The following is a 57,671-nucleotide window of genomic DNA, read 5'->3' on the forward strand; positions in this document are numbered from 1 at the left end:
GCAAGCGCTTCGACTTCAAATGCCCCATCGAGGTGATGGGAGAGGTCATGCAAAACTCCATGGCAATGCGGCATGATGCTCCGGCTTCAATTCAATAACCGTGTTGCACTCAGCTCCTGCAACCGCCAGGTTTAAACTCACCATGTAGTCGCCCGGAGTTGTCCCCGCAGAGCCCGCGAATAACACGTCATATGAAAACGTGTTGCCGACATACAAAGGCACGCAACTGGTCGGCACACAGGTTGTGCCGGTTGTTCCCATTCCGCCACTTTTAAGGAATTGGTTGCTGTTTGTATGAAACGCAACGAAGTCGGCACTTTTGCCTTGATTGTATTGCTGCGTAAACGAAAGGTTAGAACCTTTGGGATACCAGCGCGTCACTCGGCAGTTTGCCGTCATGTGTACTTGAATGTTCTCGGAAGGAGCCAGAGTTCCCAAATCAACGATGCCATGGTCACCTGTCGCGGTGCAGGTCATGTTGTTCTGGATAATCGCGAACGCTTGCTGACTTGCAAAACTGAACAACAAGCCGACTGACAACAGGATCGCGGTTGCCCATTTCGGGCGCTGGGGTTTGAACGTTGAGTCATGCATCGGGAGTACCTTGAGTGTCTGCCGGCATTGCCAGCTGTGCATCGCAACGGATCTGCAGTTGCCCGATGCCCGTTTCCGCCAGGTTGTAAGTGTTCAGATCCAACGCTTTGGAGCACCACGGCTTGCCATTGACGTTGATCAGCAGCTGCGCTTTGTCCGGCACGCCTGTCATGAACACCCGGCCTTTGTCTGCCACCATGGCGCTGTTCATCAAGACGCCATTGAGGTCAAACAGCTGAGCCTCGGCCGCAAAGGGCGCAGGCTTGCCATCGTTGGCGTTCACGCTAATCAACAGACGGCGGCCGTTGCGGGTTTCAAAGTTGGCCATGACAAACGCGCCGCGGTTAGGGGTGACGACCTGAACCAGGTTCGCGATATCGGTGTTGTCCGATAACGAGTCAGTGTTCAGCGCTATTTTGTTTTTACGGTAAGGCTGGGCGGAAGGAATAACCGTGTAGCCACTGCCGTTGGTTTTGATCCCGCTTTTGGTCAGTACGCCTACATCGCCGGCCCCCGGTGTGGCCACGATGATGTTGGTTTCGCCCAGAGGCTGGGTAAACATCAAGGTGTCACGCGTGGCAACAACCCCGCCTTCTACGCCGTAGTCCATCTGCCGGGTGCTTTGATCCCTGTTGTAAGAGCCGTGCCAAATGGCATTCGCTGCGTTGTAACGCGCGGCAATCGAACTGCCGAGCATGCGATCTTCATCACTGATCTGTTGATTGATGCCCACGCTGTAAGACAGTGCATCGTCCTTGAATTGAGAGCCGCTGAACGTGGCGTTACGACTGGCATTGCCCGCCGAGTCCTGATTGGTACTCAGGCCAATCCGGCTGCTATTGCCCGGATTGCCCAACGGAATACTCACGCTCAACGACAGGCTGCGAACGTCATCGCCGGTGCCACTGTTCTGTGCCAAACCCACGTTGTAGGAAGCTTGGCCGACACTGAAGCTGTAGCCCAACTGAATCGAGGTATTGCTTTGGGCCCGGTTCCAATAGTCGGTTTTGGTCAGGTTGGCGTACATGCCGCCATAGCTGCCCAGTTGCTGCGAGACGTTGGCGGTAAAGCTGCTTTTCATGTGGCCACCCAGGTAAGGCGAAAAAGCACCGCTGTTGATCATGGTTTCATCGACATAGGGCGTCAGCGTGTTGTTGGCGCGCGCATCAATGGCCTCGTTAAAGCTGTAGTAACCGCTGGTGGAGTAGCGATAGCCCACCAGGCTGAAGCTGGTGTCCGTCAGATCGATGGACTTGGAGTAGCGAAAACGGTACGACTGACCCGACAGGGTTTTGGCATCAGTGCCGATGTCATCGCTGATGGCATGGGTGACGTCCAGCGAGATGGCACCGAAACCGGCGAAGTCATGCGCAAAGCCCAAAAGTGCGGACTTGTATTGTTCGCTGACAATGCTGCCACCGAATACGGTGGTGCCTTCGGTCAGGCCGCGGCGGTAAGTACCTTGTACAAATCCCGGTTTCTGCCTGTTGAGGGTGCCGTCGGCCGGGCGATATTGGCCTGCGGTCACGCTGTAGCTCTGCTGTCCTTCGCGCAGCATGTAAGGCACAGACGAGAACGACTGGATATACACCTGACGCTCACCATTGGGACCTTCAACGGTGACTTCGATGTCACCGTTGTTTGAAGTCGAATACAGCCCCTTGAGTGCAAAGGGACCCGAGGGCACCCACTGTTCACTGATGACATAGCCGCGCTGGCGCAGCGTTACCCGTGAGCGGCCGTTGGCGACGCCACGGATAACCGGCGCAAAATTGCGCGCATCATCGGGCAACATATCCAGATCGGAAGCGATGCCCACGCCGCGATAGGAGATCGTGTCAAACAGGTCACTGTCGGTTGAGCTTTCACCGATGGTGCCAATGGCCATCATGTTGCCCAGGTCGCGCTGGACATAGGTGTCCACCGATTTCCAGTTGCCTTCGACGTTGGTACTTTTTTGCCAGGTCGAAAAGTTGCGAAAGCGCCAGGCCCCACTGTTAAATCCGCTGTGCACACTGCCGAACTGGGACTGCCGGTTGCCGTTGCGGGTTTCGGACTGACTGCCGGAAAAACTGTAATTGGCAAACGCGACCTGCTCGCCATCACTCCAGTTTTTACGACGAGACTCAAAGGGCACATCGCCAATAAATGCCTGAGGCACTTGCAGGTTCAGCTGCTGCTTGTTGAAGTCATAGTCGTAGGTGATACCGGTCAGCTCGCGATTGAAGTACACGCATTTGTCGCTGCTGATTTCGGCATCTTTCAAGCGTGCGGGATCAATACCCAACTCGGTCAGCGCCTGAAGACTGAAGCAGGGGAACAGGCCATTAGGGGTTGATACCTGACTGGCGGTTTCGCGAATAAAATTCATGTCCTGCTGCTCGATCGGTCGGTCATTCACTGACAGGTCGACTCGGTAAATCCCCGGCAGTTGGCCTTGGCTCATGGCTTTTACTTGTTCAGCCACTTCGGCTGAAGCATTGCCACCACCAATTTCCAGAAAGGATGAGTCGAAGCTGTAATCTGCATGCGCGACGGTCGCTGTAAGACCGATAGCACCAAGGCCTGCAGTGCTCCAGGTTTTTACTCGGCGCGCGAAGGCGCACATGCGCAGTCGCAGCATGAGGAGGTCCTTCTATTCGACTATTCAATCAGGCATCAATGAACGGTGATGGGTGCTGCCTTGACGGTGCTGCCGTATTCATTGATGTAGGTGAGTTCCAGCTTGTCGCTGTTTTTCAGCGGTATCGCCGTAGTGACGGTACTGCCGGGTTTGATCACCTCAGGCATGCCTTGGCTCGCCTTGTTGTTAATCAGCAAATCACTGACGACCACGTTAAAACCTGACGGGTTGTGCACAGTCAGGTGTCCGCCTTCAGCACGCCATTGCAGTTTTTCCACAGTCTCTTGCAGAGAACCTTGCAAACCCGCGGGGCGGTAGAACAGTTTGATGGTGGTCTTGAGCGCAATCTGTAATACGTTCTGACTGCTCTGCTCGGTACTCTTGGCCGGGATCGCTTTGACATTCAGCAGAAACAGGCTTTCTTTATCTGTTTGCAGGTTTTGCGCATTGGTCGCGATGATTCGCAGGATGTTCTGGCTTTTGGCGTCCAGACGAAACAAGGGTGGAGTGATAATGAACTCATCGGCACTCTCATCCCGATTTTCATAAGGGCTGACCCAGGACTGCACCAGATACGGAACACCGTCTTCACCGGAGTTTGAAAGTGAAAGGTTGGCTTCTTTTTCCTTGCTTTGATAAATGACCCGCGTGGAGCCGACATTGACGCCCGCTTGAACTTGCGGCAGCCAGAAACCTGCTGCCAAAGCCAAAAAGGCTGCAACTTTTAAACGCATTAATATGTCCTCTGTTCAACGCCAGAGCCCGGGCCGAGCCACGGACTCCTGCGTTAAAAAAACGCGTTACTTGTAGGTAACGTCGAAGGTAGCCAGCGCATTGACCGTACCCGTTCCGATGCCGCGGGTATCAGGAGCGCCATCTGCACCCGGGGTATCAGCAACAAGACGTACGTAGGACGCCTTGAAGTCGAACGTGTTGGACTGGGGGCGCAACACGTAATCGGTGCTCGCGGTGTTCAACGGCAGTTTGTCGCCAGTACGGGCGTCGGCGATCTGGATACCGATACCTTTGACCTGGTTAGCGCCGACCATGCCCAGAACGGTGGCGTCCGTTGCAGCCTGTTGGCCGCTGAACTTGATAGAAGCGTTTTTCAGGGTCGAACCGCTGCAGTTCTCCAGAGAAATCGAGAACGGCGTTTCTCCGGCAGTGGCACCTACGGTGTTGGCGAAGTCAGCGATACGAACCTGGCCCATATCAACCGACTTTTTCACGCTTTCGCTGTTAATGGTGCAGGCGTTATCGTTAACAGTACCGGTGAATTCAACTTGGCCATCGGCCGCTTGAGTAGTAGCCGCTGCCATGGCGATCAGCAGCGTTGAACCACACAGAGCGGTGTATTTGCCGATTGTTTGAAACATGAGAGATATCCTCTACAAAGTTATGTGTCATATCCGTTTTTAACAGCCCCTCCCTGCCATGGGCTCGCCGCAGCAGGTGTTGCAAAGGATGCAACGTGTGGGTGGCGAACCCCATCAGACGATTCCTGTTTTAGAACGCTCTGTATCCTTGGTCTGTAAAGCTCTCGATAGGCACCTTCCATGAAGCAAGCAAAAGTACGCCTCGGTGCATTGGCACTGAGTTCACTCAGACTCAATAAACTGTTGTTCCTGCTGACCGGGCTGGCCCTGTTGCTGGTAAGCATGAGTTTTTGGGCGGTTAACCGGGTGTTGAAAGAAGAGAGTGAGAAAACCGATTTTCACTTTGCGCGGTTGATGGAAAGCATTCAGGAGCATGAAGCTTTTTTGCGCACTGCCGCAGAGAGCTATGGCAAAGGCGGTAAGAACCTGCTGCCGGATAGCAAACCGAGTTCACATATCGAGTTGATGAGCCAAGCCGATGAACGCCTGTTTCAGAACAGCGACACGGCCAAATCAATGCCTTTTACGGTCAGTCAGAGAGATAAGTTCACCTCTGATCAAATGACGGGGGTCTACTCGTTTGGCGTTCAATTGACCGATCTTTTTGCCGCGTACTGGTCCGAATCCTATTACGCGGCGCCGCAAGTGTTTGTGTTTTCACCAACGGCCCAGTTCACTATTGCAGTGCCTGGAATTCAGGGGGCGAGGCAGCTGTCACTGCTGCAGAAAGATAATTTCTTCGATATCACCAAGCGCCTGTATGACCAACTGATACCCCAAAGCCGGATGCTTGAGAACCAGCAATTACTATGGATGCGAGCCCCGGCGGGACTCATCCAAAAACGTAAATATATTGTGGGGGCTATCGGTGTTGACCTCTCACATCGCTTCCTGCCTGCGCCTGAGGATGATGACTCAGTCATAGTGACCGCCCTATTGGATATCAGCGATATCAATGATCTTGAGCGGTTACTGATGCGCTCCAGCAACAGTCGCCTGACGTTGATATCGCCTGCTGGCGACGTATTGCTTGGCAACGAGCAGGATGTACAGGAGCTGCCTTTTGGGTTGAGCTTTGAGCCCGACGGTTTGCACTTCAAGTTGAGTTCGGGCGGGGCGGCCCCCTGGATCGGCTTATATACCATCAGCTACCAGAAGTTTTTTGGTTACGCCAAGTGGCCGTTGTCAGGCGCTGCAATTCTGGTCTTGCTGTTCGGGATCCTTGGTTGGTATCTGAACCGCTGGTATCGCTTGCGGATTATTGAGCCTGCTCAACGCTCCAGTCAGTCACTGGCTGAAAGTGAAGAGTTCAATCGAGTCATGCTCGACAATGCACCCGTCGGGCTGTGTGTGGTACTGCGCGATACGAGGGCCGTGTTGCTGGAAAATCAGCGTGCACAGCAATGGCAGGGCACACCTGAACTGATTGCCCTCTTGAGGCGCAATTATGCGAACCTCGAACCGGGTGAGGTTCAACTTGAGGTTGCCGGTCGTTATCTCCAGGTCTGTTTTGCCTTCACCCGTTATCAGGGCAGAGACGTCGTTCTGTGCGGTTTTAACGACATCACTCGGCATGTAGACGATGCCAATATGATGGAACAGGCACGGCGTTCTGCCGATGAGGCCAGCAAAGCCAAAACCCTGTTTCTGGCCACCATGAGCCATGAAATTCGCACACCTTTGTACGGCGTGCTCGGCAACCTTGAGTTGCTTGAAAGAACCCCTCTTAGTGACCGTCAGCATGAATACCTGAACACGATCCAGCGTTCATCGGCCGTGTTGTTTCAACTCATTAGCGATGTATTGGATGTATCCAAGATCGAGTCCGGGCAAATGGCGGTCGAACCCAAAACGTTCAGTCCTCTGGATTTGTTTGAAGACGTCGTACGCAGCTATGCCGCAGCGGCAGGCAATAAAGGTCTGAAGATATTTGCCTGTGCGGACGCATCCTTACCGCCTCTGTTGTGCGGCGATGCTGTGCGAATCCGGCAAATCATTAACAACCTGCTGAGTAACGCGATCAAGTTTACTGACTTCGGTCGTGTGGTCCTCAGGCTGAAAGTGACGGACATCGAAGACGACCATGTGTCGCTGCAGTGGCAGGTGTCCGACACCGGAGTCGGGATCAGCGATCAGCAGTTGCCCCTCCTGTTCAAGCCTTTTTCTCAAGTGGGAGGAAGCGAGCGCTCTGGCGGCGCTGGGTTGGGTTTGTCTATCTGCGCTCGACTGAGTGAAATGATGGGCGCTAACTTGCGCGTGGTCAGCGAGCCCGGGTTGGGCAGCAGCTTCTCACTCCATATACGTTTGCCCGTGGTTAAAGGCACATTGTCCAACTGTGCGGACATTGATCTTCATGGGGTGAGTCTCTATGTGCGAGCGCCGCTCAAGGATCTAGGGCAGAGCCTGATCGAATGGCTCAGCCTTTGGGGCGCAAGGGCTCAGACTTTGCCGGCGGCAGGCTATGAAGACAGCAATGCCGTATTACTGGACGTCGAGCCGGATCCACTGACGGCAGCGCCATGGTCAGGTGTGAGCGTCGTTGCAAAGGGAACTGCGACGAGTCAGCCGAAAAAAACGGCGTACGGCTGGGAGGTCAACGCTTATGACATCCGCGCTATTGCCAGAACCCTGATGCAACTGGCGCAAGGCGCCGCCCCTGAACTGTGTTTCAAGGTCTCTCAGCCTGCTGAAGAACTGGATTTGAATGTGTTGGTTGCAGAAGACAACCCTGTTAACCGCGAGATTCTCAAGGAACAACTTGAAGCTCTTGGTGCTCGGGTTACCTTGGCTGAGGATGGCGAACAAGCCTTGCAGCGCTGGCAGGAGTCTGCATTCGATCTTGTTATCACCGACGTCAACATGCCCAAGCTCAATGGTTATCAGCTCACTCAACGCTTGCGCCATCTGGACCCGGACGTGCCGATTATTGGTGTAACCGCCAATGCCCTGCGTGAAGAGGGAGAACATTGTCTCGCGGTCGGGATGAATGCATGGTTGGTCAAACCCTTGAACCTCAAGACACTGCTTCAGACCTTGTCAGATTTTACCCGGCAACCTGCGCCCGTTGCTCCGCAGGCAGTCGAGGAAGATGCACCCGATCTACAAACTGATGATCTTGAGGGCTGGATGACGCTATCGCCAGCCATGCACCGTTTGTTTGTCGCAACCATGCAAGAAGACCTGATGCAGGCCGAACTGGCCATGCAAGCGTCTGACAACTCAAAACTGGTGAGCCATTTGCATCGGATAAACGGATCGTTGGCCACGGTAGGTGCGCAGGATTTAGCGGCGGCGTGCAGTATTTGTGAAGTCACTTTGCTGCATGAGCGCTTGAATCCAGAGTCTGCCCGCGCGTTAGAAGGGCTGTTCAAGCGCTTACACAGTGCCGTGCTCAGAATGGTCGAGGGTGAGTTGTATCCAAAAAGCTAATCGCAGTGGGGACTGACCGAGGCGTCTGGATGAACTACGCCGACAGGACATACTCAGCCGCACTCCGATTTTGAAAAGCCCACAAATCGGCCCCCTCTCCCTCGGAAGAGGGCTGGCGTGAGGGGCAGCCCCAACACAGAACAAAAGCCGATCGCATGCTCTTCCACCACTCAACAGGATGAGCGCAAGCTCGGCTGCCGCTCTGATCTTGATCCACCGGCCCCGTCGGCAGGCTTCGTTCCGGGATTGATCCGGGGGTGGGAGCGCAGCGACCGTTTGGCGAAGCCAAACACATCGAGAGGAGGTGCAGCGCAGCAAACCGGAGACGATGCGCCCGGATCAATCCCGGACGGAACCGCCAGCCGCAGCACCCGAAGAAACGGATATTCACACAACCAGCCAAAGCATGGTCGCCTATAAGGGCGCCATCGCTGGCAAGCTCCCACAGCGAAATGAAGTCGCCCTTCAAATCGCAGGCAACAAAAAACCCGCAGACAATCACTCATCTGCGGGTTTCCTGTTCAAGCGGCTATCAGAAATCTTCCAGCCGCCACACCTCATAAGCCGGTGTCTCGTACGGATGACTGAGCTTCAACGCCGCCACAACAGCAACAATCAACTCATCCGCAACAACAAGCTCAACCTTCCATTCCTCAACCTGCTCGACCTGCCCCGCCTCACCAATGAACGGCTGACTGCCGTCCAAAGGCCGAAACTGACCAGACCCGAGCACCTGCCAGGCACAGTGGTCATAGTCACCGATCCGCCCACCACCGGCAGCGAACACAGCCCCTTTGACCACCTCGACATGACTGTCAGGAACGAAAAACGCCAGCTTGTACACAGGCCTCAGTTCACCCACACGCGAGCATTACGGAACATACGCATCCAAGGTGCGTCTTCGTTCCAGTCTTCCGAACGCCACGAGTTCTGCACTGCGCGGAACACACGCTCCGGGTGCGGCATCATGATCGTCACACGGCCATCACGGCTGGTGAGACCGGTAATCCCGCGCGGCGAACCGTTCGGGTTGGCCGGATACGATTCAGTGACCTTGCCGTGGTTGTCGACGAAACGCATCGCCACGCAACCGGACAGATCGGCTTCCAGCAGTGCTTCTTCGCTGGAGAACTCGGCGTGACCTTCACCGTGAGCGATGGCGATCGGCATACGCGAACCGGCCATGCCTTGCAGGAAGATCGAGTTCGACTCCTGAACCTGCACCATCGCCACACGCGCTTCGAACTGCTCGGAGCGGTTGCGCACGAAGTGCGGCCAGAACTCGCTGCCCGGAATCAGCTCGTGGAGGTTGGACATCATCTGGCAACCGTTGCACACGCCGAGGGTGAAGCTGTCGTTGCGCTCGAAGAAACCCTGGAACGCATCGCGGGCGCGGCTGTTGAACAGTGCCGACTTGGCCCAGCCCTCACCGGCGCCGAGTACGTCGCCGTAGGAGAAACCGCCGCAAGCCACCAGGCCTTTGAACTCGTTCAGGTCGACACGGCCGGCCAGAATGTCGCTCATGTGCACGTCGATCGCGTTGAAACCGGCGCGGTCGAACGCGGCGGCCATTTCCACCTGACCGTTGACGCCCTGCTCACGCAGCACGGCAACCTGTGGGCGGATGCCTTTCTTGATGTAAGGCGCGGCGATGTCCTGATTGACGTCGTAGCTCAGCTTGACGCTCAGGCCCGGGTTGTCTTCTTCCAGCAGCACGTCGAACTCTTGTTCGGCGCAGTCGGCGTTGTCGCGCAGACGCTGGATCTGGTAGCTGGTCTCAGCCCAGGTACGTTGCAGCAAACGACGCTGGCCTTCGAACACGGTGTCACCGTTGAAGGTGATGTTGATCTGGCCGTTGTTCATTGGCTGACCGATCACCGACACGCAGTCGCCCAGACCGGCAGCGCTGAACTGCGCGAGGATGTCTGGCGTGGCGTCCTGACGAACCTGGATCACGGCACCCAGTTCTTCGTTGAACAGGATCGCGGCGATGTCAGCCGAGGTTTCAGCCAGACCATCAAGGTTCAGGCTCAGACCGCAGTGACCGGCGAAGGCCATTTCCACGACGCTGGTCAGCAGACCACCGTCGGAACGGTCGTGGTAAGCCAGCAGGTGACCGTCGGCGTTGAGGCCCTGGATCACCGCGAAGAAAGCTTTGAGATCTTCAGCATCATCGACGTCCGGCGCTTGCGAGCCGAGCTTGCCGTGCACCTGAGCAAGGATCGAGGCGCCCATGCGGTTCTGACCGCGACCGAGGTCGATCAGGATCAGGTCGGTGGTGCCCTTGTCCATGCGCAGTTCCGGGGTCAGGGTCTGACGAATGTCAGCCACTGGCGCGAAACCGGTCACGATCAACGACATCGGCGAGGTCACGGTTTTTTCTTCACCGTTGTCATTCCAGCGCGTGGCCATGGACATCGAGTCCTTGCCCACCGGAATGGTGATGCCCAGCTCAGGGCACAGTTCCATGCCGACCGCTTTCACGGTGTCGTACAGACGTGCATCTTCGCCCGGATGGCCGGCAGCGGACATCCAGTTCGCCGACAGTTTGATGTCGGAGATCTTGTTGATGCGCGAGGCGGCAATGTTGGTCAGGGTTTCACCGATGGCCATGCGGCCCGACGCCGGAGCGTCCAGCAGAGCCAGCGGAGTGCGCTCGCCCATCGCCATCGCTTCACCGGTGTACACGTCGAAACTGGTGGCGGTAACGGCAACGTCGGCCACCGGAACCTGCCATGGGCCGACCATTTGGTCACGGGCAACGAGGCCGGTGATGGTGCGGTCGCCGATGGTGATCAGGAAGCTCTTGCTCGCAACAGCCGGGTGATGCAGAACGCGCTCGATGCTTTCGGTGATATCGAGATTCGACGGATCGAAGTCATCACCCAGCTCGGCTTCACGAACCACCGAACGGTGCATGCGCGGGGCTTTGCCCAGCAACACTTCCAGTGGCATGTCCACCGGGTTGTTGCCGAAGTGGCTGTCGGTGACGGTCAGTTGCGGTTCGGCAGTGGCTTCACCAACGACGGCAAACGGGCAACGCTCGCGTTCGCAAATCGCCTGGAAGCGCGCGAAGTCTTCAGGGCCGACGGCCAGCACGTAGCGTTCCTGGGATTCGTTACTCCAGATTTCGTGCGGGGCCATGCCCGGCTCGTCGTTTGGAATGTTGCGCAGTTCGAAACGACCACCGCGCTCGCCATCGTTGACCAGTTCCGGGAAGGCGTTGGACAGACCGCCCGCGCCGACGTCGTGGATGAAGCTGATCGGGTTCTTGTCACCCAATTGCCAGCAACGGTCGATCACTTCCTGGCAGCGACGCTCCATCTCAGGGTTTTCACGCTGTACGGAAGCGAAGTCCAGATCCGCCGAGCTGGTGCCGGTGGCCATGGAGGAAGCCGCGCCGCCGCCCAGACCGATCAACATCGCCGGGCCGCCGAGCACGATCAGCTTGGAGCCAACGACGATTTCGCCTTTCTTGACGTGTTCTTCGCGAATGTTACCCATACCGCCGGCCAGCATGATCGGCTTGTGGTAACCGCGAACTTCGTCACCGTGCGGCGTGGTAATCGATTGTTCGAAGGTACGGAAGTAACCCGTCAGGGCCGGACGACCGAATTCGTTGTTGAACGCGGCGCCACCGAGCGGGCCTTCGATCATGATGTCGAGGGCAGTAACGATGCGCTCAGGCTTGCCGTACGGCACTTCCCACGGCTGTTCGAAGCCCGGGATCTGCAGGTTGGATACGGTGAAACCGGTGAGGCCAGCCTTTGGCTTGGCGCCACGACCGGTTGCGCCTTCGTCACGGATCTCACCGCCAGAACCGGTGGATGCGCCCGGGAACGGGGCAATCGCGGTCGGGTGGTTGTGGGTTTCAACCTTCATCAGGATGTGCACCGGCTCCTGCACCGCGCCGTACTGGCGGGTTTCAGGGTTCGGGAAGAAACGGCCGGCAACGTTGCCGACGATCACCGAGGCGTTGTCCTTATAAGCCGACAGAACGCCTTCGCTGTGCATCACGTAGGTGTTCTTGATCATGCCGAACAGGCTTTTTTCCTGGTTTTCACCATCAATATCCCAACTGGCGTTGAAGATCTTGTGGCGGCAATGCTCGGAGTTGGCTTGGGCGAACATCATCAGTTCGATGTCGTGCGGGTTGCGCTTCAAACCGTTGAAGGCGTTGACCAGATAGTCGATTTCGTCTTCAGCCAGGGCCAGGCCCAGTTCGGTGTTGGCCTTTTCCAGCGCGGCGCGACCGCCGCCGAGGATGTCGATCGCCGTCAGCGGCTTCGGCTCGGCGTGGCTGAACAGACCGGCTGCCTGCTCAAGGTTGCCGAGGACGATTTGCGTCATGCGGTCATGCAATACATCAGCAATCTGCTGCGCTTGGGCGTCGCTGAACTGACCGGCAACGTAGAACGCGATACCGCGCTCCAGACGCTGGATCTTGCTCAGGCCGCAGTTGCGGGCAATGTCGCTGGCCTTGCTCGACCATGGCGAGATGGTACCGAACCGCGGCAACACCAGGAACAGACGGCCGGTCGGCTCTTGAACCGGAACACTTGGACCGTACTTCAGAAGGCGCGCAAGCACCTGCTGTTCGTCGCCGGTCAGGACGCCGGTAACTTCGGCGAAGTGAGCGAATTCAGCATATAAGCCACTGACAGCCGAAACTTTCTGGCTCAGTTGCTCAAGGAGTTTGCTGTGGCGAAAGGCAGAAAGGGCAGGAGCGCCGCGCAGGATCAACATCTTCGGGACAGCCTCGGGAAGGGGTGTGCTTTGAGGCCGTGCATTCTAGCCTAAACCGCCCTCAACATCACCCGAAACGCTACGCACGGTTGCACTCGGGTGTCGATCTGTGTTTCTGCCTCGAGAGTCAAATTTACGGGGCAAGTGAACAACGTTAATTTTTACTGTAACAAAATGCCCTTCACTCCCGTTTCTGCGGGGTTTCGGCTGGTTTTGTGATCTCTAGCAGAGTCGCCCTGCACTGTCGAGATATGGCGCCCGCAGTCCTTTGCGTATACTGCGCAAATGTTTTTCCCAACGGCTTTGCGTCCGCGGTACGCCAAATGGCTGATCGCAACCGGACTCTTCCTGATGCTCGGCGGCTGTGTTGATAAACCCAACACACTCGAGCGCGTAAAGGAGGATGGCGTGCTGCGGGTGGTTACCCGAAACAGCCCCGCCACCTACTTCCAGGATCGCAGTGGTGAAACCGGCTTCGAATACGAGCTGGTGAAGCGCTTTGCCGACGATTTGGGTGTCGAACTGAAAATCGAGACTGCCGACAATCTTGACGACCTCTTCAACCAGATCGGCAAACCCAACGGGCCGGTACTGGCGGCTGCCGGTCTGGTCAGCAGCGACCAGCGCAAGCAGCAGGTGCGGTTCTCCCACTCCTACCTCGAAGTCACTCCGCAGATCATCTATCGCAACGGCCAATCGCGGCCGACCGACGCCGCAGATCTGGTCGGCAAGAAGATCATGGTGCTCAAGGGCAGCACCCACGCCGAGCAACTGGCCGAGCTGAAACAGAAATTTCCCGGCATCGAATACGAAGAGTCCGACGCTGTCGAGGTGGTCGACCTGTTGCGCATGGTCGATGAAGGCCAGATCGACCTGACGTTGGTCGACTCCAACGAAGTGGCGATGAATCAGGTGTATTTCACCAACATCCGCGTGGCCTTCGACCTTGGCGACGCGCGCAGCCAGAGTTGGGCGGTGGGCCCGGGCGAAGACAACAGCCTGCTCAACGAGATCAACAACTATCTGGACAAGGTGCAAAAGAACGGCACCTTGCAGCGCTTGAAAGACCGCTACTACGGCCACGTTGACGTACTCGGTTACATGGGCGCCACCACGTTTGCCCAGCACTTGCAGCAGCGTCTGCCGAAATACGAACAACACTTCAAGAACTACGCGAAGAAAGAGAAAGTCGACTGGCGCCTGCTCGCGGCCGTCGGTTATCAGGAATCGCTATGGCAACCGACGGTCACCTCGAAAACCGGCGTGCGCGGCTTGATGATGCTGACCCAGAACACCGCTCAGGCGATGGGTGTATCCAACCGCCTCGATCCGAAGCAGAGCATCATGGGCGGCGCCAAGTACCTGGCTTATATGAAGGATCAGCTTGATGACTCGATCAAGGAGCCGGATCGCACCTGGTTTGCACTGGCGGCGTACAACGTCGGCAGCGGTCATCTGGATGACGCGCGCAAACTGACGGCCAAGGAAGGTCTGAATCCGGACAAGTGGCTGGACGTAAAGAAAATCCTGCCACGTCTGTCGCAGAAGCAGTGGTACAGCAAAACCCGCTACGGCTATGCCCGAGGCGGAGAGCCCGTGCATTTCGTGGCGAACATCCGTCGTTACTACGACATCCTGACCTGGGTAACCCAACCGCAGCTTGAGGGTGATCAAGTGGCCGAGGGCAACCTGCATGTGCCGGCGATCGACAAGTCCAAGCCTGCGCAAGAACCTGCCCCGCTTTAAAAAACACCCCAAAAACAAATGTGGGAGCGAGCCTGCTCGCGAAGGCGTCGTGTCAGTCGATATCATCTTTGACTGATACACCGCTTTCCCGAGCAGGCTCGCTCCCACAGGTGGGGTTGCGTTGCCGCTTAGTGTTTGGCAGCCGCCAGAATCAGCGCCTTCATCTCAGCCACTGCAGACTTGAAACCCACGAACAACGCATGCGCCACCAGCGCATGGCCGATGTTCAATTCGTTGATGCCCTTGATCGCCGCGACCGCTTCAACGTTGTGGTAGTGCAGACCGTGACCGGCATTGACGATCAGCCCCTGCGCCAGACCAAACGCCACACCGTCCGCCACACGCTTCAACTCTTCAGCGATTTGCGTCGGGGTTTCAGCGTCGGCATAGCGTCCGGTGTGCAGTTCAATCGCCGGTGCGCCAACACGTTTGGACGCAGCAATCTGACGCTCGTCGGCGTCGATGAACAGCGACACTTCGCTGCCGATTTTCGACAGACGCTCAACCGCTGCCTTGATCCGCGCTTCCTGCCCCGCCACGTCAAGACCGCCTTCAGTGGTCAGTTCCTGACGGGTTTCCGGTACCAGGCAGATGTGCGCCGGACGGATAAGCTCGGCGAACACCATCATTTCTTCGGTGACGCCCATTTCGAAGTTCATGCGGGTTTGCAGCACATCCTTGAGCAGCAGCACATCGCGTTCTTGAATGTGGCGGCGATCTTCACGCAGGTGCACAGTGATGCCGTCGGCGCCCGCCTCTTCAGCGTCCAGCGCAGCCTTGACCGGATCCGGATAGCGCGTGCCACGGGCCTGACGCAGGGTGGCGACGTGGTCGATGTTCACGCCAAGAAGAATGCGATTGCTGGTGGTCACGGATGCGCTCCTGAATTGAGAGATTCGGCGCACAGCATACGGTGAGATCAGGGCTTGCGAAACAGTTCGCGACTGACGAGGGGGCGGCCGCCCAAGTGAACGGCCAGCGCTTGGCGCATCAAACGCTTGGCAGCGGACAAAGCACCGGGGGCCGACCAATCGGCTTCAGCCATGGCCAGCAGTTCGGTGCCATTGAACAGCCCCGGTTGCAACAGATAGACGCGCTCAAGCCCTGCATCCACTTGCAGGCGATAAAGTCCGTCCGGCGCGACAGGTTCGCCGTGAACATCAGTGTTCATGGAAAACCCGTAGCCAAGATCATCCAACAATCGCCACTCGAAGGAGCGCAGCAAGGGTTCCAGCGGTCGACCTTCAGCCAGGGCCGACAGCGTGGCGGCGTAGTGATCGAATACTGCCGGATGCGGATCTTCGGCGGGCAGCAAGCGAATCAACAGTTCGTTGAGATAGAGGCCACTGAACAGTGCCTCGCCGACCATCCAGGTCGCGGTTCCGGCACTCTCCATGCGCCCGACGTTCTTCAGTTCACCCTTGCCGCGAAACTCCACTTCCAGCGGCACGAATGGCCGCGCCAGTGTCCCGGCCTTGCCCCGCGCACTGCGCAACACCGCCCGCAGCCGACCTTGCGGCGTGAGGAAGTCCACCAAAGCGCTGGTTTCGCGGTAGGCGCGCGAGTGGAGGACGTAGGCGGGTTGGGCGGGAGGTGGGCTTTGCGACATTGAGTTCTCGATGAAGAAACGCAGTTTTACACACAACCCAAAACCACTGTGGGAGCTAGCCTGCTCGCGAAAGCGGAGTGACAGTCAACATCAATGCTGAATGTTACATCCCCTTCGCGAGCAGGCTCGCTCCCACAGTGAGTATCGGTGTTCTTGAAATCAGTGCTTACAGGTCGCCGTAACCCAGCGAACGCAATGCACGCTCGTCGTCGGACCAGCCGCCCTTCACCTTGACCCACAGGTTGAGCATGATCTTGGAGTCGAACAGCAGCTCCATGTCCTTGCGCGCTTCGGTGCCAATGCGTTTGATGCGCTCGCCCTTGTCGCCGATGATGATCTTCTTCTGGCCATCACGCTCAACGAGGATCAAGGCGTGGATGTGCAGAGTCTTGCCCTGCTGCTTGAATTCTTCGATCTCGACGGTGATCTGGTACGGCAGCTCGGCGCCCATCTGACGCATGATTTTCTCGCGCACCAGTTCGGCGGCAAGGAAACGGCTGCTGCGGTCGGTGATCTGGTCTTCGGGGAAGAAGTGATCATTTTCCGGCAGGTGGTTGGCAATCACCTTTTCCAGCGCTTCAAGGTTGTGCCCGTGCTGCGCCGAAATCGGGATGATCTGCGCGTTCGGCAGTTGTTCCTGCAACCACGACAGGTGCGGCATCAGCTCGGCCTTGTCTTCGATGCGGTCGGTCTTGTTCAGCGCGACGATCAGCGGGCCGGTCACATACTGCACGCGCTCCAGAACCATCTGGTCTTCGTCGGTCCACTTGGTGCGGTCGACCACAAAGATCACCACGTCGACGTCTTTCAACGCCGCTGAAGCGGTCTTGTTCATGTAGCGGTTCAGCGCCTTTTCGCCACCCTTGTGCATGCCCGGGGTGTCGACGTAGATCGCTTGCACGTCACCCTCGGTCTTGATCCCGAGCATGTTGTGGCGAGTGGTCTGCGGCTTGCGCGAGGTAATCGCGAGCTTCTGGCCCAGGATGTGGTTCAGCAGCGTGGACTTGCCCACGTTGGGACGGCCGACGATGGCAACATAGCCACAGCGAGTTGCGTTTGTATCAGTCATTGCCATTCTCCACGCCCAGGGCAATCAGTGCTGCGGCGGCCGCTACCTGTTCGGCAATACGACGGCTCACACCCTGACCTCGGCTTTTTTCATTCAGTAAGACAACTTCGCATTCAACGAAGAAGGTTCGGCAGTGCGGCTCACCCTGGATATCCACCACTTCGTAACGTGGCAGGTCGCAACCGCGCGATTGCAGATGTTCCTGCAGGCGGGTCTTGGGATCCTTGTTGGTGTCGACCAGCGTCAGGCCTTCGAACTCGCCGGCCAGCCAGGCCAGTACGCGTTCGCGGGCGACGTCCATGCCGGCGTCGAGGTAAATCGCACCGATCAGCGCTTCAAGGGCGTCGGCCAGAATCGATTCGCGACGAAAACCGCCGCTTTTCAGTTCTCCGGAACCCAGACGCAGATAATCGCCGAGGTCGAAACCGCGAGCCAGTACGGCCAGCGTCTCACCTTTCACCAAACGTGCGCGCAAACGCGACAACTGGCCTTCGCGGGCGAGGGGGAAGCGATCAAACAGTGCTTCGCCGGCGACGAAATTGAGGATGGCGTCACCGAGGAATTCCAGGCGTTCGTTGTTGCGCCCGGCAAAACTGCGGTGCGTAAGGGCCAGGAGCATCAACTCCTGATCCTTGAAGGTGTAACCGAGCTGACGCTCGAGACGGCTTAATGAGGCGCTCACGGTTTACCCACGCTGTGTTCAAAGCTGGATTCCACCGCCATCACCGGGATACGGCGCAGGCCTGGGACAATTAACGCTGTGTTCAAAAATTAAATCCTGGCGATTGCGAAGCCGATTGTGTCGACTCCAGAAATGCATTCGGCGCTGTGGTCAACAGCGCCGTGTGTGATTACTTGATCAGGCCAACCCGCGAGAAATTCGGCAGGTGGCTGAGTTTCGGTTCCGGCCAGCTCATCCAGACCGCGAAGGCCTTGCCGACGATATTCTGGTCGGGAACCATGCCCAGCAGATCCTTGGGAATGTTCGGATCATCCCAGTAACGGCTGTCGTTCGAGTTGTCGCGGTTGTCACCCATCATGAAGTAGTGCCCGGCAGGCACTGTCCACGTACGATCCGGCGGGGTGCGGTAGCGGCTCATTTCCTTGCGGATAAGGTGCTCGGCAGCGCCGAGTTTTTCCTTGTAGAGCTCTGCGCTGCCCAGCGTGCCCGGCTCGGAGCCGACCAGTTGCTCGGCAATCGACTCGCCATTGACGAACAGACGCTTGTCAGCGGTGTACCGCACGGTGTCGCCCGGCAGGCCCACTACACGCTTGATGTAGTTGACGGCAGGGTCGCTCGGGTAGCGGAACACCATCACATCGCCACGCTGAGGATCACCGACTTCGATGATTTTCTTGTCGATCACCGGCAGGCGGATCCCGTAAGAAAACTTGTTCACCAGAATGAAGTCGCCGACGTCCAGGGTCGGCTTCATCGAGCCGGATGGGATCTGGAACGGTTCCACCAGGAACGAACGCAGCACCAGCACGATGAACAACACCGGGAAGAACGACTTGCCGTATTCAACCAGCAGCGGTTCCTTGTTCAGTTTCTCGACCACCACGCCGTCAGGCTGGCTGACGCTGCCCTGATAGGAGGCAATGGCAGCACGCCGACGCGGCGCGAGGATCAACAGATCAAGCAACGCCAACAGGCCGCAGACGAACACGGCGATGACCAGCAACAGCGGGAAATTTAGTGACATAGGACCTAACTATCCAACCTGAGCACTGCAAGGAAGGCTTCTTGTGGAATTTCCACGTTGCCGACCTGCTTCATGCGTTTCTTACCGGCCTTTTGCTTCTCCAGCAGTTTCTTCTTACGGCTGACGTCACCACCGTAGCATTTGGCCAATACGTTCTTTCTGAGTGCCTTGACGGTTGTCCGGGCAACGATCTGACCACCAATGGCGGCCTGGATCGCGACGTCGAACATCTGACGCGGAATCAGTTCTTTCATCTTCTCGGTCAACTGGCGACCTTTGTAGTGCGAGTTGTCACGGTGCACGATCAACGCCAGGGCATCGACCTTGTCGCCGTTGATCAGCACATCCAGTTTCACCAGATTAGCCGATTGGTAACGATCGAAATGGTAGTCCAGCGAAGCATAGCCGCGGCTGGTGGATTTGAGACGGTCGAAGAAGTCCAGGACCACTTCGTTCATCGGCAGGTCGTAGGTGACCTGCACCTGATTGCCGAGGAACAGCATGTCGACTTGAACGCCACGCTTCTCGATGCACAGGGTGATGACGTTGCCCAAGTGTTCCTGCGGCACCAGAATATTGGCCCGCACGATCGGCTCGCGCATGTCTTCGATCGACGACACATCCGGAAGCTTGGATGGGTTGTCGACGTAAATCGTTTCACCGGTTTTGAGCAGCAGCTCGAAAATTACCGTCGGCGCCGTGGTAATCAGGTCCAGGTTGTACTCGCGCTCGAGTCGCTCCTGGATGATTTCCATGTGCAGCATGCCGAGGAAGCCGCAACGGAAGCCGAAGCCCAGTGCGTCGGAGCTTTCCGGGGTGTACTGCAGCGACGAGTCGTTGAGGGTCAGCTTCTGAAGCGCTTCGCGGAAATCTTCGAAGTCGTCGGAGCTGACCGGGAACAGACCGGCGTAAACCTGCGGCTGGATGCGCTTGAAGCCTGGCAGCACTTCAACGTCCGGCGTCGAGCTCAGCGTCAGGGTGTCACCCACCGGCGCACCGTGAATGTCCTTGATGCTGGCGATGATGAAGCCCACTTCGCCGGCCTTAAGATCAGCCGTGGCGGTATGTTTCGGGTTGAACACGCCAACGCTGTCGACCAGATGGATCTTGCCGGTGGACTTGACGAGGATCTTGTCGCCCTTCTTCACGCGGCCATGACGGACACGCACCAGGGAAACAACGCCCAGGTAGTTGTCGAACCAGGAATCGATGATCAACGCTTGCAGCGGATCTTCGATATTGCCGGTTGGCGCAGGAATGGTATGCACCAGACGCTCGAGCACTTCGTCGACACCCAGGCCGGTCTTGGCGCTGCAGGTGACGGCGTCAGTGGCGTCGATGCCGATGATCTTCTCGATCTCGTCCTTGACGCGATCAGGGTCGGCCTGTGGCAGGTCGATCTTGTTCAGTACCGGCATGACCTCAAGGCCCTGCTCGATCGCGGTGTAGCAGTTGGCCACGGACTGGGCTTCAACACCCTGCCCCGCGTCGACGACCAGCAATGCACCTTCGCACGCAGCCAGGGAACGGCTGACTTCGTAGGTGAAGTCGACGTGGCCCGGGGTGTCAATGAAGTTCAGCTGATATTTGATGCCGTCTTTGGCGGTGTAATAAAGGGTGACGCTGTGGGCCTTGATGGTGATCCCGCGTTCACGCTCCAGATCCATGGAATCCAGTACCTGGGCTTCCATTTCACGCTCGGCCAGGCCGCCGCACATCTGGATGAAGCGATCGGCCAGCGTCGACTTGCCATGGTCAATGTGGGCGATGATGGAGAAATTGCGGATATGACTCAAATCACTCACGGATCAACACTCAAAAAGGCTGCAGGCATAGCCCGCCGAAAAATAGCCGGGAATTGTACCTGATACACGGCGCAAGCGTCACGTTCACCTGTCACCCGGATTGCATGCAAAAACGCCCCGATCTGTCGACCGAGGCGTTTTCAAGGTTAAACAGTGGATGAAAACTTGTTCATCAACCGGCTCGTCTAAGCAGCCAGACACCCGCCAGCGCACAGACCCCGGCCGGTACCAGTACCGCAAACAAGGGCGAGAAACCGAACACCAGGCTCGATGGGCCGAGCAAATCCTGGACGATGCGGAAGGTGAAGCCCACCAACACACCCGTGAACACACGCTGACCCAAGGTCACCGAACGCAACGGGCCGAAGATAAAGGAGATCGCCATCAGTACCAGCGCAGCGGTAACCAGCGGCTGCAACACCTTGACCCAAAATGCCAGCCAGTAACGACCATTGCTCAGGCCCTGTTCAGCCAGATAGTGGATATAACCCCACAAACCGCTGATCGACAGCGATTCCGGCGCCATGACCACGGTGCTGAGCAATTGCGGACTCAGTGCCACATCCCAACGCTCGGTTGGCATGTTCACGACTTCAGTGCTGCGCTCATTGAACTTGGTGGTCGACACGTCGCTGAGCTGCCAGTGATCGCCGTCGAACTCAGCCTTCTTGGCAAAGCTCGAACTCAGCAGGTGGCGCTCCTTGTCAAAGTGGTAGCGGGTCACGCCATACAACAGGCCGTTGGGTTGCACGGCGTTGATGTGGATGAACTCTTCACCCTGACGGTGCCACATGCCGTGCTTGGCGCTTTGCGCGTCGCCACTGCCCTGAGCCAGCGAGCGGTTGGCCTGGGCCATGCTTTCAGTAGCTGGCGCGACGTATTCGCCGATCAGCACGCCGGCCAGCATCAGCACCAGCATTGGCTTCATGACCGCCCACACGATACGGCCGATGGACACACCCGCGGCGCGCATCACGGTCAGCTCACTGCTGCTGGCCAGACTGCCGAGGCCAATCAGACAGCCGATCAACGCCGCCATCGGCAGCATTTCGTAAAGACGACGCGGTGCGGTCAGCAGCACGAAGCCCAGCACGTCAACCAAGGTGTAGGTTTCGCTGACGTCGCCCATTTCATCGATGAAGGCAAACAGTGTCGCCAGGCCGAGAATGATCGCCAGCACAGCGATGATCGCCATGAACACGCTGCTGCCGATGTAGCGGTCGAGTTTAACCACGGGCCACCTCCAGCGCAGCGGCACGACGGCTGGCCATCTTCAGGCGCAGCGGCTCCCAATAGAGCAGGCCGAGGCCGATGAACAGGAAGATCGCATGCACCCACCACAAGCCGAGCGTCGGATGGATCTTGCCTTTTTCAAGGGCGCCGCGCGCGGCAATCAGGATGGTCAGGTAAGCCATATAAAGAAGAATCGCCGGCAGAAGCTTGAGGAAGCGCCCTTGACGCGGATTGACTCGCGACAGCGGCACCGCCATCAGGGTCACGATAAACACCAGCAACGGCAAGGACAGACGCCATTGCAGTTCGGTCTTGGAGCGGATGTCGTCACTGCCCAGCAAGGACGACGTCGGCATGGCGTCACGGTCGGTGACTTCTTCGCTGACGTCCGGCTTGGGCAGCAGCACGCCATAGTTCTCGTAATGAATGGCGCGGTAATCAGCCTGGCCCGGGCTGCCGTCGTAGCGATAGCCGTTATCGAGGATCAGGTAGCGATTGCCGTCGGGGCGGATTTCCTGACGACCCGACTCGGCTACCAGCACGGAAATCCCGCGGTCCTTCTGATCGGCGCCGAGGTTCTTCTGCGAGATGAACACGCCACCCAGGTTGACGCGATCATCGCTCAGGGTTTCGGTGTAAGTCACCCGAGTGCCGTCGCGCAGGGCCTGGAAGCGACCAGGCTCCAGGGTGTCGAATTCGGTCAGCGCGTCCTGCTTGTTCAGCAGCAACTGGAACTGGTTGGCACCTTGCGGCGCCAGGCCCAGGCTCAGCCATGCCACGACCAGCGCAACCAGCGTCGCCGGAAACAGGGTCATGCGCAGCAGCTTCTGCTGGCTCATGCCGGTGGCCGAGAGCACGGTCATTTCGCTTTCGAGGTACAGGCGACCGTAGGCCAGCAGGATCCCGAGGAAAAGGCCCAGCGGCAGAATCAGTTGCAGGAAGCCCGGCAGGCGAAAGCCCATGATCAGGAACAGCGAGCCCGGATCGAGCTGACCGGCAGCGGCCTGCGCGAGGTATTTGATAAAGCGACCGCTCATGATAATGACCAGCAGCACCGCACTCACGGCACTGAGGGTCAACAGAACTTCGCGGGACAGATAACGGAAGACGATCAAACCAGACACTCCAGGGTTGTCAGGCTAAGGCGGCCAAACAAGCAAACACACCGACCGGCCCGCAACGCAGAGCCGTCGGAAAAAGATGCGGCATTATCCTGTGATTGAGGGCGCCTGTCACTGCGCACACTCATCCTCGCACGCAATACGTTGAAGATCGTGCAACCTAGGGGGCGCTCTCAATTGGTTTTCACTCCGCGCCGGGTTGCGCCTTAAAGCCGGCCAATCTGCGTTGCAGGCCTTGGAAAGGGACCACCATTCCCCGCGGCCTGCGCCTTGCATGGCCTGCGTTAAGGCGACAACGCGGTGTGGAAACTAATTGAGAACGCCCCCTAGGGTTGTCAGGCGCGGGGAGCGAGGTTCAAACTGCGGCCCTTGTCGCAGGCTTTGGCCTGCGCTCTTCTATTTATAAGCAGGCGAATGCGGACACCGTCGAACGCCTGCGTGTTGACCATTCATTCAGGGATCCGGACATGGAACTGGTTGTAAAAAGCGTTAGCCCAGAAACGTTGAAAACCGCCACCCTGGTGGTTGCCGTCGGCGAAGGCCGCAAACTCGGCGCTGCTGCCAAACAGGTCGACGAACTGAGCGGTGGCGCCATCAGCGCCGTCCTCAAGCGTGGCGATCTGTCCGGCAAGGTCGGTCAGAGCCTGCTGCTGCACAGCCTGCCGAACCTCAAAGCCGAGCGCGTGTTGCTGGTAGGTGTGGGCAAAGATGAAGAACTGGGCGATCGCCCGTTCCGCAAAATCGTGGCCGGCATCCTCAACACCCTGAAAGGCCTGAATGGCAGCGATGCCGTGCTGGCGCTGGACGAAGTCATCGTCAAGGGTCGCGACAGCTACGGTAAAACCCGTCTGCTGGCCGAAACACTGGTCGACGGCAAATACTGCTTCGATCAGTTCAAAAGCGTGAAAGCCGAACCGCGCGCCCTGAAAAAAATCACCCTGTTGACCATCAAGGCTGCACAAGCCGAAGTGCAGCGCGCCGTGACCCACGCCACTGCAATCGCCAACGGCATGGCCTTCACCCGCGACCTGGGCAACCTGCCGCCGAACATCTGCCACCCGACGTTCCTTGGCGAGCAAGCCAGGAATCTGGGCAAAGAGTTCAAGGATCTGAAAGTCGAAGTCCTCGACGAGAAGAAGATCAAATCCCTGGGCATGGGCTCGTTCTACGCCGTCGGCCAGGGCAGCGAACAGCCGCCACGCCTGATCGTCATGCAATACAACGGCGGCAAGAAATCCGAAAAGCCCTACGCGCTGGTCGGTAAAGGCATCACGTTCGACACCGGCGGCATCAGCCTGAAACCGGGCGCCGGCATGGACGAAATGAAGTACGACATGGGCGGTGCTGCCAGCGTGTTCGGCACCCTGCGTGCCGTACTCGAGCTGAAACTGCCGATCAACCTGGTGTGCATCCTCGCCTGCGCCGAAAACATGCCAAGCGGCAATGCGACCCGTCCGGGCGACATCGTCACCACCATGAGCGGCCAGACCGTGGAAATCCTCAACACCGACGCCGAAGGCCGTCTGGTGCTGTGCGATGCCCTGACCTACTCCGAGCGCTTCAAGCCGCAAGCGGTGATCGACATCGCCACCCTGACCGGCGCTTGCGTGGTTGCTCTGGGTGCCCATACTTCGGGCCTGCTGGGCAACAACGACGAACTGATCGGTCAACTGCTCAGCGCTGGCCAGACTGCCGACGACCGCGCCTGGCAACTGCCGTTGTTCGACGAGTATCAGGAACAGCTGGACAGCCCGTTCGCCGACATCGCCAACATTGGCGGGCCGAAGGCCGGCACCATCACGGCTGCGTGCTTCCTGTCGCGTTTCACCAAGAACCTCAACTGGGCGCACCTGGACATCGCGGGCACCGCGTGGACCAGCGGCGGCAAGGACAAGGGCGCCACTGGCCGTCCGGTGCCTCTGCTGACCCAATACCTGCTGGACCGCGCCAAAGCCTGAAACCGCTGACGAGCGGCGTCACTTTCGGGTGACGCCGCTTGCCGCTCTGGAATCGCAACGACCAAAGTCGACTTCTATATCCTGCCCAGCGCCGATCCTTCCGCGCGCCTGGACTTTGCCTGCAAGCTCACCGAAAAAGCCTGGCGCATGGGCCACCGCATCTACCTGCATTGCAGCGACGCCGCTCAGCGTGACGATCTCGATGCACGCCTGTGGGCGTTCAAGGGCGAGAGCTTCGTACCGCATGGCCCGGCCGACAGCGAACCGGACGGTTTGATTGTCCTGGGGCTGGGCGATGACTGTGGTCAGCATCAAGACCTGCTGGTCAATCTCGACCTGAAGGTCCCGGCTTTCGCCAGCAAATTCGCCCGTGTGGCGGAAGTGGTGGTAGAAGATCCGACCATTCGCGCCGCTGCGCGGGAGAGTTTTCGCTTCTACCGCGAACAGGGCTATCCTCTGCAAGATCACCGTTTACAGCGACTCTGAGCATTCCAATGGACACTCCGAAACCGCAGCAAAAGTCCGCGCACTTGCTGGATGATCTCGAATCAATCCGCCAGTTGCTCGGCGATGACAACCTGCAACCGCCACTGCTGACCGACACGGTCGATGACGGTGAGCAGGAACAGATTCCGATGCTATTCGACTCGGTCGGCAACGTACCCTCAGCCGCTGAGCCGCCACCGGCACCGGTTGCGCAACCTGCAGCCTCTGTCGATAAAGGCCCGGATGCCCTGCTACACCTGGACAGCGAATTGCGCGCCGCTGCGCAATTGATCATGCAAGACGTGATCGACGACTTCGCCCCGCACATCGAAACAGAAATCAAACGCCGCCTCGATGCGCGGATGGAACGGCTACTCGCCGCAGCTACGAGCGGCAAGCTTTAAGCTGCAAGCCAAAGCCAAAGCAACCACCACTCTCTCCTTGCAGCTTGTGGCTGGTAGCTTGCAGCTGCCCCCACGGCTATACTTCCCGGCTTTTCCTGAATAAATGCCAATAGGGTCCCGCCGCGCATGGATAAGACCTACCAGCCGCACGCCATTGAAACTTCCTGGTACAACACCTGGGAGTCCGAGAACTACTTCGCCCCGCAAGGCGCGGGCGATTCCTACACCATCATGATCCCGCCGCCGAACGTCACCGGCAGCCTGCACATGGGTCACGGTTTCAACAACGCGATCATGGATGCTCTGATCCGTTTCCGCCGCATGCAGGGTCGTAACACCCTGTGGCAGCCGGGCACCGACCACGCCGGTATCGCCACGCAGATGCTGGTGGAACGTCAACTCGAAGCCAAGGGCCAGAGCCGTCACGACCTCGGCCGCGAGAAATTCCTCGAGAAAATCTGGGAATGGAAAGATGAATCCGGTGGCAACATCAGCCGTCAGATCCGTCGCCTCGGCTCGTCCGTTGACTGGAGCCGCGAGCGCTTCACCATGGACGACGGTCTCTCCGAAGCGGTTAAAGAAGCGTTCGTGCGCCTGCACGAAGACGGTCTGATCTATCGCGGCAAGCGTCTGGTCAACTGGGACACCAAGCTGCACACGGCCATTTCCGACCTCGAAGTGGAAAACCACGACGAGAAAGGTTTCCTGTGGAACCTCAAGTACCCGCTGGCTGACGGCGCGAAAACCGCTGAAGGCAACGATTTCCTGATCGTCGCGACCACCCGTCCGGAAACCATGCTCGGCGACTCCGCCGTCGCGGTAAACCCGAACGACGAGCGCTACAAAGCCCTGATCGGCAAGTTTGTCGAACTGCCACTGGTTGGCCGTCGCATCCCGATCATCGCCGACGATTACTGCGATCCTGAATTCGGCACCGGCTGCGTGAAAATCACCCCGGCCCACGATTTCAACGACTACGAAGTCGGCAAGCGCCACAACCTGCCGCTGCTGAACATCTTCGACAAGAATGCCCACGTACTGCCGGCCTGCCAGGTGTTCAACCTCGACGGCACACTGAACGAGAGCATCGACGGCAAGATCCCGGCTGAATACGCCGGCCTCGATCGTTTCGAAGCGCGCAAGCAGATCGTTGCCGCGTTCGACGCCGCCGGCCTGCTGGTCAGCGTCGACGACCACGGCCTGAAAGTGCCGAAAGGCGACCGCTCCGGCACCATCATCGAGCCGTGGCTGACCGACCAGTGGTACGTGTCGACCAAGCCTTTGGCAGAGCCTGCGATTGCCGCTGTCGAAGACGGCCGCATCCAGTTCGTGCCGAAACAATACGAAAACATGTACTTCTCGTGGATGCGCGACATTCAGGATTGGTGCATCAGCCGTCAGTTGTGGTGGGGCCATCGGATTCCGGCCTGGTACGACGAGTCGGGCAAGGTCTACGTCGGTCGCGATGAAGCCGAAGTGCGTGCCAAGAACAACCTTGGCCCGGACGTTGCGCTGCAACAGGACAACGACGTTCTCGACACCTGGTTCAGTTCGGGTCTGTGGACGTTCTCCACCCTCGGCTGGCCGGAGAAAACCGAGTTCCTGAAGAAATTCCACTCCACCGACGTGCTGGTCACCGGTTTCGACATCATTTTCTTCTGGGTCGCCCGGATGATCATGATGACCATGCACCTGGTGAAGAACGAAGACGGCACGCCGCAAGTGCCGTTCAAGACCGTCTACGTGCATGGTCTGGTGCGCGACGGCCAAGGCCAAAAGATGTCCAAGTCCAAGGGCAACGTCCTTGACCCGCTGGACATCATCGACGGCATCGACCTGGAAACGCTGGTGCAGAAACGCACCTCGGGCCTGATGCAGCCGAAACTGGCGAAGAAGATCGAGAAGCAGACCCGCGACGAGTTCGCCGACGGCATCGCCAGCTATGGCACCGACGCCCTGCGCTTCACCTTCTGCTCGCTGGCGTCTACCGGTCGTGACATCAAGTTCGACATGGGCCGCGTCGAAGGCTATCGCAACTTCTGCAACAAGATCTGGAACGCCGCGCGTTATGTTCTGGACAAGGGCGAAGACTGCGGTCAGAACGGCGAAGCCTACGAGCTGTCGCTGGCAGATCGCTGGATCATCTCGCAACTGCAGCGCACCGAAGCCGAAGTCACCCGTCAACTGGATCAGTTCCGTTTCGACCTCGCGGCGCAAGCGCTGTACGAGTTCATCTGGAACCAGTACTGCGACTGGTATCTGGAATTGTCCAAGCCTGTGCTGTGGGACGAAAACGCTCCGGTCGAGCGCCAGCGCGGCACTCGTCGCACGCTGGTTCGCGTACTGGAAGTGGCGCTGCGTCTGGCGCACCCGTTCATGCCGTTCATCACTGAAGAAATCTGGCAGCGCATTGCACCGCTGGCCGGTATTCAGGGCAAGACGATCATGCTGCAACCTTGGCCAGTGGCCAATGAAGAGCGCATCGATCCGGCTGCCGAGAGCGACATCGAGTGGCTCAAAGAGCTGATGCTCGGCACGCGTAACATCCGTGGCGAGATGAACATCGGCCCGGGCAAACCACTGCCGATCTACCTGAAAAACGTCAGTGCCGAAGACCAGCGCCGTTTGACCGAGAACGAAGCGCTGCTGAAGAAGCTGGCGCGTCTGGAATCGATCACCGTCCTGGCCGCTGGCGAAGAAGCACCGCTGTCCGCCACCGCACTGGTCGGCGAGATGGAAGTGCTGGTGCCGATGGCCGGCCTGATCGACAAGGCTGCTGAACTGGCGCGCCTGGACAAGGAAATCCTGCGTCTGCAGGGCGAAGTCCAGCGGGTTGGCGGCAAGCTGTCCAACGCCGGTTTCGTCGACAAGGCCCCGGCCGAAGTCATCGAGAAGGAACGCGCCAAACTGGCCGAGGCTGAACAGGCCCTGGGCAAACTGGCCGAGCAGCACGCGCGGATTGCCAGCCTGTAACGGCAAATCGCAATGAAAAAGGGAGGCCCGTAATGGCCTCCCTTTTTTATGCCCGCCACACATGCCCTGCGGCATCTCCGACATGGGTTCGGCGTATAAGTCGTCAATGTGGGACAATACCCACCACTTTCAGCCATACCCGAATCGACCACGCCCATGAACGCCCCCCGTACACCTCGCCCGCCGCGCAAGAAGCCTGATTCCGCCACCTCGGCCAAAGCCGTGGAACCGCGGGAAAAGGCCAGCCTGCACCCGCGCAATCGCCATCAGGGTCGTTACGACTTCCCGGCACTGATCAAAACCACGCCGGAACTGGCGAAGTTCGTGATCACCAACCCGTACGGCAAGGAAAGCATCGACTTCGCCAGCCCCGACGCGGTGCGCGTGTTCAACCGTGCGCTGCTCAAGTCGTTCTATGGCATTCAGCATTGGGACATTCCGGCAGACTACCTCTGCCCTCCGGTTCCGGGCCGTGCCGATTACGTGCACTTTCTTGCGGACCTGCTGGCGAGCATGAACGACGGCAAGGTGCCGCGCGGTGCGATCGTCAATGTGCTGGACATCGGCATGGGTGCCAACTGCGTGTATCCGCTGATCGGCAACAGTGAATACCGCTGGCACTTCCTCGGCTCGGAAATCGACCCGACGGCCGTTGCAGCCGCCAAGGCGATTGTCCAGTCGAACGACCTGAGCAAGGTCATCCAGCTGCGCCAGCAGGAGAATCGCAAGCACATCCTGATCGGCTTGCTGGAGCCAGGCGAGCGTTTCGACCTGACCATGTGCAACCCGCCGTTCCATGCCTCGATGGACGAAGCGACCAAGGGCAGCGAGCGCAAATGGCGCGCACTGGGTAAAGCTGATCCGAAACGCAAGTTGCCGGTGCTGAACTTCGGCGGCCAGTCGGCAGAGCTGTGGTGCGAGGGGGGTGAAGCGCGTTTCGTGACGCAACTGATCGCCGAAAGCGCCAATTTCCAGCACAAGGTGCTGTGGTTCAGCACACTGGTGTCGAAAGCCTCCAACCTGCCGGCCATCGAAACCGCGCTGAAAAAGGCTGGCGTACTGGAAAGCCAAGTGGTGGAAATGTCTCAAGGGCAGAAACAGAGCCGTTTCGTGGCCTGGACCTTCCAGACCAAGTCCGAACAGCAGATCTGGCGTCGCGAGCGCTGGACGCGCTAAACATCGCATTGACCGACGCAGGTCAAATCTGCTCGCGAAGGCGGCGTGTCAGTCAACTTTAATATCGACTGACCCACCGCTTTCGCGAGCAGGCTCGCTCCCACATGGGATCGCGCGGCATCGCCAAATCGCAGACACAAAAAAACCGTGCCCGGATCGCTCCGGTGCACGGTTTTTTATTGCTGCGTCTTACTTGTTCACAGCGTCGGTCAGGCCTTTGGCCACAACCAGCTTGATCACTTTCTTCGCAGGGATTTCGATGGCAGCGCCAGTCGAAGGGTTACGGCCAGTGCGGGCAGGACGCTCGGTCACTTTCAGCTTGCCGATACCTGGCAGAGTGATTTCGCCGCCGTTTTCCAGCTGATCGGCAACGATTTGGCCCAGTTGGTCCAGAGCGTTACGCGCGGTGGTTTTCGGCGCGTCGATAGCTTCAGCGATGTCGGCGATCAGTTGGTCTTTAGTAAGAGCCATGTAGTGTTCCTTCCCTATCAAATTCATATGGATTGCAGAGTGCAGTGTCAGCCATCGAGCCCGATCTTCTGGATCTGGCACCCTCGGCGATAACCGCGACGAGTCGGGTTATAGATACCGAAATCAGGGTTTGGTTCGACCTGACAAATGCTGATTGCACGCTTAACGCAGTGACTTCGCGTAAGACCGGGCAAAACTAGCACAGAGACAAGGAAATATCCGCCTCTAGCTACCCATTTGGTCAGCTTTATTGCTCTAAACCGGTAAAAAACTGCATAAGGGCCGCACAGCGCCCAGGATTTGCCCTTCACCCGGCGCCAAAACCAGTGATTGCGGTACACTGGGCGCTTTTTCGGGGGAGCCTGCCCTCCTCCCATCCAACAGCCGAGAAGCCCATGCCGATCCGTCATTGCATCGTCCACCTGATCGACAAAAAACCCGACGGCACGCCCGCAGTTCTGCACGCCCGTGATTCTGAACTGGCGGAGTCAGCGGCCATCGAGAACATGCTCGCCGACCTCAACGAGAGCTACAACGCCAAACAGGGCAAAGCCTGGGGTCTGTTCCATCCGGAATCTGGCGCGTTCCCGTTCAGTGGCTGGCTGAAGGAGTACATGGAAGGTGGCAGGGACTTCACCGCATTCAGCAAAGTGGCGGTCGAGCATCTGCAGAAGCTGATGGAAGAGTCGAACCTGTCGGTCGGTGGCCACGTGCTGTTCGCCCACTACCAGCAAGGCATGACCGACTACCTGGCCATCGCTCTGCTGCACCACAGCGAAGGCGTGGCCGTCACCGACTCGCTGGACGTGACCCCGTCACGCCACCTCGACCTCGGCCAGCTTCACCTGGCCGCGCGGATCAACGTTTCCGAGTGGCAGAACAACAAGCAGTCCAAGCAGTACATCTCGTTCATCAAAGGCAAAAACGGCAAGAAGGTTTCGGAATACTTCCGCGACTTCATCGGCTGCCAGGAAGGCGTCGACGGCCCGGGCGAGACCCGCACCCTGCTCAAGGCTTTCAGTGACTTCGTCGAGAGCGAAGACCTGCCGGAAGAGTCCGCTCGCGAGAAAACCAAGACGCTGGTCGATTACGCCAGCAGCCAGGCGAAACTTGGCGAGCCAATGGGCCTGGAAGAGCTCTCGGAGCTGATCGACGAAGAACGCCCGAAAGCCTTCTACGATCACATCCGCAACAAGGATTACGGCCTGTCGCCAGAGATACCGGCGGACAAACGCACCTTGAATCAATTCCGCCGCTTCACCGGTCGCGCCGAAGGTCTGTCGATCAGCTTTGAGGCGCACCTGCTGGGCTCCAAGATCGAGTACGACGAAGAGAACGGCACCCTGATGATCAAGGGTCTGCCAACCTCGCTGACCGATCAGCTGAAGCGCCGCAACTGATGCTCGGCAATGTGCTGAAGAAGGTCGCGCTGGTTCTGCTGGTGGTCGTGGTTTATCAGAACTGGGGCAAGATCGAGCGGGTGTTCAACCCGTCGCAGATGGTTGCTGAGCAGACGCGGGCGCAGGCTAATGTCGTGCTCTATGCCACAGACTGGTGCGGCTACTGCAAGCAGACCAAACGCTTTCTCGACAGCAAGGGGATTGCGTTCAAGGAATTCGATATCGAGAAGGATGCCGAGGCGCGCAAGGCGTACGAGGCACTGGGTGGACGCGGGATTCCGCTGATCGATGTGAATGGCACGTTGATTCGAGGATTTGATCCGGACGAGATCCTCGCTGCCCTGAAATAACTGTGGGAGCGAGCAGGCTCGCCCCCACAGGTTTGCATCTGACTTGAAAAATCAGCGTGCTTCGATACGGAAACCGAAGCGCGGGAAGTGCACATGCACCACGCCGCCACGCTCGTCTTCGCGACGCACGATCAGCTCCTCACGACCGGCAAACAGCAACTCACCCACCACCGGATCAACCCCGTAATCCGTCGCGGCAATTGCCACCTGCTGGCCTGCCTTGAACCCGTTCGGATCAACAAACTGTTCATCCGGCAATGCCGCTGGCGTCGCATTGCGTGCAACCTCCAGCGCCTCCTCGGACGTCATTTCGCTCGCAGCGCCATGCCCGAAGCCCAACACACGTCCCAGCCACGCGACGACGGCTGGATACTCATCCACCAGAGGCGCTGTCACATGGGTCGCCTTGAGAAACCACATCGGGTGCGCCAAAGCAAAGTCGGCAATCGATGGACCGCCAAACAGGAAGTCACCTTGCTCGCGCTGCAACTGCTGCTCCAGACGCGCCATGATCGTCGGCCATTGATGCTTGGCCTGCTCGGTAGACAAACGCGTGGCGCTGCCGCCACTGAACAGGCCGGCACGGTCGGCCATAAACGCCTTGATCGCTTCTGGCGGTAATTTGCCGAAACGCACGGCAACCGATTCCGGCTGGAACACCAGACTGACGGCATGCTGGAACACCACCGAGTCGGCCCACGTCGCGAAGCTGGCGGTGGTCATCTCCTGACCTTCGGGGAAAAACGACGGCTGCGCCTTCTCTTGCTCCAGGCGGCGGGCGATCAACGAAGTGTCGCAATAGATGTCAGCGCCGATCTGCAGCACTGGGGTTTTGCGATAACCACCGGTCAGGGCGGTCAGATCCGGTTTCGGCATTACCGGCGAGATATTTACCGAGCGCCAGGACAGACCTTTGAAGCCCAGCAGCAGACGGGCCTTCTCGGCAAATGGAGAGGTCGGGTAATGATGAAGAATCAACTCGGACATGCTCGGCTCCGCTGCTCAGAAAGTGAGTCGGCAGCTTAGCGCGCATTTACTTAGCAGCCTACAGATCTGGCTGATGGGAACCGATCAGTCAGATTGATAAGACGAGTGTGGCCCCCGAACGAAAAAAACCGCCTCAGCCGAAACCGAGGCGGTCGTTCTCACCTCAATAAACCTTACATAAAGTCATCGAAGTGATCTCGCAGGAATTCGTAAAAGCGAACCGCTTTAAACGATCTCCATACGAGGCTCAGAGTACGCAGCAATAGCTTCATACGTTTTGGCCTCCAGTCGGGGGACCAAACCTCCAGCGCGCTTACCGGACCGTGTACGCCTTCGGAATACACGCTAGCGTATCCAGTGAGGCGGCCGATTGAGACACCCTTCGAAAAATCATTCCGGCACGGGAGCAACTCCGTGTCAGAGGGCATGAAACCGTTACGCCAATCAGCCAAGCCTCACTAGCTGCACTGTCATGCGAGCGGATGGAGAGTAATCGCGTTTCAGAACCGCCGTTTAAACAAATCGATCTGAAATCGCGCTCTTCCAAAAATCGCCTCAGGCTTGCTCGATGGCAAAAAGACGAATAATCTTCACCCACGCTAGTGTATCCAGTGAGAACAGTAATCCCGGCCGCAAACCGAGGTTTACGAAAAAAACCGCCCCGCAAGGCGGCTTTTTTTTGCCTGCCATTTGCATGGTAGTCGTCTCTATCCGCAAGGATTTCTACCACCCGACAGAATCTGATCAGTCAGATTGATAAGACGCGACCAGACACTCCTTCGCGCTCTTGCGAAGTTTTTTGATCAACCGCTCCTGCCGCAAAGCGTCGCTCTTGTCGCGACAAAGCTCGGTGTAAACCAATGCCGTGGCCGGGCTGGACAGGAAGAAGCGCGCGCCTTTGCCGCTCTGGTGCTTGGCAAAACGGCGCGCGGGATCGTTGCTGATCCCGCAATACAACGAACCGTTGGCCGCGCGCACGAGGTAGACGAACCAGGACTTGCTCACTGGCTCGACAACATCGACAGATTTTTCGCTAAGGCTGGTCACTTCGGGATCAAGACGCGTAGGAAACAGGCCGCGATCTTATCAGCGACCGGCCTGAAATGCCTTCAGTCCCTTCAGCGCCTGGGCACGTACAGCGTTGCGCACCAGAGGCGTCCAGCCCAGCAGCAAACCTTTGAAACCCAAGGCCTGACGCGACCAGCGCCACAGATCGAAATGATCGTGGTGCTCGCAAATCTTGCCGTCTCGGAACACGAAGCGTGCCTGGATATCGTTGACCACGATGTTGCCGGTCTGGCTGAACAAATACGTCGCCACCCAATGCGCACCGCCGCTGCGCTCATCGGCGCGAACGTTGTCGAAAGTCAGCGAAAAGTCTTTGGCGCGGGTGGTCAGCATTCGCCACATGTCGCCAGCATCGCGCCCACGCAACTCACCAAAGGCCGGGTCGCTGAACACCACATCGTCGGTGTAACACGCAGCCATGGCCTCGGCGTCGAGGCGCTGGAAAGCCTGATAGAAGCGGGTGATCAACGCAGCGTGGGCGTCACTCATGGGCAAACTCCGAGGAATGGACAGATTGCCAGCACGATAATCTGCAAAGCGCGGAAACACTATCGACATTCGCCCACCGAATACCCTTCTTGGCCTTCAGGCGACGATAAAACCTGTGGGAGCGAGCAAGCTCACTCCCACGGGGAACTGCGCTATTCAGATCTTTTCGCTTGTGACCTGCACGTACAGCGTCCGTCCGGCGCCGAGGCCCGCGATGATCGCCCCCGTGCCAATGATGCCGAAGATCCAGCCCACCGCATTCCAGCCGCCCGTCCAGTCATGCACAACGCCGACTGCAAACGGCCCCATCGAGGCCAGCGTGTAGCCGAAACCCTGGGCCATGCTCGACAGGTTGGCTGCGACATGGGAGTCACGCGAACGCAGTACGATCAACGTCAGCGCCAGACTGAATGCACCGCCCTGCCCCAGACCGAGCAGAATCGCCCAGCCCCACAGGCCTTCGATCGGCGCATACAGACAACCGAACAGACCGCCGAGGGTCAGCGACATCACCACCACGATCGCCAGACGCTGATCCTTGCCACGAGTCGCCAGCCACGGCGCCGCGAGTGAACTGGCGAGCTGGACGATCACCGAACCGGACAGCACCAGGCCGGCCTGGGTCGGCGTCAGACCGCGACCAATCAGGATCGACGGCAACCAGCCGAACACGATGTAGGCCAGCGACGATTGCAGGCCCATGTACAAGGTCACCTGCCACGCCAGCGGATCACGCAACAGTCCGCGCACGCGATAGGCGACATTGTGCGCACCGTGTTTCTGGCCGACTTGTGGTAACCAGAACACCGCAGCGACCAGCGCCGGAATCACCCAGAAACCCAGACCCACGGCCCAGCTGCTGCCGAAGTGCTCACTCAACGGTACGCTCGATCCCGCCGCCATCGCGGCACCGAGACACAGCGCCATGGTGTAAACGCCCGTCATGGTACCGGCGTGTTTGGCGAAGTCACGTTTGACGATGCCCGGCAGCAGCACGCCAATGATGCCGATACTGGCGCCGCCCAATACGCTGCCGGCAAACAGACCGATCTCACCGAAATTGCTGCGCAGGATAATCCCGCCTGCGAGGGTCAGGAGAATTCCCAACACCACTCGCTCGGCACCAAAACGCCGCGCCAGAATCGGCGCCAGCGGTGCAAACAGACCCAGGCACAGCACCGGCAACGTGGTCAGCAGACCCGCCTGAGCGGCAGACAGCCCGAGACTTTTCGATACGTCGCTAAGCAGCGGCGCCAGGCTCGACAGCGCCGGACGCAGGTTCAGCGCCACCAGAATCAAGCCCAGCAGCAACAGCCATGGCCGGCGCACCAGCGGATGGCTTTGCTGTACTTGTTCGTCATCAGCCTCGGCATCGATCAGCAGCTCTTCGAGCTCTGCCGTGCGTTTCGGGGCTGTGGATATCTCGTTGCGGGGCATGGATTTCTCGGTTTCAAGGTTCATTGATCAACTGCCTGGATAAGGCTTTGGCCCGTTCCGGGTCGCGTTGTTCGACGGCATCGAGCAACTCGATGTGCAGGTCGAACACTTCCTGACGGCGCGGAACGATGTTCAGCGTCTGACGCAATTGCGTGCCGACGATGCTGGAAAAATAGCGATACAGCTCGCTGAGTGTCGGGTTATGCGCGGCGTCGACCAAACGGCGGTGGAACACCAGATCGCAGGCGATGTAGGTGTCGAGATCGCCGTGGTAATGGCTGCCGCTTGTGCCGAGCGCTTCACGCAAGGTGACGAGGTCTTCATCGGTGCGGCGCAACGCCGCGAGGCCGATGGCCTCGACCTCAAGGATATGCCGGGTTTCCCGCGCCTGTTCCAGCGAACAACGCGAGAGCGCCTTGAGGGTGTCCAGCGGATCAATCACCGCACGCAGATAACTACCGTCGCCCTGGCGAATTTCAATCAACCCGGAAAACGCCAGCACGCGCATGGCCTCACGCACGGTGTTACGGCTGATGCCCAGCTCGGCGCACAGCTCGGGCTCGGTAGGCAATCGCTCGCCGACCTGCCAGGTGCCGCTGTTGATGCGCTGACGCAATTGATCCAAGGCCTGATCGACCAAGGACCGTTTAACAAGAGGAGAAATGTCTGACATAGGATTCGCCCTTTCATCCAATCATAGGATGAATTTTCTGACATGTTAGTCAGACCCGTGTAGGACGGCAACCACCTAGGGTCAATTGGAGGGAAATGAAGCGGGATTTTCGATTAGTCAAAATTACCCTTAGAGGGTAATTTCAGGGACAGGGTTTGGTTTCTTATGGAGAAGAACACGCCCCATTACGACTTGGCGGTGATTAAGGCTGAGGTCCGGCGGCTTGGCAGACAAGCCTTCACCAAGACCGCGGAAAAAACCGGTCTGGATCTAGGTTTTGGTTTCAAAGAGATGCAAGAGATCGTTTTCGAGTTGCAGAACAGGATGTTGTACAAATCGATGACCAGCTACGACGATCATCGAGTCTGGCAAGACGTGTATCACATCAACTCAAAAGACCTGGAGATTTACATCAAGGTGACCTACCGCCCCGGCGGCGGCCCCCCGGTGATCTCCTTCAAGGAGAAAAACCCATGAAAACCCGGCAATGTGTCAGCTGCGGTGCACGTGAGGGAATGAGACATTTTGAAGGGCGCGGCGAGACCTTGAGTGTCAAAGGCATGGAGCGCCGTGTAGATGATCTTTCTGGATGGGAATGCCAGCAGTGCGGAGAAGTCGAGTGGGATGACGATACCGATAGTGCGGAACGTTATTGTGACGCAGGGGATGAGCTGGTTATCGCTGCAAGGCAAATGATCGGGGCCGAGATGAAGCGTATCCGGCGCAAACTGCATCTCACGCAAAAAGAGACGGTGCAACTGCTCTCCGGTGGAGGGCATAACGCGTTCTCTCGCTACGAGCGCGGCGAAACATTACCACCCAAGGCGCTGATGTTGCTGATGCGACTGTTGGATCGATACCCCTACTTGCTGACCGACGTCAAAACCCTGGGCGAAGGGGCAGACTTGCGCGGAGCGTTCAAATACACCGAGCACAAAGAACACGAAACCCTCACCGTATCCTGACCCCCAAAAAAACAAACCCGGCACAAGGCCGGGTTCGTTTTACACATCAGCCATCAATGCAGAATCTGGCTCAGGAACAGCTTCGTCCGCTCATTCTGCGGATTATCGAAGAAGTCGTTCGGTGCCGCCTGCTCAACGATCTCGCCCTTGTCCATGAAGATCACGCGATTGGCCACGGTGCGGGCAAAGCCCATTTCGTGGGTTACGCAGAGCATGGTCATGCCGTCTTCGGCCAGACCGATCATGGTGTCGAGCACCTCTTTCACCATCTCAGGATCAAGCGCCGAAGTCGGTTCGTCGAACAGCATGATTTTCGGTTTCATGCACAGCGCGCGGGCGATCGCCACACGTTGTTGCTGACCGCCGGACAGTTGCCCCGGATACTTGTGCGCCTGCTCCGGAATGCGTACGCGCTCCAGGTAATGCATGGCGATTTCCTCGGCCTTGCGCTTGGGCATCTTGCGTACCCACATCGGCGCCAGGGTGCAGTTCTGCAAAATGGTCAGGTGCGGAAACAGGTTGAAATGCTGGAACACCATGCCGACTTCACGGCGGATCGCTTCGATCTGCTTGAGATCGTTGGTCAGTTCCACGCCATCGACGACGATGCGGCCCTGCTGGTGTTCTTCCAGACGATTGAGGCAACGAATGGTGGTCGATTTGCCGGAACCCGACGGGCCGCACAGGACGATACGCTCGCCCTGTTTGACGTTGAGGTTGATGTCTTTCAGCACGTGGAACTGGCCATACCACTTGTTGACGCCCTGCATCTGAATAATGCCTTCAGGGCTCACAGGCTTTTTGATTGCTTCACTCATTACAGAACTCCTAACGCTTGTGGCCAGTGTCGAGCTTGCGTTCCAGATGCATGGAATAGCGCGACATACCAAAACAGAAAATCCAGAACACCAGGGCGGCAAACACGTAGCCTTCGGTGGCCATACCCAGCCATTTCGGATCGGCAGCGGCTTGCTTGACGCTGTTGAGCAGGTCAAAGAGGCCGATGATGATCACCAGGCTGGTGTCCTTGAACAGCGCGATGAAGGTGTTGACGATGCCGGGAATCACCATTTTCAGGGCTTGCGGCAGAATCACCAGGCCCATCGAACGCCAGTAGCCCAGGCCCATTGCAGCCGCCGCTTCGTACTGACCTTTAGGGATCGCTTGCAGACCACCGCGCACCACTTCAGCCACGTAGGCCGACTGGAACAGGATCACGCCGATCAGCGCCCGCAGCAACTTGTCGAAGTTCATGCCTTCGGGCAGGAACAGCGGCAGCATTACCGAAGACATGAACAGCACCGTGATCAACGGCACGCCGCGCCAGAACTCGATGAAGGTCACGCAGACCACTCGAATCGCTGGCATGTTCGAACGTCGACCCAGCGCCAGCACGATGCCAAGCGGCAAGGCGCCAGCGATACCGACGGTGGCAATCACCAGAGTCAGCATCAAGCCGCCCCACTGGCTGGTCGCGACGGTTTGCAGGCCGAATACGCCGCCGTGCAGCAGGCACCAGGCGACAATCGGATAGATCACCAGAAAGCTCAGCCCGTACACCGCTTTACGCGGGAAGCGCGAGATGAACAGTGGCGCCACGCCGATCACTGCCAGCCACACGGTCAGGTCCACGCGCCAGCGCAGGCCGGTCGGGTAGTAGCCATACATGAACTGACCGAAGCGTTGCTGGATGAACACCCAGCAGGCGCCCTCCTTGGTGCAATCGGCCTGGGTGGTGCCGACCCAGTTGGCGTCGAGGATCGCCCACCCCAGAATCGGCGGAACGATCAGGTAGATCAGGTAGAACGCGAACAGCGTCAGCAAGGTGTTGAGCCAGCTGGAGAACATGTTCGCGCGCATCCATGCCACTACGCCGATGCTACTGCTCGGTGGGGGCATGTCGGGTTTGAAAGTATGAGTACTCATGCGCTTTTCCTTACCGCTCGATCAGCGCAATGCGCTTGTTGTACCAGTTCATCAGCAGGGAAATGCTGATACTGATCGCCAGGTACACGCTCATGGTGATCGCAATCACTTCGATCGCCTGACCGGTCTGGTTCAGCACGGTGCCGGCGAACAGCGAAACCATTTCCGGATAACCGATACCGGCGGCCAGCGAGGAGTTCTTCGCCAGGTTCAGGTATTGGCTGGTCAGCGGCGGGATGATCACCCGCAAGGCCTGGGGAATGATTACCTTGCGCAGGGTCGGGCCTTCACGCAAACCGAGTGAACGGGCCGCTTCGGTCTGGCCGTGGCTGACCGACTTGATCCCCGAACGCACGATTTCGGCGATGAACGCCGCGGTGTAAACGGTCAAGGCCAGGGTCAAGGCCAGCAGTTCCGGGATAAGCACCCAGCCGCCAACGAAGTTGAAGCCCTTGAGCTCGGGCATTTCCCAGTGCAGCGGAGCGCCGAAGATCAGCGCGCACAAACTCGGGATCACCAGCAGAATCGCCAGACCCACCCAGAACTTGTGGAACGGCTCACCGGTCGCTTCGAAGCGCTTGTTGGCCCAGCGGCACATCAGCACGATGCCGACGATGGCCACCACAACACTGATCACGAATGCCCAGAAACCATCAGCTGCCAGCGCGGCCGGCATGTTCAGGCCACGGCTGCTGACAAAGAAAGTGTCGCCGAAGTTGTGGCTGTTGCGCGGTCCCGGCATGGTCAGGAACACCGCGAAGTACCAGAACAGGATTTGCAGCAGGGGCGGAATGTTGCGGAAGACTTCCACATACACGGTCGCCAGCTTGCTGATGATCCAGTTTGGCGAAAGACGCGCGACACCAATGATGAAGCCCAACAGAGTCGCCAGGATCACGCCGATGATGGTCACCAGCAATGTATTGAGCAGACCGATCACAAACACGCGGGCATAGCTGTCCGCTTCGGTGTAGTCGATCAGGGTTTGAGCGATGCCGAACCCGGCACTGCGCTCCAGAAAGCTGAAGCCGGAGGTGATGCCCCGGTGTTCAAGGTTGGTTTGTGTGTTATCGAACAGGAACCAGCCCAGGGAGACGACGGCCACGATAGTGACGATCTGAAATACCCAGGCGCGCACTCGCGGATCGCTGAGGCTGAGCCTCTGCTTTGGTGCGCCGATTGATTTTTGCATGAAGTGCCCCGGAAAAAATGGAACAAGAACATCACCCGGCGGTTGGCCCGCCGGGTGATAGAACCATTAGCGCACTGGTGGTGCGTACTGAATGCCGCCGTTGTTCCACAGGGCGTTCAGGCCACGGTCGATTTCCAGCGGAGTGTTCTTGCCGAGGTTTTTCTCGAACACTTCACCGTAGTTGCCGACCTGCTTGACGATCTGCACGACCCAGTCCTTCGGCAGTTTCAGGTCTTTGCCGTACTCACCGTCAGCGCCGAGCATACGAGCGACGTCCGGATTCTTGGTGGACTTGGCTTCAGCTTCGACGTTCTTCGAAGTGATGCCAGCCTCTTCAGCGTTGAGCATGGCGTAGCCAGTCCAGCGCACCACGGCCAGCCACTCGTCGTCGCCGTTACGCACGACTGGACCCAGTGGTTCCTTGGAAATGGTTTCCGGCAGAACCACGTAGTCTTTCGGCGAAGCCAGTTTGCTGCGCTGGGCGAACAGCTGGGATTTGTCGGAAGTCAGCACGTCGCAACGACCGGATTCCAGCGACTTGGCGCTTTCATCGGAGGTGTCGAAGGTGATTGGGGTGTATTTCAGACCGTTGCCGCGGAAGTAGTCGGAAACGTTGAGCTCGGTGGTAGTACCGGCCTGGATGCAGATGGTTGCGCCGTCCAGCTCTTTGGCACTCTTCACGCCCAGCTTGTTGTTTACCAGGAAGCCGATGCCGTCATAGTAGGTAATGAAGCCCGGGAATTTCAGGCCCATGCCCGCATCACGGGAGCTGGTCATGGTGGTGTTGCGCGACAGGATGTCGATCTCGCCGGACTGCAGCGCGGTGAAGCGCTCCTTGGCGTTCAACTGACTGAATTTGACCTTGGTTGCGTCGCCGAATACGGCAGCAGCTACTGCGCGGCAGAAGTCAGCGTCGATGCCGAGGATCTTGCCGGTAGCGTCCGGTACCGAGAAGCCCGGCAGACCGTCGCTCACGCCACATTGCACGAAACCTTTCTTCTGCACGGCATCCAGGGTTGCACCCGCCTGAGCGAACCCGCTGACGCCGAGTACTGCTGCTGCAGTCACGATCGCCAGAGTGGATTTCAACATCTTCATTCAAACCTCCAGTTTTGCTCTTGTTGTGTCGGAGCTTGAGTCCAGTCGCACCCTTTTGAGGCGGTGTTGACCCTAGTTGGCTTTTTATTGGGTCAACCGACGTAAAGACCTTCGCTATGAGTGTTTCAGGAGAAAATCCACATCATGGACAACTCACTTCTCACCAATTGGCCGAACGGGCTGTAGCCCTTTCATATTCGCTAAGCCCATGGCGGCCATTGGCGAACATCCATTACCGGATTCTTTGCATCCCATCGTCAGGCGTTCACTGATAGTGTTACCGCCAGACGCGAGATCGGTTGCACGCTTCAAGCCATAGCAAAGCCCGTACCACACCGGCCGCTGAAGCACATAAGCGACAGGTCAATAGCAAAACTTGTACCCTTGCGACATCTTCTTAACGGATCAACCGGGCGCGCACTTCAATCACGCACTCAATGAGAGCGCCCGCACATATTTGGAGCAGACATGACCGAGCCCTTGATTCTTCAGCCTGTTAAGCCCGCAGACGCCTGCGTGATCTGGCTGCACGGCCTCGGCGCCGACCGCTTTGACTTTCTGCCGGTCGCCGAGGCGTTGCAGGAAAGCCTGCTGAGCACACGCTTCGTACTGCCGCAGGCGCCGACCCGTCCAGTGACAATAAATGGCGGATATGCCATGCCGAGCTGGTACGACATCAAAGCCATGAGCCCGGCGCGCGCGATCGATCGCGATGAACTGGAAGCGTCGGCCGATCACGTCATTGAATTGATCGAAAACGAGCGCGCCAGCGGAATAGACGCCTCGCGGATTTTTCTCGCGGGTTTCTCCCAGGGTGGCGCCGTGGTCTATCACACCGCTTTTCTGAAATGGCAGGGACCGTTGGGTGGCGTGATGGCGTTGTCGACGTATGCGCCAACGTTCAGTGAGGAACTGCAGTTATCTGCCAGTCAGCAACGAATTCCGGTGCTGTCATTGCACGGTCAGTTCGACAACGTGGTGCAAAACTCGATGGGCCGCACAGCTTATGAGTATCTGAAAGCCCATGGTGTCACCGTGACATGGCAGGAATACCCAATGGAGCACGAAGTGTTACCCGAGGAAATTCGCGATATCGGTACCTGGCTGAGCGAGCGCCTGCGCTGATTATCCGCACAACGTCCGCCCTTTGATCATCACACTACGCCGCGCCCGTTTCTTGCATTACACTGGCCGGCGTACATTCCTTAACCAATTGATGAGATGACCGTGCTCGAAGCACTCAAGAAAATGTTCGGTAAAAGCGAGGCTGAGCAGCTCGCGCCAGTTACCCGTGCGCCGTCGCACGCCCCCGGTCATCGCAACGATGCCCCGCAGGCCGACCGCCCCGCTCCCGCAGCGGCACCGAAGCAAGAACCGCAACCTGCACCGGCCGCGCCAATCGCCGCCGAGCCTGCCCGCAGCGAAGCGCCAAAACCGCCCAAGCCGCGTCGCGAACCCAAGCCCAAGGCTCCAGTCATCCCGTGGAAACTCGAAGACTTCGTCGTCGAACCTCAGGAAGGCAAAACCCGCTTTCACGATTTCAAGCTTTCTCCAGAACTGATGCACGCCATTCAGGATCTGGGCTTTCCTTATTGCACGCCGATCCAGGCACAGGTGCTGGGCTTCACCCTCGCCGGCAAAGACGCCATCGGCCGTGCACAGACCGGTACCGGTAAAACCGCAGCGTTCCTGATCTCGATCATCACTCAGTTGTTGCAGACCCCGCCGCCGAAAGAACGCTACATGGGCGAACCCCGTGCGCTGATCATCGCGCCGACCCGTGAGCTGGTGGTGCAGATTGCAAAAGACGCCGCCGACCTGACCAAGTACACCGGCCTCAACGTGATGACGTTTGTCGGCGGCATGGATTTCGACAAGCAGCTCAAGCACCTTGAAGCGCGCCACTGCGACATCCTCGTTGCGACCCCGGGCCGCCTGCTCGACTTCAACCAGCGCGGCGACGTGCATCTGGACATGGTCGAAGTAATGGTGCTGGACGAAGCCGACCGCATGCTCGACATGGGTTTCATCCCGCAGGTTCGGCAGATCATTCGCCAGACCCCGCCGAAGAGCGAACGTCAGACGCTGCTGTTCTCCGCGACTTTCACCGAAGACGTGATGAACCTCGCCAAGCAATGGACCACCGACCCGTCGATCGTCGAGATCGAATCGCAGAACGTGGCCAACGAAAACGTCGAGCAGCACATCTTTGCCGTGGCCGCTGCCGACAAATACAAACTGCTCTTCAACCTGGTCAACGATAACGGCTGGGAGCGGGTGATCGTGTTTGCCAACCGCAAAGACGAAGTGCGCCGGATCGAAGAACGTCTGGTGCGTGATGGCATCAACGCCGCGCAACTGTCTGGCGACGTGCCGCAACACAAACGCATCAAGACGCTCGAAGGCTTCCGTGAAGGCAAGATTCGCGTACTGGTCGCCACCGACGTTGCCGGTCGCGGCATCCACATCGACGGCATCAGCCACGTAATCAACTTCACCCTGCCTGAAGTCCCGGACGATTACGTGCACCGCATCGGCCGTACCGGTCGTGCCGGCGCCGATGGCGTGTCGATCAGCTTTGCCGGTGAAGACGACTCCTACCAGTTGCCGTCCATCGAAGAGAAGCTCGGCCGCAAGATCAGCTGTGAAACACCTCCCACGCATCTGTTGCGTGCAGTTGAGCGCAAGCGTCCAGAGTAAGTAACACGATAGAAGAGAAGCGCAGCCGGCAACGGACTGCGCTTTTTTTGTGCCCGGCTTTTTTTCCGGAGGATCTTGCCCGACAAAACTAAAAGTCCATAATAGACAAATAAGTTTAGATTTCGCATCCGGAGCCTGACATGTCCAGTACGCCCTACGTGATCGACCAAACCCAGGCCCGTGAGCTGCTGGCCCGCATTGATGTGCCGCAGACATTGCGCAAACTGTTCCGCGATCTCGCCGCCGGTAAAGCGGTTCAACCGGCGCAGCAACTGGTGGAGTTCCCGCAGGGCGCTGGTGACTTCATCAATTACCTGGGTGTGCTGGCCGAAGACGGTGTGTACGGCGTGAAGACCTCGCCGTACATCGTCCGCGAGCAAGGCCCGTTGGTGACCGCGTGGACCTTGTTGATGTCGATGCAGACCGGCCAACCCTTGCTGCTGTGCGATGCCGGCGAACTCACCACAGCCCGTACGGCTGCGACCACCGCAGTGGCCGTCGATGCCCTCGCTCCGCTGGATGCGCGGCGACTGGCGATCATCGGCAGCGGCAAAGTCGCACAGGCGCATCTGCATTACGTGAAGTCTTTACGCGACTGGCAAAGCATCAGTGTGTATTCGCCGAGCCTGCAGGAGGATCCTGAAACCCAGGCGCTGCTCAAAGCCGCAGCTCCCGGACTGACGATTGCAACCCGCCTTGAAGCCGCCCTCGCCGATGCCGATGTGATCATGCTCTGCACTTCGTCCGCGGGGCCGGTGATCGACCCGGCGGCACTGAGCAAACCTGCGTTGATCACCTCGATCAGCACCAACGCCCCCCGCGCCCATGAAGTGCCGCCGCAAAGCCTCAACGACATGCAGGTGTTCTGCGACTATCGTCTGACCACGCCGGGCTCGGCGGGCGAGATGCTGATTGCTGTTGAGCAACATGGCTGGAGCACGGACTCGATCATGGGTGACCTCGCCGATCTGCTCAGTGAAAAAGTGCAACGCCCCAATTACCACCGTCACGTGTTTTTCCGCTCGATCGGTCTAGGGCTGGAAGACATCGCCCTGGCGAATGCGATTTATCACCTGAAGCACTGACACCTCGATCCCTGTGGGAGCGGGCTTGCCCGCGATGCAGACGCCTCGGTTCCTCAGAAAAAACCGTAGTGATGCCGTCGCGGGCAAGCCCGGCTCCCACAGGATTTGCGACAACTTCAACTTTGCAGTTCAACGTGGAGTTTTTTTCATGAGCCAGGCAGATTTCATCATCATCGGCGGCGGGATTGCCGGCGCTTCCACCGGTTTCTGGCTGTCGACCCACGCCAAAGTGATTGTGCTGGAGCGTGAGTCTCACCCGGCCTATCACTCCACCGGGCGGTCCGCCGCCCTGTTCACCGCGGCTTATGGCACACCGCAGGTACGCGCGCTGACTCAGGCCAGCCGTGAGTTTTTCGACCAGCCGCCGGCCGGTTTCTGCGAGCACCCGCTGCTGACCCCGCGCGGCGAGATGACCGTGGATTTCACCGGTGACGCCGCCGAACTCAACAACCAGTACCTGAGCGCCAAAGCCACGGTGCCGGAAATGCAACGGCTCAGCGCCGATGAAGCCTGCGCGCGCCTGCCAATCCTGCGCCGGGAAAAAGTCCACGGGGCGATTTACGACCCGACAGCCTGTGACATCGATACCGACGCCCTGCATCAAGGCTACCTGCGCGGGATCCGCCGCAACCACGGCGAGGTGCACACCGACTGCCAGGTGCTGGGGCTTGAGCGCGATGCCAACAATGTCTGGCAGGTGCAGACCAATGGCCAGACCTTCAGCGCGCCAGTGATCATCAACGCCGCCGGCGCCTGGGCTGACAAGATCGGCGCAATGGCCGGTGCACAATCGCTGGGCCTGCAACCGAAACGCCGCGCCGCCTTCATCTTCGCCGGGCCAGAAGGTGTCGATATTCATCAGTGGCCGATGCTGGTCAGCCTCGACGAATCGTTCTACATGAAACCTGATGCCGGCATGTTCTTAGGCTCGCCAGCCAACGCGGACCCGGTCGAACCCCACGACGTGCAGCCTGAAGAACTGGACATCGCCATGGGCATCTATCAGATCGAAGAAGCCACGACGCTGACCATCCGCCGCCCGACTCGAACATGGGCCGGCTTGCGCAGTTTCGTTGCCGACGGTGATTTGCTCAGCGGATTCGATGCGCAGGTGCCGGGCCTGTTCTGGGTCGCAGCCCAGGGCGGGTACGGCATCCAGACGTCACCGGCGATGGGCCAGGCCAGCGCAGCACTGGTGCGCGGTTTGCCGTTGCCCGAGCAACTGCGCCAGTTCGGCCTGAGCAGCAACATGCTCTCCCCTGCCCGGCTCGGTTAATCCGCGCTGCGGATGACGCGCCCAACCGATTGCGGCAAACTCGCAGCGCCCCTGTTCATGTGGGCGCTGACGCTGCCTGGAGCTCCACTGTCATGACCGCCCCCGAACTCGACCCGGCACTGGATAACTTCCGGGCCATCGCCGACGCCATCGCCACACTGTTTTTTCCCCACGCCGAAGTGGTGCTGCACGATTTGCGCACGCAAAAAGTCGATTACATCGCCAACAATCTGTCCAAACGCGAGATCGGTGACGAGTCGTCACTTGAAGACATGCTCAGCGAGGAGATCAGCGAGCGGAACATCGGCCCGTACGAAAAACTCAACTGGGATGGTCAGAAGATCCGCAGCCTGAGCAGCGTATTGCGCGACAGCGAAGGCCTGCCGCTGGCGGTACTGTGCATCAACCTGAATATTTCGCTGTTCGAGAATGCCAAGGCTGCGCTGGACCTGTTCCTGTCGCCGAGCAAACTGATCCCGCAACCGGACTCACTGTTTCGCGATGACTGGCAGGAGCGCATCAACACGTTCCTGCACGCCTGGCTGCGCGAGCGCCAACTGAGCCTGAATCTGCTGACCCGCGATCACAAACGTGAACTGGTGCTGGCGCTGCATGCCGAGGGCGCGTTCAAGGGCAAGAGTGCCTCGAACTACGTGGCCAATGTGCTGAACATGGGCCGGGCGACGGTGTACAAACACCTGAAGGAATTAAAGGGCTGAAGATTCGCGGTGATTGATCTGACTCCATCGCTGGCAAGCCAGCTCTCACAGGGATTTTGATGTACACAAAATCTGTGTACGACTCGATCACTGTGAGATCTGGCTTGCCAGCGATAGCGGACGATCAGTCGCCGTAAATGTCGGACTTGAAATACTTGTCGGAAATCTTCTGATATTCGCCACTGGCGCGAATCCCGTCGATGGCGCTATTCAACTGGCTTACCAGCTCAGTATTACCCTTGCGCACCGCAATCCCCGCCCCCTCGCCGACATACTTCGGATCCTTCAGCTCCGGCCCGACAAACGCATAACCCTTGCCGCGTGGCATCGACAGAAAGTCATTCAGCGGAATGGTGTCGGCAAAAATCGCATCAAGGCGACCGGCAGCCAGGTCCATGTAGATCTCTTCGTTGTTGCTGTAGCGCTTGACGTTGACGCCCTTGGGCTCGAACACCTCGGTGGCATAGCGGTCGGTGGTGGTTGCGCGCTGCACGCCGACGTTCTTGCCCTTGAGGCTGGCGTATTGATCATCGACCGTGGCGCCGTCCTTCATCACCAGCCGCGAGGACGTGAAGTAGTACTTGTGGGTGAAATCCACCGACTTCTTGCGGTCTTCGTTGATGGTCATGGACGACAGCGCCATGTCGATTTTCTTCACTTTGAGCGAAGGAATCAGACCGTCGAACTCACCCTCGACCCACACGCACTTGGCCTTCATCTGCGCGCACAGGGCGTTGCCGATGTCGTAGTCGAAACCGACGATTTCGCCTTTGTCGGTTTTCGAGGCAAATGGCGGGTAAGCCGCTTCAATGCCGATGCGCAGGGTTTTCTCGGCGGCGAACACGCTGCTGCACGCCAACAGACTAAGGGCCAGACCGGTGATGAGGGGAAGTTTCTTCATGTTCATTCTCTCGCGGGTTGTTGTTGGTTTGGCAAGATGAAGAAGAGCAGCTGGGAGCGAAGAGCTACGAGCGGCAAGATGAAGCTTTTTTTGTACTTGGAAATCCATATTGGACTTATAGGTACAAGTCGTCAATTAGGAAGCAGAGAGTGTTTGCGAGGTTTTTGGTGTTTCGGATGGTCTCATCGCTGGCAAGCCAGCTCCCACAGTGTTTCGCGTCGTGCACATATTTTTCGCGCACCACTAAAACCTGTGGGAGCTGGCTTGCCAGCGATGGCTTACTGAAGAAAGCTAAAGAACTATTTGTTCCAGCGATCTGCCGCCGCATGATCACTGTCGCGCCCTTCCACCCAGCGCGGGCCGTCACTGGTGTTTTCCTTCTTCCAGAACGGTGCGCGGGTTTTCAGGTAATCCATGACGAAGGCGCAGGCGTCGAACGCAGCCTGGCGATGGGCGCTGGCAGCGCCGACAAACACGATCGGCTCGCCCGGTTCCAGCGCGCCGATGCGGTGCAGCACTTCCAGTTTCAGCAACGGCCAGCGCTGCTCGGCCTCGATGGCGATCTTGCCGAGGGCTTTTTCAGTCATGCCCGGATAGTGTTCGAGGAACATCCCCGCCACATCCAGGCCATCGTTGAAGTCGCGCACGTAACCGACGAAGCTCACCACCGCGCCGACGCCGACATTGGCCGCGTGCATCGCATTGACTTCCGCACCCGGATCGAACGGCGTGGCCTGCACACGAATCGCCATGGATCAGCCTCCGGTCACAGTGGGGAAAAACGCCACTTCGTCACCCTCGACCACCGGCTCGTCGAGCTGGCACAAGTCTTCGTTGCGTGCGCACATCAGGTTCTGCTCGCTCAATACCTCGGCGCCTTCACGCTGCGCCAAAAGCGCGCGTACGTCATCGACGGTGGTGAAATCACCATCGACCGTTACCGAGTCAACGCCCAGCGCTTCACGGTAACGGGCAAAAAACCTAACTGTCAGCTTCATGCTTGATCCGCCTGAAAGTGCCCGCTCTTGCCGCCGACCTTTTCCAGCAGACGCACGCTTTCGATGGTCATGCCGCGATCCACCGCTTTGCACATGTCATAAATAGTCAGCGCGGCGACGCTGGCAGCGGTCAGCGCTTCCATCTCGACGCCGGTCTGCCCGGACAATTTGCAACGGGCGACGATGCGCACGGTGTCTTCGCCTTCAGCGCTGAGCTCGACTTTGACGCCAGTGAGCATCAGCGGATGGCACAGGGGAATCAGATCGCTGGTTTTCTTCGCCGCCTGAATGCCTGCAATGCGCGCGACGGCAAATACGTCGCCTTTGGGATGGCCGCCACTGACGATCATCTGCAACGTTTCGGGGAGCATGCGCACCAGCGCTTGAGCCGTCGCTTCGCGGAACGTCACGGCTTTTTCGGTGACGTCGACCATGTTGGCGCGACCTTGGGAATCGAGATGAGTCAGCACGGGGGCCTCCTTGAGGCAGCTACAAGCGGCAAGCTACAAGCGGCAAGTTAAAGCGCGGTAGGCAGGCGTCAGGAAAGCTCGCATTTAAACAGCCGAAAGCCGCAAGCTTCAAGCGGCAAGTGAATTTCACTCGGGCCACTTGTAGCTTACGGCTTGAAGCTTGTAGCTGCTCCTCTTAGAGGTGAGACTCTGCGTATTCAGCCAGGATCGAGCGAGGCACCCCTTGCAGGGTGATGTGCACACCGTTGGGGAAATCCTTGAAGCGTTCGGTCAGGTAGGTCAGCCCGGAGCTGGTCGCGGACAGGTAAGGGGTGTCGATCTGTGCGAGGTTACCCAGGCACACCACTTTGGAACCAGCGCCGGCACGGGTGATGATGGTTTTCATCTGGTGCGGCGTGAGGTTCTGGCATTCGTCGATCAGGATCAGGCTCTGCTGGAAGCTGCGACCGCGAATGTAGTTGAGCGATTTGAACTGCAACGGCACTTTGCTGAGGATGTAATCGACGCTGCCATGGGTGTTTTCGTCATCCATGTGCAAGGCTTCGAGGTTGTCGGTGATGGCGCCCAGCCAAGGCTCCATTTTTTCCGCTTCGGTGCCGGGGAGGAAACCAATTTCCTGGTCCAGGCCCTGCACGCTGCGGGTGGCGATGATGCGCCGATAACGCTTGCTGACCATGGTCTGCTCGATCGCAGCGGCCAACGCCAGAATGGTTTTACCGGAACCGGCCGCCCCCGACAGGTTGACCAGATGGATGTCCGGATCGAGCAGCGCGTACAGCGCCAGGCTCTGGTAGATGTCACGCGGCTTGAGGCCCCAGGCTTCCTGGTGCAAGAGGGGTTCCTGATGCAGATCGAGAATCAGCAGGCGGTCTTCGTCAATCTCCTTGATCCAGCCAACGAAGCCCTGCTCGTCGATGATGAACTCATTGATATGCACCGCCGGCAAGTTGTCGATCAACTTCACTTCGTGCCATGTGCGACCGTGGTCCTGGCGGGTTTCAACCTTGCTCACCAGATCCCAGAAAGAGCCGGTCATGTTGTGATAACCGTTGGGCAGCAGGGACACGTCATCGACCAGTTGGTCGGTGCTGTAATCCTCGGCCGCGATCCCGCAGGCGCGCGCCTTGAGGCGCATGTTGATGTCTTTGGTCACCAGAACCACAGGTTTCTGCGGATCACGGGTGTGCATATCAATGAGTTGGTTGATGATTTTATTGTCGTTCAGATGCTCGGGCAGAATCAGGTTCGATTCGGCCTGTTTGCTCATCAGAATTGACAGCAAGCCCTTCGGACCGCCCTTGCCGCGCTGAATCGGCACGCCCAGTTCGACGTCCTCGGGGGAGGCATCGCCCAGGGTCTTGTCGATCAGCCGGATAGCCTGGCGGCATTCGGCGGCAACGCTGTGATGGCCGCTCTTGAGCTTGTCCAGCTCTTCCAGCACGGTCATCGGGATGGCGACGTGGTGTTCTTCGAAATTAAGCAGGGCGTTTGGATCGTGAATCAATACGTTGGTATCGAGTACATAAAGGATTGGCTGGTTGGAAGGGCTACGTCCGTGATCATCCATACTCGGTCACCTTTGTCAGAGCCATTCGACGCAATACCTCTACAGTGCTGCGCCTCGAAGTGACTGCCGATTCATCTGCCGGGCTTTTATTGAAAGAGGCAGGTGACTTGCACACAAAGTGGGTCTTGGAAGACGCCACCTGTGTTGCAGGTTTCGGCGGTCTGTCTTCGTAATACTCCAAAACCCATGACAGGAAAAAGCACTTTGACGGTTTTTTGAAGTTTATTTTGCAGAGTGACGAAAAGCCCTTGGCGGACCGTCCAGACCTCGCTAAAGTCGGAAGTCCGCCTGCATCGAATTCTGCAAAAAAATTGCCCCAAGCCCAATGTTTCCGGGCTTTCTTCGTTTCTCAGCGAAACCCGTCCAGACAGTCTTCCCAACCGATGCCGCTTTGCGCGGTTTGCGTGATCAGCCACGGCATGGCGGTCTTCACGGCATCCTGCTTCATGTTGAAATTGATCACCCCGTGACGCCACAACAGCATCAGGGTCAGCACTCGCTGTGCACTCTGCGGGCCTTTGAGTTTGCCGGCACCGTCCTGGGCATCGATGTCCCACAGCGCCACTTGCAGGCCCTGCGTGTTAAAGAAGCCCTGTGCATCGCTACGCCGCTGGCCATCCGGCGGACGGAACAGCGGTACATAATTTTCCGGCAGTTTGTTCTTCACCAGATCGGCACTGCGGCGCACCGAATCCTGCCAGTCCTGCCAATGGCTGTGGGAGCGGAACTCCCAACCCTGCACGCCGACGCATTGCTGCGAGAACGTCGCTTGCAGGCCGCTCACGGAACGGTCACCCAGTCGCGCCTGAATATCCTTGCCCAACATGAAGAACGTGCCGCTCATGTTGGCCTTGCGCAGGTACTCGGTGAGCCAGTCGGTGTTGTCCGGTTGCGCGTTGGCGGCGCTGTCGAAAGTCAGCAGAAACAGTCGGTCATGCATCTCCTCGCCGTTGCGCTCATAGTCGCCGAAACGATCGATTTCGCTGCTGGTCTGGGGGAACAACGCAGCCTTGCGCAGCAATTCGTCCAGATACTGCAGATGGAAGATCCGGCTTGGCTCGGCCCACCTGGTGTAATAGCTGTCATCACTGACGACGAATTTGGCGGCCTGCTCACGCAACGTTGGCAAGTCTTCGACGAGGAAGCAGAACGAGGCGTCCTGATCGCAACTTTGCTGGGCGTAGTTGTAGTTGGCAAGCAGGCGCTGCCACAGGCGCTCGCGCAGGCTGTTGACTGCATCCAGATTGACCGTGCGCAGGCCCAGGCGCTGGGACAGGGCAGCTTCGTCAATAGACTCGGTACCGAGCAGAACACGGGCGAACATGAGGATTTCCGCCCGGGACGCAACGTCGAACAGGGTCGGGCTGGTCAATTGCTCCGGCCAGGTGCTGCGATCCAGCGTCGCCACATCGCCCGGCGCCGCGATGGCACCGAAGCTCAACAGCCACGCGGTGAATAAAAGAACAATGCGCAATGGGATGTCTCCGTAACAAAACCCGGGCGGCACTATAGCTGATCCCACACAGTTCCCTCAGCAACACAGACTCCCATGTGGGAGCGAGCCTGCTCGCGAATACGGATTCAGATCCGCCATAGAAGTCGACTGATGCACTGCTTTCGCGAGCAGGCTCGCTCCCACAGGGGATTGGGGCCAGCCGTCGATCACCTATGGGCCTGATAGCTGGAGTCAACCGCCTCAACCCCCTAGAATCGCCTCCACGATTAAAGGAGACGACTTCATGCTGATGGTGATTTCCCCCGCCAAGACCCTCGATTACGAAACGCCGCCGGCGACCCAGCGCTTCACCCAGCCGCAATATCTGGACCACTCCCAGGAACTGATCCAGCAATTGCGCGAGCTATCGCCGGCACAGATCAGCGAGCTGATGCACGTCTCCGACAAGATCGGCGGGCTCAATGCCGCGCGTTTCGGCAGCTGGACGCCAGCGTTCACCCCGCAAAACGCCAAGCAGGCGCTGCTCGCGTTCAAGGGTGACGTCTACACCGGTCTCGACGCGCAGTCCTTCAGCGAAGCGAATTTCGATTACGCGCAAAAACACCTGCGCATGCTCTCCGGCCTTTATGGCCTGCTGCGCCCACTGGACTTGATGCAACCGTATCGTCTGGAGATGGGCACCAAACTGGCCAACGCGCGCGGCAAGGATTTGTACGCGTTCTGGGGCACGCGCATCAGTGAATGGCTGAATGAAGCATTGGCCGAGCAAGGCGATGATCTACTGCTCAACCTGGCGTCCAACGAGTACTTTTCGGCTGTCAAACGCACCGCGTTGAATGCGCGAGTCATCAATGCCGATTTCAAGGATCTGAAAAACGGCCAGTACAAGATCATCAGCTTCTACGCAAAAAAGGCCCGTGGCCTGATGAGCCGTTTCGTGATCCAGGAAGGCATCAACGATCCTGCCCAGCTCAAGCAGTTCGATGTTCAGGGTTATCGCTACAGCGCTGAACAGTCTAAACCGGACAATCTGGTGTTTTTGCGCGATCACGCCCCCGAATAAAGCATGCCTATTGCACGACTCTTTCTACCAAGAGTCGTGCAGCTCGCACGATGTCCAAAATCCCCCGCCACATATCGCCATTTTTATGGCGCCATAAAATCAACACCCTCTTTTCTAATATTAGTTTCACTCGACACTGATCATTTTTTTCAGTAGTGGCACCTAAATTTTTTCACGGTAGTGGCACAAAACTATCTAACGTGATTATTCGCCTGTTATTAAAGGTCGAAAACGAAAGTGCCATCAAATTGAGATTGGTGCCATCTACGACAATATTTCAAGAAATTTCAGATTTCGCGATGAGTGGACAGGAACTTCGTCCAAATGCATAGCTCATACCACCGGTAACGATTCTCGCCGAGTTTGTACGAGATAACTTACGCAGCGCAGATAGTCATGTAACCAAGTTGTCACAGCAACTTGCCTAGATGACTAACTAGTCTGAAAACAAACCGAAGCACAGGAGATACGCTCCATTAATATCCCCTGCAAGGCCATGGCCACGCCCCTATAAACGTGCTCGCCTGAGTACACAACCGCTTGATTTGTATGGCTATTCGCCTGAAATCAAGCGCGCAAACCGATTGCACCATGGTCTCCAACAATGGAGATCGGCTGCATTACAGGGCAGGTCATAACAACAAGGCCTAGTTGCGCACATCTTGAGTGCACTTATTTAGACACTCGAAAATTAGTTTGCCTGCACACGGCATTGTGACGCCTGCGCGCCGCACTTTCGAGTGCACCCTTAACGCTGAACACCATTAACTCCGGCCTTCTTTGGCCTGATATATACAGAGGTAATTGCGATGCGCATCAGCATATTTGGTTTGGGTTACGTTGGCGCAGTTTGTGCCGGTTGCCTGTCTGCACGGGGCCATGACGTCGTGGGCGTCGATGTTGCCAAAGACAAGATCGATATGATCAACGCTGGCAAATCTCCGATTGTTGAACCCGGTCTGGGCGAGCTGTTGCAGCAAGGTATTCAGAACGGTCGTCTGCGCGGTACGACTAACTTCGCCGAAGCGATTCGTGACACCGATCTGTCGATGATCTGCGTCGGTACGCCGAGCAAGAAGAACGGCGACCTGGAACTCAACTACATCGAGGCCGTGTGCCGCGAGATCGGTTTCGTTCTGCGTGACAAGACCACCCGCCACACCATCGTGGTGCGCAGCACCGTACTGCCGGGCACTGTCGCAAACGTTGTCATCCCGATCCTCGAAGATTGCTCCGGGAAAAAGGCTGGCGTCGATTTCGGCGTTGCGGTCAACCCTGAGTTCCTGCGTGAATCCACCGCGATTGCCGACTACGACCTGCCACCGATGACCGTCATCGGCGAGTTCGACAAGGCCTCTGGCGACGTTCTGCAATCGCTGTACGAAGAACTCGACGCACCGATCATCCGCAAGGACATCGCCGTTGCCGAGATGATCAAGTACACCTGCAACGTCTGGCACGCCACCAAGGTGACCTTCGCCAACGAGATCGGCAACATCGCCAAAGCCGTCGGCGTCGATGGCCGTGAAGTGATGGACGTGGTCTGCCAGGACAAGACCCTCAACCTGTCCCAGTACTACATGCGCCCAGGCTTCGCTTTCGGCGGTTCTTGCCTGCCCAAAGACGTCCGCGCCCTGACCTACCGCGCCGGTTCGCTGGACGTCGAAGCGCCACTGCTCAACTCGCTGATGCGCAGCAACGAATCGCAAGTGCAGAACGCCTTCGACATCGTTGAAAGCCACGACAAACGCAAAGTCGCCCTGCTCGGCTTGAGCTTCAAGGCCGGCACCGACGACCTGCGCGAAAGCCCGCTGGTGGAACTGGCCGAAATGCTGATCGGCAAGGGTTACGACCTGAGCATCTACGACAGCAACGTCGAGTACGCCCGTGTTCACGGCGCGAACAAGGAATACATCGAGTCGAAGATCCCGCACGTGTCGTCCCTGCTCAACGCAGACTTCGAATCGGTGATCGACAACTCCGACGTGATCATCCTCGGCAACCGCGACGAGAAGTTCCGTGCGCTGGCTCAGCAAGCACCGCACGGCAAACAGGTTATCGACCTGGTCGGCTTCATGGCCAAAGCCACTGACGCCGGCACCCGTACCGAAGGTATCTGCTGGTAAAGCAGCCCTAAGCGACAAGCTTCGAGCTGCAAGCCAAAGCGTTTCGCTTGCAGCTCGCCGCTTGCGGCTTGAAGCCTTCTCACCTTCGGATGACGGTTATGTCGAACAAGCTCAAACATTTTTTTCTGCAATCCGCCGGCTGGCTTTTTTATCTCAGTCTGCTGATGGGCCTGGCCTTGATGCTGCCCACGTCCACGTTCGACTCCGAGTCGAAGGACTTCATTTTCCTGATTGGCGCCGTCGGTATCTGGCGCTACTCGATGGGTGCAACGCACTTTGTGCGCGGCATGATTTTTCTCTACATCGTCTACCCGCACCTGCGCCGTAAAGTGCGCAAGCTGGGCAAGGCGGCAGATCCGTCGCACGTGTACCTGATGGTCACCAGTTTCCGTATCGACGCGCTGACCACAGCGCAGGTCTACAGCTCGGTGATCCGCGAAGCGATCGACTGCGGACTGCCGGCCACCATGGTCTGCTCCATCGTCGAAATGTCCGATGAGCTGCTGGTCAAAGCGCTGTGGGCGCGAATGAATCCGCCGGATCGAGTGAAACTCGACTTCGTGCGCATTCCCGGCACCGGCAAACGCGATGGCCTGGCCTACGGTTTCCGCGCCATCTCCCGTCACCTGCCGGACGACCGCGCTGTCGTCGCCGTGATCGATGGCGACACCGTGCTCGCCGAGGGTGTGGTCCGCAAAACCGTGCCGTGGTTCCAGATGTTCGGCAACGTCGGCGGCCTGACCACCAACGAATTCTGCGAAGTGCGCGGCGGCTACATCATGAGCGAATGGCACAAGCTGCGCTTCGCCCAACGCCACATCAACATGTGCTCGATGGCCCTGTCCAAACGCGTCCTGACCATGACCGGCCGGATGTCGGTATTCCGCGCTTCCGTGGTGACCAATCCGGATTTCATCGCCGACGTGGAAAGCGACTCCCTGCAGCACTGGCGCCTGGGCCGCTTCAAGTTTTTGACCGGCGACGACAAGTCGAGCTGGTTCAGCCTGATGCGACTTGGCTACGACACATTCTATGTGCCGGACGCGGCGATCCACACCGTGGAACACCCGCCGGAAAAGAGCTTCATCAAGGCCAGCCGCAAACTGATGTTCCGCTGGTACGGCAACAACCTGCGCCAGAACTCGCGAGCACTGGGCCTGGGCATGAAACGCCTCGGTGCCTTCACCTCGTTGGTGCTGT

Annotated in this window: 49 protein-coding genes (1 of these 49 running past the window's edge); 19 read left to right on the plus strand and 30 right to left on the minus strand. The window is 58.3% G+C overall.

The annotated features are described in order from the left end of the window. Window positions 1–45: 45 nt before the first annotated feature. The 4 genes from JJD74_RS02100 to JJD74_RS02115 form a co-directional block, all read right to left on the minus strand. Complete coding sequence (locus JJD74_RS02100) at window positions 46–594, minus strand: hypothetical protein (RefSeq protein WP_200610961.1); 549 nt, start codon at window positions 592–594, stop codon at window positions 46–48. Next, a complete protein-coding gene (locus JJD74_RS02105) occupies window positions 587–3,217 on the minus strand; it encodes a fimbria/pilus outer membrane usher protein (protein WP_047299847.1) in 2,631 nt (876 codons plus the stop codon). The genes JJD74_RS02100 and JJD74_RS02105 overlap by 8 nt, the downstream gene beginning before the upstream one ends. A 35-nt stretch (window positions 3,218–3,252) precedes the next feature. Beyond that, window positions 3,253–3,951, minus strand: a complete 699-nt coding sequence (locus JJD74_RS02110; protein WP_047299846.1) for a fimbrial biogenesis chaperone — start codon at window positions 3,949–3,951, stop codon at window positions 3,253–3,255. A 66-nt stretch (window positions 3,952–4,017) separates the two neighbouring features. Beyond that, the gene (locus JJD74_RS02115; protein ID WP_042557796.1) at window positions 4,018–4,593 is read right to left on the minus strand and encodes a fimbrial protein; all 576 of its coding nucleotides are present in this window, start codon (window positions 4,591–4,593) and stop codon (window positions 4,018–4,020) included. 180 nt (window positions 4,594–4,773) lie between these two features. On the opposite strand from JJD74_RS02115, the gene JJD74_RS02120 reads away from it, so the two are divergent. Continuing rightward, window positions 4,774–8,022: a response regulator gene (locus tag JJD74_RS02120; RefSeq protein ID WP_200610964.1), complete on the plus strand. Its 3,249-nt coding sequence runs from the start codon at window positions 4,774–4,776 to the stop codon at window positions 8,020–8,022. A 532-nt stretch (window positions 8,023–8,554) separates the two neighbouring features. On the opposite strand, the gene JJD74_RS02125 is transcribed toward JJD74_RS02120, so the two are convergent. Together JJD74_RS02125 and purL are read right to left on the minus strand one after the other, a co-directional pair. Beyond that, window positions 8,555–8,866: a Nif3-like dinuclear metal center hexameric protein gene (locus JJD74_RS02125; protein WP_042557793.1), complete on the minus strand. Its 312-nt coding sequence runs from the start codon at window positions 8,864–8,866 to the stop codon at window positions 8,555–8,557. 5 nt (window positions 8,867–8,871) lie between these two features. Further along, entirely contained in the window at window positions 8,872–12,768 is a 3,897-nt protein-coding gene (gene purL / locus JJD74_RS02130; RefSeq protein ID WP_042557792.1) for a phosphoribosylformylglycinamidine synthase, read from the minus strand. A gap of 285 nt (window positions 12,769–13,053) precedes the next feature. Here purL and mltF point away from each other — a divergent pair, with 285 nt between their 5' ends. Next, on the plus strand, window positions 13,054–14,514 hold the full coding sequence (gene mltF / locus JJD74_RS02135) for a membrane-bound lytic murein transglycosylase MltF (RefSeq protein WP_080895990.1): 1,461 nt from the start codon (window positions 13,054–13,056) through the stop codon (window positions 14,512–14,514). A 128-nt stretch (window positions 14,515–14,642) separates the two neighbouring features. Here mltF and pdxJ read toward each other — a convergent pair whose 3' ends face one another. From pdxJ to lptF, 8 genes are all read right to left on the minus strand, one after another. Next, complete coding sequence (pdxJ, locus tag JJD74_RS02140; RefSeq protein ID WP_042557791.1) at window positions 14,643–15,386, minus strand: pyridoxine 5'-phosphate synthase; 744 nt, start codon at window positions 15,384–15,386, stop codon at window positions 14,643–14,645. Between the two features lie 47 nt (window positions 15,387–15,433). Further along, window positions 15,434–16,123, minus strand: coding sequence for a DNA repair protein RecO (recO, locus tag JJD74_RS02145; protein WP_115146344.1), 690 nt, complete (start codon window positions 16,121–16,123; stop codon window positions 15,434–15,436). Between the two features lie 166 nt (window positions 16,124–16,289). Continuing rightward, complete coding sequence (era, locus tag JJD74_RS02150) at window positions 16,290–17,192, minus strand: GTPase Era (RefSeq protein WP_042557789.1); 903 nt, start codon at window positions 17,190–17,192, stop codon at window positions 16,290–16,292. Further along, a complete protein-coding gene (rnc, locus tag JJD74_RS02155; RefSeq protein ID WP_042557788.1) occupies window positions 17,185–17,874 on the minus strand; it encodes a ribonuclease III in 690 nt (229 codons plus the stop codon). The genes era and rnc overlap by 8 nt, the downstream gene beginning before the upstream one ends. A gap of 169 nt (window positions 17,875–18,043) precedes the next feature. Continuing rightward, complete coding sequence (gene lepB / locus JJD74_RS02160) at window positions 18,044–18,898, minus strand: signal peptidase I (RefSeq protein WP_042557787.1); 855 nt, start codon at window positions 18,896–18,898, stop codon at window positions 18,044–18,046. 5 nt (window positions 18,899–18,903) lie between these two features. Next, a complete protein-coding gene (lepA, locus tag JJD74_RS02165) occupies window positions 18,904–20,703 on the minus strand; it encodes a translation elongation factor 4 (protein ID WP_042557786.1) in 1,800 nt (599 codons plus the stop codon). A 172-nt stretch (window positions 20,704–20,875) separates the two neighbouring features. After that, window positions 20,876–21,937 (minus strand): LPS export ABC transporter permease LptG, encoded by a 1,062-nt coding sequence (gene lptG, locus JJD74_RS02170; protein ID WP_042557785.1) that lies wholly within the window; start codon window positions 21,935–21,937, stop codon window positions 20,876–20,878. Beyond that, window positions 21,930–23,051, minus strand: a complete 1,122-nt coding sequence (lptF, locus tag JJD74_RS02175) for an LPS export ABC transporter permease LptF (protein ID WP_042557784.1) — start codon at window positions 23,049–23,051, stop codon at window positions 21,930–21,932. The genes lptG and lptF overlap by 8 nt, the downstream gene beginning before the upstream one ends. A 473-nt stretch (window positions 23,052–23,524) precedes the next feature. On the opposite strand from lptF, the gene JJD74_RS02180 reads away from it, so the two are divergent. From JJD74_RS02180 to rlmF, 5 genes are all read left to right on the plus strand, one after another. Further along, entirely contained in the window at window positions 23,525–25,015 is a 1,491-nt protein-coding gene (locus tag JJD74_RS02180; protein ID WP_200610968.1) for a leucyl aminopeptidase, read from the plus strand. A 51-nt stretch (window positions 25,016–25,066) separates the two neighbouring features. Further along, complete coding sequence (locus JJD74_RS02185; protein ID WP_200611468.1) at window positions 25,067–25,501, plus strand: DNA polymerase III subunit chi; 435 nt, start codon at window positions 25,067–25,069, stop codon at window positions 25,499–25,501. A gap of 8 nt (window positions 25,502–25,509) precedes the next feature. Beyond that, entirely contained in the window at window positions 25,510–25,905 is a 396-nt protein-coding gene (locus JJD74_RS02190) for a DNA polymerase III subunit chi (RefSeq protein ID WP_200610971.1), read from the plus strand. 126 nt (window positions 25,906–26,031) lie between these two features. Next, window positions 26,032–28,878 carry a valine--tRNA ligase gene (locus tag JJD74_RS02195; RefSeq protein ID WP_042557780.1) on the plus strand — a complete coding sequence of 949 codons (2,847 nt, stop codon included), beginning with the start codon at window positions 26,032–26,034 and terminating at the stop codon, window positions 28,876–28,878. 156 nt (window positions 28,879–29,034) lie between these two features. Then, window positions 29,035–30,054 carry a 23S rRNA (adenine(1618)-N(6))-methyltransferase RlmF gene (gene rlmF, locus JJD74_RS02200; protein ID WP_150594940.1) on the plus strand — a complete coding sequence of 340 codons (1,020 nt, stop codon included), beginning with the start codon at window positions 29,035–29,037 and terminating at the stop codon, window positions 30,052–30,054. A gap of 189 nt (window positions 30,055–30,243) precedes the next feature. Here the strand turns inward: rlmF and JJD74_RS02205 are convergent, their stop codons facing one another. Beyond that, window positions 30,244–30,525: an HU family DNA-binding protein gene (locus tag JJD74_RS02205; RefSeq protein ID WP_003221909.1), complete on the minus strand. Its 282-nt coding sequence runs from the start codon at window positions 30,523–30,525 to the stop codon at window positions 30,244–30,246. A 395-nt stretch (window positions 30,526–30,920) separates the two neighbouring features. Here JJD74_RS02205 and yejK point away from each other — a divergent pair, with 395 nt between their 5' ends. Next, the gene (gene yejK / locus JJD74_RS02210; RefSeq protein WP_042557778.1) at window positions 30,921–31,925 is read left to right on the plus strand and encodes a nucleoid-associated protein YejK; all 1,005 of its coding nucleotides are present in this window, start codon (window positions 30,921–30,923) and stop codon (window positions 31,923–31,925) included. After that, window positions 31,925–32,275: a glutaredoxin family protein gene (locus JJD74_RS02215; RefSeq protein WP_008083649.1), complete on the plus strand. Its 351-nt coding sequence runs from the start codon at window positions 31,925–31,927 to the stop codon at window positions 32,273–32,275. Before yejK ends, JJD74_RS02215 begins: the two co-directional genes overlap by 1 nt. Window positions 32,276–32,326: 51 nt before the next feature. On the opposite strand, the gene JJD74_RS02220 is transcribed toward JJD74_RS02215, so the two are convergent. The 5 genes from JJD74_RS02220 to JJD74_RS02240 form a co-directional block, all read right to left on the minus strand. After that, window positions 32,327–33,262, minus strand: coding sequence for a glutathione S-transferase family protein (locus JJD74_RS02220; protein ID WP_047299838.1), 936 nt, complete (start codon window positions 33,260–33,262; stop codon window positions 32,327–32,329). A gap of 744 nt (window positions 33,263–34,006) precedes the next feature. After that, window positions 34,007–34,309: a GIY-YIG nuclease family protein gene (locus tag JJD74_RS02225; protein ID WP_042557776.1), complete on the minus strand. Its 303-nt coding sequence runs from the start codon at window positions 34,307–34,309 to the stop codon at window positions 34,007–34,009. Window positions 34,310–34,348: 39 nt separating this feature from the next. Continuing rightward, window positions 34,349–34,819, minus strand: a complete 471-nt coding sequence (locus JJD74_RS02230; RefSeq protein WP_150597499.1) for a nuclear transport factor 2 family protein — start codon at window positions 34,817–34,819, stop codon at window positions 34,349–34,351. 156 nt (window positions 34,820–34,975) lie between these two features. Then, complete coding sequence (locus JJD74_RS02235) at window positions 34,976–36,280, minus strand: CynX/NimT family MFS transporter (RefSeq protein ID WP_200610974.1); 1,305 nt, start codon at window positions 36,278–36,280, stop codon at window positions 34,976–34,978. Next, window positions 36,270–36,929 carry a FadR/GntR family transcriptional regulator gene (locus tag JJD74_RS02240; RefSeq protein ID WP_200610977.1) on the minus strand — a complete coding sequence of 220 codons (660 nt, stop codon included), beginning with the start codon at window positions 36,927–36,929 and terminating at the stop codon, window positions 36,270–36,272. The genes JJD74_RS02235 and JJD74_RS02240 overlap by 11 nt, the downstream gene beginning before the upstream one ends. Window positions 36,930–37,094: 165 nt before the next feature. Between JJD74_RS02240 and JJD74_RS02245 the strand changes: the two genes are divergently transcribed. After that, entirely contained in the window at window positions 37,095–37,406 is a 312-nt protein-coding gene (locus JJD74_RS02245; protein WP_115146336.1) for a type II toxin-antitoxin system MqsR family toxin, read from the plus strand. Continuing rightward, entirely contained in the window at window positions 37,403–37,894 is a 492-nt protein-coding gene (locus tag JJD74_RS02250; protein ID WP_200610996.1) for a type II TA system antitoxin MqsA family protein, read from the plus strand. Before JJD74_RS02245 ends, JJD74_RS02250 begins: the two co-directional genes overlap by 4 nt. A gap of 53 nt (window positions 37,895–37,947) precedes the next feature. Here JJD74_RS02250 and JJD74_RS02255 read toward each other — a convergent pair whose 3' ends face one another. The 4 genes from JJD74_RS02255 to JJD74_RS02270 all read right to left on the minus strand — a co-directional run bounded on the left by JJD74_RS02255 (window position 37,948) and on the right by JJD74_RS02270 (window position 42,110). Further along, complete coding sequence (locus JJD74_RS02255) at window positions 37,948–38,712, minus strand: amino acid ABC transporter ATP-binding protein (RefSeq protein WP_007905492.1); 765 nt, start codon at window positions 38,710–38,712, stop codon at window positions 37,948–37,950. Window positions 38,713–38,722: 10 nt separating this feature from the next. Further along, a complete protein-coding gene (locus tag JJD74_RS02260; protein ID WP_047299835.1) occupies window positions 38,723–39,820 on the minus strand; it encodes an amino acid ABC transporter permease in 1,098 nt (365 codons plus the stop codon). Between the two features lie 10 nt (window positions 39,821–39,830). Next, window positions 39,831–41,012 carry an amino acid ABC transporter permease gene (locus JJD74_RS02265; protein WP_042557769.1) on the minus strand — a complete coding sequence of 394 codons (1,182 nt, stop codon included), beginning with the start codon at window positions 41,010–41,012 and terminating at the stop codon, window positions 39,831–39,833. Between the two features lie 66 nt (window positions 41,013–41,078). Next, complete coding sequence (locus tag JJD74_RS02270) at window positions 41,079–42,110, minus strand: amino acid ABC transporter substrate-binding protein (protein ID WP_042557768.1); 1,032 nt, start codon at window positions 42,108–42,110, stop codon at window positions 41,079–41,081. 468 nt (window positions 42,111–42,578) lie between these two features. On the opposite strand from JJD74_RS02270, the gene JJD74_RS02275 reads away from it, so the two are divergent. The 5 genes from JJD74_RS02275 to JJD74_RS02295 all read left to right on the plus strand — a co-directional run bounded on the left by JJD74_RS02275 (window position 42,579) and on the right by JJD74_RS02295 (window position 47,890). Continuing rightward, a complete protein-coding gene (locus JJD74_RS02275) occupies window positions 42,579–43,235 on the plus strand; it encodes an alpha/beta hydrolase (RefSeq protein ID WP_042557767.1) in 657 nt (218 codons plus the stop codon). Between the two features lie 96 nt (window positions 43,236–43,331). Further along, entirely contained in the window at window positions 43,332–44,810 is a 1,479-nt protein-coding gene (gene rhlB, locus JJD74_RS02280; RefSeq protein ID WP_115146332.1) for an ATP-dependent RNA helicase RhlB, read from the plus strand. Window positions 44,811–44,950: 140 nt separating this feature from the next. Beyond that, entirely contained in the window at window positions 44,951–45,895 is a 945-nt protein-coding gene (locus tag JJD74_RS02285) for an ornithine cyclodeaminase family protein (RefSeq protein WP_200610999.1), read from the plus strand. A gap of 148 nt (window positions 45,896–46,043) precedes the next feature. After that, the gene (locus tag JJD74_RS02290; RefSeq protein ID WP_047299832.1) at window positions 46,044–47,171 is read left to right on the plus strand and encodes an NAD(P)/FAD-dependent oxidoreductase; all 1,128 of its coding nucleotides are present in this window, start codon (window positions 46,044–46,046) and stop codon (window positions 47,169–47,171) included. A gap of 92 nt (window positions 47,172–47,263) precedes the next feature. Beyond that, a complete protein-coding gene (locus JJD74_RS02295) occupies window positions 47,264–47,890 on the plus strand; it encodes a helix-turn-helix transcriptional regulator (RefSeq protein ID WP_042557763.1) in 627 nt (208 codons plus the stop codon). 124 nt (window positions 47,891–48,014) lie between these two features. Here JJD74_RS02295 and JJD74_RS02300 read toward each other — a convergent pair whose 3' ends face one another. From JJD74_RS02300 to JJD74_RS02325, 6 genes are all read right to left on the minus strand, one after another. Next, complete coding sequence (locus tag JJD74_RS02300; RefSeq protein WP_047299830.1) at window positions 48,015–48,791, minus strand: ABC transporter substrate-binding protein; 777 nt, start codon at window positions 48,789–48,791, stop codon at window positions 48,015–48,017. Window positions 48,792–49,090: 299 nt separating this feature from the next. After that, on the minus strand, window positions 49,091–49,543 hold the full coding sequence (moaE, locus tag JJD74_RS02305) for a molybdopterin synthase catalytic subunit MoaE (RefSeq protein ID WP_008080204.1): 453 nt from the start codon (window positions 49,541–49,543) through the stop codon (window positions 49,091–49,093). A 3-nt stretch (window positions 49,544–49,546) separates the two neighbouring features. Then, window positions 49,547–49,789 (minus strand): molybdopterin converting factor subunit 1, encoded by a 243-nt coding sequence (gene moaD, locus JJD74_RS02310; RefSeq protein WP_042557761.1) that lies wholly within the window; start codon window positions 49,787–49,789, stop codon window positions 49,547–49,549. Beyond that, window positions 49,786–50,259 (minus strand): cyclic pyranopterin monophosphate synthase MoaC, encoded by a 474-nt coding sequence (gene moaC, locus JJD74_RS02315; protein WP_042557760.1) that lies wholly within the window; start codon window positions 50,257–50,259, stop codon window positions 49,786–49,788. Before moaC ends, moaD begins: the two co-directional genes overlap by 4 nt. Before the next feature lie 175 nt (window positions 50,260–50,434). Beyond that, window positions 50,435–51,826, minus strand: a complete 1,392-nt coding sequence (locus JJD74_RS02320; protein ID WP_042557759.1) for a PhoH family protein — start codon at window positions 51,824–51,826, stop codon at window positions 50,435–50,437. 349 nt (window positions 51,827–52,175) lie between these two features. Beyond that, on the minus strand, window positions 52,176–53,300 hold the full coding sequence (locus tag JJD74_RS02325; protein WP_200611001.1) for a polysaccharide deacetylase family protein: 1,125 nt from the start codon (window positions 53,298–53,300) through the stop codon (window positions 52,176–52,178). 265 nt (window positions 53,301–53,565) lie between these two features. On the opposite strand from JJD74_RS02325, the gene yaaA reads away from it, so the two are divergent. From yaaA to alg8, 3 genes are all read left to right on the plus strand, one after another. Next, a complete protein-coding gene (gene yaaA / locus JJD74_RS02330) occupies window positions 53,566–54,345 on the plus strand; it encodes a peroxide stress protein YaaA (RefSeq protein ID WP_200611003.1) in 780 nt (259 codons plus the stop codon). A gap of 809 nt (window positions 54,346–55,154) precedes the next feature. After that, the gene (locus JJD74_RS02335; RefSeq protein WP_042557756.1) at window positions 55,155–56,471 is read left to right on the plus strand and encodes a nucleotide sugar dehydrogenase; all 1,317 of its coding nucleotides are present in this window, start codon (window positions 55,155–55,157) and stop codon (window positions 56,469–56,471) included. A gap of 98 nt (window positions 56,472–56,569) precedes the next feature. After that, window positions 56,570–57,671: the 5' portion of a mannuronan synthase gene (alg8, locus tag JJD74_RS02340; RefSeq protein ID WP_390896409.1), read on the plus strand. 383 nt of this gene lie beyond the right edge of the window; 1,102 of the gene's 1,485 nt are visible here — the first part of the coding sequence; it begins with the start codon at window positions 56,570–56,572; its stop codon lies beyond the right edge, outside the window.

Source organism: Pseudomonas sp. MF6776 (assembly GCF_016613125.1).
GTDB classification, from domain to species: Bacteria; Pseudomonadota; Gammaproteobacteria; order Pseudomonadales; family Pseudomonadaceae; genus Aquipseudomonas; species Aquipseudomonas iridis.

Excerpts from the sequence above, each read along its gene's own strand:
- JJD74_RS02100 (WP_200610961.1), bottom strand. The coding sequence starts at position 594 with ATGCATGACTCAACGTTCAAACCCCAGCGCCCGAAATGGGCAACCGCG.
- JJD74_RS02105 (WP_047299847.1), bottom strand. The coding sequence starts at position 3,217 with ATGCTGCGACTGCGCATGTGCGCCTTCGCGCGCCGAGTAAAAACCTGG.
- JJD74_RS02110 (WP_047299846.1), bottom strand. The coding sequence starts at position 3,951 with ATGCGTTTAAAAGTTGCAGCCTTTTTGGCTTTGGCAGCAGGTTTCTGG.
- JJD74_RS02115 (WP_042557796.1), bottom strand. The coding sequence starts at position 4,593 with ATGTTTCAAACAATCGGCAAATACACCGCTCTGTGTGGTTCAACGCTG.
- JJD74_RS02120 (WP_200610964.1), top strand. The coding sequence starts at position 4,774 with ATGAAGCAAGCAAAAGTACGCCTCGGTGCATTGGCACTGAGTTCACTC.
- purL (WP_042557792.1), bottom strand. The coding sequence starts at position 12,768 with ATGTTGATCCTGCGCGGCGCTCCTGCCCTTTCTGCCTTTCGCCACAGC.
- mltF (WP_080895990.1), top strand. The coding sequence starts at position 13,054 with ATGTTTTTCCCAACGGCTTTGCGTCCGCGGTACGCCAAATGGCTGATC.
- recO (WP_115146344.1), bottom strand. The coding sequence starts at position 16,123 with ATGTCGCAAAGCCCACCTCCCGCCCAACCCGCCTACGTCCTCCACTCG.
- era (WP_042557789.1), bottom strand. The coding sequence starts at position 17,192 with ATGACTGATACAAACGCAACTCGCTGTGGCTATGTTGCCATCGTCGGC.
- lepB (WP_042557787.1), bottom strand. The coding sequence starts at position 18,898 with ATGTCACTAAATTTCCCGCTGTTGCTGGTCATCGCCGTGTTCGTCTGC.
- JJD74_RS02180 (WP_200610968.1), top strand. The coding sequence starts at position 23,525 with ATGGAACTGGTTGTAAAAAGCGTTAGCCCAGAAACGTTGAAAACCGCC.
- JJD74_RS02190 (WP_200610971.1), top strand. The coding sequence starts at position 25,510 with ATGGACACTCCGAAACCGCAGCAAAAGTCCGCGCACTTGCTGGATGAT.
- JJD74_RS02195 (WP_042557780.1), top strand. The coding sequence starts at position 26,032 with ATGGATAAGACCTACCAGCCGCACGCCATTGAAACTTCCTGGTACAAC.
- rlmF (WP_150594940.1), top strand. The coding sequence starts at position 29,035 with ATGAACGCCCCCCGTACACCTCGCCCGCCGCGCAAGAAGCCTGATTCC.
- JJD74_RS02205 (WP_003221909.1), bottom strand. The coding sequence starts at position 30,525 with ATGGCTCTTACTAAAGACCAACTGATCGCCGACATCGCTGAAGCTATC.
- yejK (WP_042557778.1), top strand. The coding sequence starts at position 30,921 with ATGCCGATCCGTCATTGCATCGTCCACCTGATCGACAAAAAACCCGAC.
- JJD74_RS02215 (WP_008083649.1), top strand. The coding sequence starts at position 31,925 with ATGCTCGGCAATGTGCTGAAGAAGGTCGCGCTGGTTCTGCTGGTGGTC.
- JJD74_RS02220 (WP_047299838.1), bottom strand. The coding sequence starts at position 33,262 with ATGTCCGAGTTGATTCTTCATCATTACCCGACCTCTCCATTTGCCGAG.
- JJD74_RS02230 (WP_150597499.1), bottom strand. The coding sequence starts at position 34,819 with ATGAGTGACGCCCACGCTGCGTTGATCACCCGCTTCTATCAGGCTTTC.
- JJD74_RS02235 (WP_200610974.1), bottom strand. The coding sequence starts at position 36,280 with ATGAACCTTGAAACCGAGAAATCCATGCCCCGCAACGAGATATCCACA.
- JJD74_RS02240 (WP_200610977.1), bottom strand. The coding sequence starts at position 36,929 with ATGTCAGACATTTCTCCTCTTGTTAAACGGTCCTTGGTCGATCAGGCC.
- JJD74_RS02245 (WP_115146336.1), top strand. The coding sequence starts at position 37,095 with ATGGAGAAGAACACGCCCCATTACGACTTGGCGGTGATTAAGGCTGAG.
- JJD74_RS02250 (WP_200610996.1), top strand. The coding sequence starts at position 37,403 with ATGAAAACCCGGCAATGTGTCAGCTGCGGTGCACGTGAGGGAATGAGA.
- JJD74_RS02255 (WP_007905492.1), bottom strand. The coding sequence starts at position 38,712 with ATGAGTGAAGCAATCAAAAAGCCTGTGAGCCCTGAAGGCATTATTCAG.
- JJD74_RS02260 (WP_047299835.1), bottom strand. The coding sequence starts at position 39,820 with ATGAGTACTCATACTTTCAAACCCGACATGCCCCCACCGAGCAGTAGC.
- JJD74_RS02265 (WP_042557769.1), bottom strand. The coding sequence starts at position 41,012 with ATGCAAAAATCAATCGGCGCACCAAAGCAGAGGCTCAGCCTCAGCGAT.
- JJD74_RS02270 (WP_042557768.1), bottom strand. The coding sequence starts at position 42,110 with ATGAAGATGTTGAAATCCACTCTGGCGATCGTGACTGCAGCAGCAGTA.
- JJD74_RS02275 (WP_042557767.1), top strand. The coding sequence starts at position 42,579 with ATGACCGAGCCCTTGATTCTTCAGCCTGTTAAGCCCGCAGACGCCTGC.
- rhlB (WP_115146332.1), top strand. The coding sequence starts at position 43,332 with ATGACCGTGCTCGAAGCACTCAAGAAAATGTTCGGTAAAAGCGAGGCT.
- JJD74_RS02285 (WP_200610999.1), top strand. The coding sequence starts at position 44,951 with ATGTCCAGTACGCCCTACGTGATCGACCAAACCCAGGCCCGTGAGCTG.
- JJD74_RS02290 (WP_047299832.1), top strand. The coding sequence starts at position 46,044 with ATGAGCCAGGCAGATTTCATCATCATCGGCGGCGGGATTGCCGGCGCT.
- JJD74_RS02295 (WP_042557763.1), top strand. The coding sequence starts at position 47,264 with ATGACCGCCCCCGAACTCGACCCGGCACTGGATAACTTCCGGGCCATC.
- JJD74_RS02300 (WP_047299830.1), bottom strand. The coding sequence starts at position 48,791 with ATGAAGAAACTTCCCCTCATCACCGGTCTGGCCCTTAGTCTGTTGGCG.
- moaE (WP_008080204.1), bottom strand. The coding sequence starts at position 49,543 with ATGGCGATTCGTGTGCAGGCCACGCCGTTCGATCCGGGTGCGGAAGTC.
- moaD (WP_042557761.1), bottom strand. The coding sequence starts at position 49,789 with ATGAAGCTGACAGTTAGGTTTTTTGCCCGTTACCGTGAAGCGCTGGGC.
- JJD74_RS02320 (WP_042557759.1), bottom strand. The coding sequence starts at position 51,826 with ATGGATGATCACGGACGTAGCCCTTCCAACCAGCCAATCCTTTATGTA.
- yaaA (WP_200611003.1), top strand. The coding sequence starts at position 53,566 with ATGCTGATGGTGATTTCCCCCGCCAAGACCCTCGATTACGAAACGCCG.
- JJD74_RS02335 (WP_042557756.1), top strand. The coding sequence starts at position 55,155 with ATGCGCATCAGCATATTTGGTTTGGGTTACGTTGGCGCAGTTTGTGCC.